We start from the raw sequence: 57,671 nt of genomic DNA on the forward strand, positions 1-57,671 counted from the left end.
AAATATAAAAAGTGGGGGATTTATTCAGATCAATCACTTTATACAAGGTGGTGAATGATTGCTGTCTACGACATTATGTGGGTAATGGATGTTCAAATTGGCTTTTCCAATAAATCAAATACCGCAAATAATTCCCACCATCCTCTTGCAGCCCATGCACCAACGGTTTCATGCTTTTATGGGGTAAATCAGGCCACTCACCAATTCCTCTCGGTTGATGAATATTTTCCTCACTCAAGCTTTCCCATCCAACTTCATTCGGCACTAATGGGTAGTTGCCCAATGCAAGCATGCTTGATTTTCCATTTATTTAAAAACGAAATCGCCATGCTTTTTTACCATTAGGTTTTACTTCAAGATATAAACCGTTGAAGTCATTGATACGATAAAGTTTTTCTTTAGGTTTTGCAGTTCTGCATTTTGTATCAGTAAGTATAATAAGTTCAACTAGTTACATAAATTAACTTTATTGACTACTCTTTTAGTGGTGGGGGTTTTCAGTGAGAAAATAAACAGCATAAAACTAAGTTAATATCATGAATTTCATGCTGTTTTATTATGATTTGATACTTTGTGGGGCAGTGTGAGACTAAAGTGTAAGCTTACACGTTAAACAAGAAGTTCAATACATCGCCATCTTGAACGATATATTCTTTACCTTCGGCACGCATTTTGCCTGCTTCTTTAGCGCCTTGTTCACCACGATATTTAATAAAATCATCAAATGCGATGGTCTGTGCGCGGATAAAACCTTTTTCAAAATCGGTATGAATTTTACCTGCTGCTTGTGGTGCAGTAGCACCGACAGGGATAGTCCAAGCTCGAACTTCTTTTACACCCGCTGTAAAGTAAGTTTGTAGTTCCAGTAGCTCATACCCAGCACGAATTACACGGTTAAGACCAGGTTCTTCAATACCTAAGTCAGCCATAAATTCTTCACGATCTGCATCTTCAAGTTCTGCAATATCAGATTCGATTGCTGCACAGACAGGAACAACTACAGAACCTTCTGATTCAGCAATTTTATAAACCACATCTAAATATGGATTGTTTTCAAAACCATCTTCATTGACGTTGGCAATGTACATTGTCGGTTTTAAGGTTAAGAAGCTTAAGTAACGGATAGCGGCTTTGTCTTCCGCAGATAAATTTAAGCTGCGTAACATGCCTGCTTGTTCAAGGTGAGGCAGACATTTTTCTAATGCTTCTAATTCTGCTTTAGCGTCTTTATCGCCACCTTTTGCACGTTTCTGTACGCGGTGAATTGCTCGCTCACAAGCATCTAGGTCAGATAATGCAAGTTCTGTATTGATGATTTCAATATCAGATGCAGGGTCGACTTTACCTGAAACGTGAATGATATTGTCATTTTCAAAGCAGCGAACTACGTGGCCAATAGCTTCGGTTTCACGGATATTCGTTAAAAACTGATTTCCAAGGCCTTCACCTTTGGATGCACCCTTAACCAAACCTGCGATATCAACAAACTCCATCGTGGTTGGCAAAATACGTTGTGGTTTTACGATTTCGGCTAATTGATCAAGACGTGCGTCTGGCATTGGCACAACACCCGTATTGGGTTCAATCGTACAAAAAGGAAAGTTGGCCGCTTCGATACCGGCTTTGGTCAATGCATTAAAAAGTGTGGATTTACCCACGTTAGGCAGACCAACGATACCGCATTTAAAACCCATATGTCTCGATCCTTAATAGCAAGGGGCAGACTTGTGCTGCACCTGATGTTAGAAAATTGCCGCTGATTATACACAAAAAGTAGACTTTGATGAAATGAAGTCTTAGAGGTGGTTGACCTTATAAACTTATTTTTATTGTAACAATAATCAAAGTAGCAATTAATTTTGTATGATTAGTTTTATTCTTATGATGTTGCTTTAAAACTATGTAGTCGGTTAATTGCTTTATTCATACCTTCAGTTAAAAGGATTTCAGTGCAGCTTAATGCTTCATCAATAGCTTCATCAATCAGTTTTTGCTCGGACATGGGCGGTTTTCCTAAAACAAAGCCGACAACTTTACTTTTATCGCCAGGATGACCAATGCCAATACGTAACCGATAAAAATTAGGATTATTAGCAAATTTGCTTTGAATATCTTTTAAACCGTTATGTCCACCATTACTGCCACCAAGCTTCATTTTTGCCACGCCGGGAGGAAAGTCGAGTTCGTCATGAGCGACTAAAATTTCATCAAGTTCGATACGATAAAAATTTGCAATTGCAGCAACGGCTTTACCACTTAAATTCATAAATGTTGTTGGCACTAAAAGGCGAACATCATTGCCACCAATATTAATACGTGCAGTATAACCAAAAAATTTTGGCTCTTCCTTTAACGGTTGATTATGACGATCGGCTAGTAAATCAACATACCATGCTCCTGCGTTATGTCGAGTTTGCGCATATTCAGCGCCTGGATTAGCAAGACCAACAATTAATTTTATTTTGCTCACGGATTCGATTTCACAGTCAGTTTATAGAAATAATGCCCTAGTTTACCCTGTGAGAGAAAGGATGTAAAAAATGCTACTCATAAAGTAACCATGATTATTATCATCATCTGAATTATTCGCTATTAGTATTGCTTTGAGAAAGGCACATTATGTGCAGATTTATCGGTAAAATTCTGTGCATGTGATGTCTATCGCAAATAATTTTACTTAGCGCACTATAATACTTACATAAATATAAAGTTTTACCGAATTTTTTTACACTTGCTGACTTATCAGGTTACTGATAGTGGAGGTAGTATGAAACGTAAATTTGCTCATGTGGTTGGTAATGTTTTAATGGGAATAGGGTTAATCATGATGATTGGTAGCATCGGAATTAATTTATTCTCTCACGTTGTCAATTTCGGATTGTCAGAATTAGTTACTAACGGCTCACTCTTCGGCATATTTATTGGGGCATTAGTTTGGTTAGTAGGCGCAAGAGTTGGCGGTAGAGAAAAAGTTGCAGATCGTTACTGGCTGCTAAAACATCACTATCGTAATGACAATCATCGTTATCCATAATATTAACGGCATAGCAATAATTATAGAGTATTAATTGCATAATTTTGACAATTATCGGGCAGTTAATACATTGCAGTTATTAATAATATGAATAATAAGAGTGATGTTCTTTATATGGGGAACTCGCTCTTATGTCTTTTATCATGCCTATTAGTATTAAATTATTATCAAAGTCTAGCGTCCATTCAAATCAGTTACTCATTCGTTACCCAAATCAATTATTCAAATTAACCACAGATAATATATATCTATTTGTTTATCATGATATTTTATTGTCATGATGCCATTGATAAGTTTGAATATTAAGAAATCCTGAAGAACTCTTATGAGGAGTGTATTTATGAATGAGGTAATCGAATTATGGTTTAAGTGAGATAAATAAAAAAATAAAGCCCCTACAGTTGGATGTCAACTGTAGGGGCGCTACTTCTTTCGTGACCTATCGCTTTGTTTAGCTTAAATAAAAAAACGGGATATTAATACCCCCGTTTTCAGGTATTAGTGCTCGAACATTGCTGATATAGACTCTTCATTACTGATACGACGGATTGCTTCAGCTAACATACCTGACAGGGTCAAGGTGCGAACATTAGGCAATGCTTTGATTTCAGGAGAAAGAGGTATGGTGTCACAAACAATAACTTCATCAATAACTGAATTTTTGATGTTGTGTACAGCATTACCTGAAAAAATTGGGTGAGTTGCATAGGCAAATACGCGTTTAGCACCACGTTCTTTCAGCGCTTCAGCAGCTTTACATAGCGTGCCACCTGTATCTATCATATCGTCAACTAGAATACAGTCGCGACCTGAAACGTCACCAATAATATGCATTACTTGAGAAACGTTTGCGCGTGGGCGGCGTTTATCAATGATAGCCATATCAGTGTCATTTAGCAGTTTAGCAATTGCTCTAGCACGAACGACGCCGCCGATGTCTGGAGATACAACAATTGGGTTTTCCAAGTTCTTCTGTAACATATCTTCAAGAAGAATAGGGCTACCAAATACGTTATCAACAGGAACATCAAAGAAGCCCTGGATCTGTTCTGCATGTAAGTCAACGGTAAGAACACGGTCAACCCCAACACTGGACAGAAAATCTGCAACAACTTTAGCGGTGATTGGTACACGGGCAGAACGTACGCGACGATCCTGTCTTGCATAACCGAAGTAAGGAATAACAGCGGTAATACGACCAGCAGATGCACGGCGCAGGGCATCGACCATAACAACCAGTTCCATCAGGTTATCATTGGTTGGTGCACAGGTTGACTGGATGATAAAAATATCACCACCGCGAACATTTTCATTAATTTGAACACTGACTTCGCCGTCGCTAAAACGACCAACAGCCGCGTCTCCAAGATTAGTGTAAAGGCGGTTAGCAACACGTTGTGCTAGTTCCGGTATAGCGTTACCAGCAAAAAGCTTCATATCGGGCACGAGAAAAACCTCAGGCTTGCGTCCAGAGAGATATTGTTGACCAATAACATTGATTGATGATATCAGTGATTATTGGTGCAATACACGGGTTATCCCAGCGCGGAATCTGTGCAGTGGTGATTCATTTGCCCCTTGGGCTATAAATCCCTGCACCCACGATGGGGCTTTATTTAACACCTTAAGGGCATCAGCTTGTGTTTTAAATTCAGAAAAAACACAAGCGCCTGTTCCTGTTAGGCGAGACGGAGCGTATTGTAACAGCCAAGAAACTAGCTGTTCAACCTCACGAAAACGTTTTCTTGCAATTGGTTCGCAGTCATTAGCGTACGGAGCCAGTAATAATGCGGCTAGAGAGCGTTTTGGAGAATTTCGATTTAATTGCGGATCTGTGAAGATTGTCGGGGTTGAAATTTCAATTCCGGGGTGCGCGACCAAATACCAATTCTCTTTTGGGGACGCAGGGGTTAAAATTTCACCAATTCCTTCGGCAAATGCAGCATGCCCTTTAACAAAAACGGGCACATCAGCGCCAAGCGTTTTACCCAACTCCGCGAGTACCTCATCAGAAACTTGTGTTCCCCAATGTTCATTTAATGCAATTAATGTTGTTGCAGCATTGGAAGAGCCGCCGCCAATCCCTCCACCCATTGGTAAAACCTTATGGATACTGATATCAGCACCAAGAGCTCCCTGATGTTGTAGGGTATTTTTGCAATAAGATTGTAAAAGCTTAGCTGCTTTGACAATTAAATTATTTTCAGGCTCAACGCTTAACATTTCTGTGGTTAGATTTAATTGGTTGTCGGCGCGCGTCGTGACAGTAATTTCATCACCATAATCTAAAAACTGAAATAAGGTTTGTAACTCATGATAACCGTCAGGTCGCTGTCCTGTAATATACAAAAAGAGATTTAATTTTGCGGGTGAGGGCCAAGTTAAGGTCATTTTTTCAGTGTCCAGCTATCCATTTTTAATTTGATTATTCTATTACCTTGGCGTAGTTCAAGGTGATTAGGGAGCATTGGCACCGTTTTGTTGTCATAGGAAATATAATCGAGTTGCCATTTTTCACCATTTTGTTCAAACATAACTGTTTTTAATAAATGATTTTCATCTAAAGTAAATTCAGTCGCTCGTCCCGGAGAGCCGGTCAGCCAGGCAGTTAAGTCATCTAATGGAATTTCCATACCTGTTAATTGATAAATGAGCTCGCTCGGGACATCACTCATATGTGTTTTACCATCTTTGGTGGTCAAACGTGCCAAATCTGGTTCAACAGTCAGTTCAAGCTCACGGCTGCCAAGTGGATTAGTCAGTAGCAAACGATACTTTTCAGGCGTGTATTGTTGCCAGAAAAATTTTGCATAGGTTTTTGTTTCGCCACCATTGTAAACAAAAGAACCCCGAGTTTGGTAATCACGTAATTGAGCCAGTTCTTGTTGATGGGTTTTCCATTGTGCATCCGAGGCTGAGCCAGTCCCTTTAGTGGTGTTTTGTGACGTTGTCACACATGCGGTTAGCATTAAACACGAAAGCGGTAATAGACGTAAAAAGCCTTTAGCAGGGTGGCGAAATGACAAATTTGGGGAAAAGTACATATTATCGAGTCTCAACATAGTATTCCGTGACAACATAATTTTAGGTAACAACTTATTTTTACTGGCGACGGGATGATTTTATCATTTTTCCATTAGCTGGGCGAGGTCGGCAGTGATTACACTATGAGCAAGTACTATGAGCAAGCACTATGAGTATTAGTTTAGCAGTTTAATGGGACGTTAATCTTGAGTAATTTTTACTATGAATACTCGATATTCTTTACTCAATGATATTAATGCCATATTTAATGATTCAACATAAAGAAAAAATGCGCCAATATTGCTAATTTATCAATCAGATTGGGTTTATTCGTTCACTTTTATCGTGAAAGCCCATTTGCTTTGTGTGCGAAATAATTGCATTCTATATGCATGTTATTGTTATTGATAATTTTATAAGTTATAAAATATTAACAGAAGAATAGAAAAGAATTGTGCAGAATAGTAAAATTAAATAAAGCTTTAAAATTTATTTAATCAATATTTAATCACCGAGTTTACTTGATATTTTTGCTTCAATTGTAGGTTAATTTTTTGGTGTCGATCATCTTTCTGATGATAGCTAATCTCTACCCGTAGATCGATGTGCGCTAATCATCTACAATACACCAATATAAACAACAGTCGTGCCGTTATTATTTGGCATTACTTATAATGATAAATAATTAGCAATGTGAGCCTGTCGTAAGCACAATGACCTTATTAGCATTAGGCATTAACCACAAAACAGCACCAGTAGCCCTGCGTGAGCGGGTGACTTTCGGTCCTGATAAAATTGACCATGCACTTGGGGAGCTACTTAAGCAGCCTCATGTAAGCGGGGGCGTTGTGTTGTCTACTTGTAATAGAACTGAACTGTATCTAAGTTTAGGAACACAAGAGAAAGCACAAGAGCAATTAATTAATTGGTTGTGTGATTTTCATGATATAACCCCTAAAGATTTGAAACCGAGTCTTTACTGGCATCAAGATGACCAAGCTGTGAGCCACTTAATGCGAGTAGCAAGTGGGCTTGACTCATTAGTGCTCGGTGAGCCTCAGATTTTGGGGCAAGTGAAAAAAGCATTTGCACTTTCACAAGGTAATCATTCATTATCCAGTGAATTAGAGCGTCTTTTTCAAAAGTCATTTTCCGTGGCTAAACGGGTACGTACCGAAACAGATATTGGCGCAAATGCAGTATCAGTTGCGTTTGCAGCTTGTACTCTCGCAAGGCAGATTTTTGAATCATTGAAAAATTTAACTATTTTGCTTGTGGGTGCTGGTGAAACGATTGAATTAGTTGCACGCCATTTGCGAGAGCATGGGGTTCAATGCATGATGATAGCTAATCGAACCCGTGAGCGTGCCGAGTTACTTGCAAATGAAGTGAATGCGCAGGTCATTACGTTATCAGATATTGATAACCGCCTAGCGGAAGCGGATATTGTCATTAGTTCTACTGCGAGTCCATTACCTATGATTGGTAAAGGAATGGTCGAGCGTGCAATGAAAGCGCGTCGTAGTAAGCCTATGTTATTGATTGATATTGCGGTGCCTCGTGATATTGAACAAGATGTTAATAAATTAAGAGATGTTTATCTCTATACTGTTGATGACCTAGAGTCTATTATTCAGCAGAACCTTGCTCAGCGCAAAGCCGCAGCTGTTGAAGCTGAATTTATTGTTGAGCAAGAAAGTAGCCATTTTATGGATTGGTTGCGTTCACAATCGGCGGTATCTACAATTCGCGATTATAGAGAGCAGGCTGAGGCAATTCGGGCTAATATGACCGAAAAAGCGTTGTTGGCAATAAGTCAAGGCGCTAATCCTGAGCAAGTGATTATGCAGTTATCGCAGCAATTAACCAACCGACTTATCCACGCTCCAACCAAATCTTTGCAGCAAGCTGCTGGGAATGGTGATATTGAGCGTTTGAATCTTCTTAGGGACAGCTTAGGGCTGGACCATCAATAACCACTTTTTAATCATAGGTTTGATATAACGAATGAAGCCTTCTATTGTCGCAAAATTAGAAGCATTACAAGAACGCTACGAAGAAATTGAAGCGCACCTTGCAGATGCAGGTGTAATTGCCGATCAAGACCGTTTTCGTGCTTTATCAAAAGAATATTCACAGTTATCTGATGTTGCTAAATGCTTCACATCATGGCGCGCTGTGCAGGATGATATTGAAACCGCTGAAATGCTGTTAGATGATCCTGAAATGAAAGAAATGGCTCAAGAAGAGCTAAAAGATGCCAAAGCGCGTAATGAAGAGTTAGAACAGGAATTACAATTACTGTTACTACCGAAAGATCCCGATGATGAATATAACTGCTTCCTGGAGATCCGCGCAGGTGCAGGCGGTGATGAAGCTGCAATATTTGCGGGCGATTTATTCCGTATGTACAGCCGTTTTGCTGAAAATAATCGCTGGAAGGTTGAATTGATGAGCGCCAGTGATGGTGAACATGGCGGTTATAAAGAGGTTATTGCAAAAATTTCAGGTGATAACGTATATGGTCGTTTGAAATTTGAATCAGGCGGGCATCGTGTTCAACGTGTTCCTGAAACTGAGTCACAAGGTCGTATTCATACTTCTGCTTGTACTATCGCCATTTTACCTGAATTACCAGAAGCCGAATTACCTGAGATCAGTCCGACTGATATCCGTATTGATACTTTCCGTTCATCAGGAGCGGGTGGACAGCACGTAAATACCACCGATTCTGCTATTCGTATTACGCATATTCCAACGGGTATCGTGGTCGAGTGTCAAGATGAACGTTCTCAGCATAAAAACAAAGCGAAAGCGATGTCAGTGTTAGGTTCGCGTATTCGTCAAGCAGAAATGGCTAAGCGTCAAGCTGCTGAAGCTTCGGAGCGTCGTAATTTGTTAGGAACAGGCGATCGTTCAGACCGTATCCGTACTTATAATTTTCCACAAGGGCGTGTGACTGACCATCGAATTAATATCACGTTATATCGTTTGGATGAAGTGATGGAAGGTAAATTAGATTCATTGATACAACCTATTATCAACGAATATCAAGCTGACCAACTTTCTGCTTTGTCTGAGCAGGATTAATGCAATTTAGTGAATGGTTAAAGCAGGCAGGCAGTCGGCTGTCTGCTAGCGACAGTGCAAAACGGGATGCTGAAATCCTATTAGAACATTGCACTGGGCGTAGCCGTACCTATATTATTGCCTTTAGTGAGACTGAGCTTAGTGCTGATGAGCAAGCTCAACTTGAGCCACTTTTGCAGCGGCGTGAGCAGGGCGAGCCTATTGCTTACATTATTGGCGAGCGCGAATTTTGGTCTTTGCCTCTGTATGTTTCCCCCGCAACATTAATTCCACGACCTGATACAGAATGTCTTGTAGAACAAGCGTTAGCGCACCTCAATCAAAGCCATTGTCATTTGCTTGATCTTGGGACAGGTACAGGTGCAGTTGCACTTGCTCTAGCGTCAGAACTACCTGATAGCACCGTGATTGGCGTGGATTTTAGTTTGGAAGCGGTCGCTTTAGCGCAAAAAAATCAACAACGTTTGAATATTTCGAATGTTCAATTTATACAAAGTGATTGGTTTACTTCACTATCGATTCAACAATTTGATATGATTGTTAGTAATCCTCCTTATATTGATGAACGTGATAATCACCTCAATGAAGGTGATGTGCGATTTGAACCAACAACTGCGTTGGTAGCAAAAGATAATGGTTTGTTTGATTTAGCACATATTATTGCTAAATCGAAGTATTATCTGAAAAATCAAGGGTGGTTGCTTCTTGAACATGGTTGGCAGCAAGGATTAGCTGTGCGAGAGTTATTTAAACAACATGGGTACACCAATATTGAAACCTGCCTCGATTATGGTGGACGAGATAGAGTTTCACTTGGCCAGTGGCAGCGCTGAGTGAGCGAATGCAGTGGGAAAGAATGAAAACCATAGCAAATATTGAATTTAATAAGTTACCTTTAAGTGAAGGCATCATGATGGTTTCTCAAAACATCTGCCTCGATTTTCCATTTATAAAGGTTCAACATCAACTCGATAGCCTAGTTTCAGCAGCGAAAGTTGCAATAGACTTGCAAGCCGATAATAATTCAAAAATTGAACAACTTATTGCCTTATTTTATGGTGAGTGGTCATTTGGCCCAGCTGAAGGTGTCTATTCATTATCTGACATGTTATGGCTAGATAAAGTCTTGTCCTCGAAACAAGGGACGCCAGTGACGCTTGGTTCAATTTTTCTGTATATTTCTGAGCAATTAGGCATTGATATCGCCCCCGCTATTTTTCCAACGCAATTGCTTTTTGTTGCAGAAAAAAATGATGGTTCTCAGTGGTTTATTAATCCTGTGAATGGTGAAACATTATCATTGCATACACTGAGTATGTGGCTAAAAGGGACCGTTGATCCTTATTCAGAACTCTTCTACGATAAACTTGAAGAAGCTGAAAATAGTGTGATCATTCGAAAAATCTTCGACACGTTAAAAGCGGCTTTAATGGAAGAGAAAAAAATGGAATTAGCGTTAAAAGTGTGTGAAACACTATTAACGCTTGATCCTGAAGATCCTTATGAAATCCGTGATCGTGGACTTATATTGGCACATTTAGATTGTAATCATGTCGCCTTGAGCGACCTGAATTATTTTATTGAACAATGCCCTGAAGATCCGGTATCAGAAATGATTAAGATTCAAATCTATTCATTGGATAACCATCCGGTAGTATTACATTAATTAACGTAGAGGCAGCTAATCTGTCTCGATATGAAAGGTAAGAGTATGCAACAGAAAGTCGTCAGTATCGGTGATATCAATGTCGCGAATAACCTACCATTTGTTCTATTTGGTGGAATGAATGTGCTGGAATCGCGTGATATGGCAATGAAAGTGTGTGAGCACTATGTCACTGTGACACAAAAATTAGGCATCCCTTATGTTTTTAAAGCCTCTTTTGATAAGGCTAATCGTTCATCTATTAATTCTTACCGTGGTCCTGGTCTTGAAGAAGGTTTGAAAATTTTTCAAGAACTGAAAGATACATTTGGTGTGAAGATCATCACGGATGTACATGAAGCGGCTCAAGCACAACCAGTTTCTGAAGTTGTTGATGTCATTCAATTACCTGCATTTTTAGCTCGCCAAACAGATTTAGTTGCTGCCATGGCAAAAACGGATGCTGTGATTAATATTAAAAAACCACAATTTATTAGCCCAGGCCAAATAGGCAATATCGTTGAAAAATTCATCGAAGGTGGTAATGATAAAATCATCCTTTGTGATCGTGGCGCAAACTTTGGTTATGATAACTTAGTTGTAGATATGCTTGGTTTTAATGTCATGATGCATGCATCTAAAGGTTGTCCTGTTATATTCGATGTGACCCATTCTTTACAATGTCGTGACCCATTTGGTGCCGCATCTGGTGGTCGTCGCGGCCAAGTGGCTGAGCTCGCAAGAGCAGGTATGGCTGTCGGCTTGGCAGGCTTATTCCTTGAAGCGCATCCAGATCCAGAAAATGCGAGATGTGATGGTCCTTCGGCATTACCTCTTGATAAACTCGAACCTTTCCTTGCGCAAATTCAAGCAATTGATACCTTGGTGAAAAGTTTTCCAGAGTTAGATACTAGCCGTTAATTCAGGTTTATCATGCAACTCACACAAGTAGTTTCCATGTTCGGTGCTGATCTTCAGCGCCGATATGGTGAAAAAATTTATAAAATCACGCTGCACGGTGGTTTTAGTTGTCCTAACCGCGATGGTACGCTTGGCCGCGGTGGCTGTACCTTCTGTAATGTCGCTTCTTTTACTGACGAAAGTCAGTCATCTCAGACGATTACTGAGCAAATTAATAGCCAAATTAATCGTATTTCTCGAGCAAAGCGTTACCTGGCTTATTTCCAAGCCTATACCAGCACCTATGCAGAAGTTCACCTTCTAAAACAACTATATGAAGAAGCTCTAAGGCAAGCTGATATTGTTGGTTTATGTGTTGGAACCCGCCCTGATTGTGTCCCCGATTCGGTTTTATCACTATTAAGCCATTATCGCGAATTGGGTTATGAAATCTGGCTAGAACTTGGTTTACAAAGTGCTCATGATAAAACACTACATCGTATAAACAGAGGCCATGATTTCGAGGCCTATCAAGCAACAACACAAAAAGCGCGTCGTTTAGGTCTTAAGGTTTGTACCCACTTAATTTGCGGCTTGCCGGGAGAGGATGCTCAAATAAATATGCAAACCTTAGACAAGGTGCTCGAGTGTGGAACTGATGGTATTAAGCTGCATCCATTGCATATTGTGGAGGGCAGTGTAATGGCAAAAAGTTGGCGAGCTGGGCGATTAGAAACGCTTTCATTAGAGGAATATACCGAGATTGCAGGGGAAATGATCCGCCATACACCTTCCGAAATTGTTTATCATCGGATCAGTGCCAGTGCTCGAAAGCCAACGTTATTAGCACCACAATGGTGTGAAAATCATTGGGTAGGAATGAATAATTTATATCAATACTTTTTGCAACATGGTGGCCAGGGTTCTGCACTGCTTTAACATTTACTGGCTTAATACGCATTGCCAAAGGTTTATATGAACATCATTGAAAATGTATTTAGTAAAATTGTTCTTGTAACTATGAGTTTATTCATTTCAATCGGTTGCACAGTATGAAATTGCAAAAATGTATTTTTCGGGGCGTGGTGTTGAACGAAATATGCAAAGTTCACAATCTTGGGCTAATGAGATGTATTGTTTTGAATAAATAATAAAATACCGCCACATGAAGTGTCATATGGCGGTATTTTATTTACGATTTTGAATTTTTAGTGTCAATACTGTCTGTTTGTGTTCTTGCGTTATTCATTGCTTCGAGTTCTTCTATTGAACTCTCCATTGAATTATGGAAGCTTAGAACGCCGTCTATAGGTGTCATTCTGGCACGGGCAAGCGTCTTCAATGGTTGGAATGGAATATCACATACTACAATATGAGTGTCTTTACGTACCGCCTCAATAAATTTTTGAAATGCTTCTAAGCCCCCCGCATCAAGAACAGGAACTGCATCCCATTGCATAACAATACTTTCATAGCCCGCACTTTTAACACGAAGTTCATCAAAAATACGTTCCGCAGCTGCAAAGAATAATGGGCCATTAATTCGTACGACTAAGCGTTTTTTTGCTTCATCCGTTTCAGGCAGTTGTGTCGATCGTGTCATATTAGCGATACGACGCATGAATAGCAGTGATGCGAGTACAATTCCAACGGTAATGGCAATAACCATATCAAACAGCACTGTGAGCGACATACAAAGTATTAGAATGATGATGTCATCTTTAGGTGCGCGCTTTATTAAATAAACGACTTTACTTGCTGCACTCATATTCCATGCAACAATTAGCAGTAGTGCAGACATGGCGGCTAATGGTAAATATGACAACATGGGTGCTAATACGAGTAGTGTTAATAAAACTAAAATTGAGTGGATAATCGCTGAAATTGGTGAAGTTGCTCCTGCACGTACGTTTGCTGCTGAGCGTGCAATCGCAGCTGTCGCGGTGATCCCTCCAAAGAAAGGTGCTGCAATATTACCAATCCCTTGCCCAATAAGTTCACTATTGGAATGATGTTTTTTACCTGTCATATTATCGAGAACAACTGCACACAACAGTGATTCTATTGCGCCAAGTATCGCCATTGAAAATGCGGCAGGCATTAAAGCCGTGATCATCGCCCAGCTAATAGGGGCACTACCAGGTAATTCCCAAGGTAAAATAAATTGCGGTAAAATAGGCGGAATACCACTGCCTTCAGTACCATCGGGTAATAAGTAGCTAAATTCAGAGCCAATAGTCGCAACTTGCATATCAAATAGTGAAAGTATCCACATGACGAAAGTACCAACAACTAATGCAGGTAAGTGACCCGGTAACTTTAATTTCAATCTAGGCCAAAAAATCAGTACTAGTAGAGTGGATAAGCCAATTAGCGTATCGCTATATTGAAACGTCGGAAAAGTATTCGCAATCGCGATGACTTTATCGACATAGTTCTCGGGGACATGCTCCATTTGCAGACCAAAAAAATCTTTAATTTGCATCGTTGCAATAGTGATAGCAATACCGGAGGTAAATCCGAGAGTTACCGAAACAGGAATATATTCGATAAATTTACCAAATCGAGCAAAACCCATTGCGAGTAAAATAATACCCGACATGAGGGTGGCAACAAGTAACCCACTTAATCCAAATTGCTGCGAAACGGGGTATAAAATCACTACGAATGCGGCTGTCGGTCCCGAAACACTATAACGAGAACCCCCAGATATAGCGATGATAATGCCTGCAATTGCGGCAGTATAAAGGCCATACTGTGGGGGCACTCCGCTGGCAATTGCCAATGCCATTGCGAGTGGTATTGCAATGATACCAACTGTAATTCCAGCAATTAAATCTTTGATAAAACGAGGAAAAGTATATTTTTCCTTCCAACATGAATCAATTAGCGCACTAAAAGGGCGCAATCTATTAATTTTTTTTGTACTCATTGTACCCTACCAAAATAACAGGGTGAAAATAAACGTATAAGAATACGCTTATCGGATTAAAAAAATCTGTTATGTATCAATGAAACCGTAATTATCATAACGTTTTCGGCCACTAAAGTAAAAAAGCGTTATATCCTAAGATAGGTATTGTTCAATATAGTTAAAGTGTAGTTAATTTGGCAATTTAAGATATTACTTTTTATTTAAAAATTATTTTTTAAATAAAAAACTAAACTATTAAAAGAGATTGATTTTTGCCATATTTTATTCAGTCAGTTTCCTTAACTTTAGTATTTAAATGGCTAAATGGTCTTAACTATAATTGAAAGTAATAGCCATCCCCACAGTAGGACAATAGAAACTAAACAATAATTAAATAGTTTCTTTGTGCCAGACCAACGTTTTTCCATACTGTTAATGGGTTGTTTATTCGGGAAAAGATAAAGAATTGCCTCATCAAAATGGCGGTCGGTACCCTGATGATAAATGAGTTTGAAAAAATGATTATCTAACCATAAGCGGTAAATATAGTAGTGATTAATAATAAATAAAGTTGTACCAATAAATAAACTAATTCGATTCGAAAATGAGCAAAGATATAATATAAATTGACACGTAAAAGCGAGTAAAGAGCCTAGCGCGAAATAACGCCAACTTGCTGTTAAAATGATAATCACTTCTCCGTTATTTTTATTTGTTAATAGATTCATGACATCACTCTCTTCATCTGAAATTGTTCATACCACTGACATAACAGAGACACGGTTGCTGCATTTAAAACAACTTGTGGCCGTGCTTGTTTCACTATTTTGATTGCCTCTTCAATGTTTTTAGCGGTGCTATTATGAACGAGCCAAGCAACAGTAACAGTCGCACTTCGCGAATAACCCAGTTTGCAATGAATATAGACTGTACCACTTTTGACTAACGTATCCATGGTATGTACGGATCGTTCAATATCCTCCGGGCTAAGTGGTAACAAATCTATTTGGGGTTGGCTACAATAATTGAGTCCTTGGCTGTAGAAGTTGCGAGGCCATTCGCAAGTCATATCTAAAACGGCTTTCGCTTGCAAAGGATATAGTGGACGGCCTCCCAAAATAATATCTTTATTGACTACGCTGGGTTGCTTACATTGCTTGGCAAAGTAATGATAGGTGCAAGAAGCGAATAGTCGATACGGTAATAGTAAAATAGTAGCTGAAGGCGATATGGTGCCATCAGGTGTTTTTTGAAAAACGGAGGCGCCGGCACCTAAGTAGCCAAAAGTAACTAATAATAAGGCAATAGCTGGCCATAATAGTAACCAAGCGGTACCTTGTATTAAAAAAGCGAGCACGAAGCAAAGTAGCGAAGCTAAACCATAATTTATACTCATTTTAAGGCTACGTGGGCTACCAGTGTAATGCCATTGCCAACGTGTCTTAGTGGGTAAGAGATAACTAATTAGAATGCCAACAGCGAAGCCTGTAACAATATCAATGAAATGATGCTGCCAAGTGGTGAGCACAGAAATTAAAATCAGGATGGCCCAACAGTGCAGTAACCAACGCCATTGTGTTGGGGTATGAGCGCGAAAACGTAACCAAAGGAGCCATAATAAAATAATGTGTAATGAGGGGGCTTGATTAAACGGCAAATCAAAAAGTTCAAGGCTATCAAACATCCAACCCATAACACCTTGGGTGTCTGGGCGAGGAAAACTGAACTTAAGTGGGAAGAGTAAAAAGCCTATACAGGCGATTAAAGAGGCTAAGATTAAACGTAAGCCATGGATGCATTGTTCACGACGAGTGGTGCAAATAAATAAAGATAACCCATAAAAAAGGTCAATACTCCAATAGGGAATGATCGTCCAAGGCAAAAATGGTATATGGTGCTCCCATGAGTACACAATAGAAGGCACAGTGGCTAAAGTGGCGGTATAAGTATTGACCTGCCCATAAGTGAGGAAGAAAAATGGTGCCAAAAATGCTAGCCATAAAAAACCAAATAGCCAAATTTGGCGACGCGATGACGGTTGTTCTGATATATGAATGGCAGTCATATTCTGGCTCTATTCCTTTAAGTGGAAGCTTTAGTCCTGTTATTCGGTTGTAATGCTATATGTTAAATATTTTCATTGTTTCATTGTAGTCTTGTGATTCAGTTACCACAGGATAAATAGGGTTAACTCACTTTATATGCATTGAAATGCTTTCGATAAATTAATAAGTTAATAAAATAGGTTGTTTGGCGAGAAGAATCAACTTATGTAAGTTATGACAAGCACCGATAGAGGCTGCCTGTCATGATGAGTCTTTAGTATGGTTATTAATCAATTAGAATTAACTATTTAGAATTACTTTCAGGATCACGGCGCCTAGCAATAGACACGCTAAATATTCCCCAGTTATCAATAGATTGGTTTAGTTTCTCAAATCCAGCAGCATCAACTAATGCATCCATTTCACCTTGGCTACGACAACGCATAACCCAAGCTTGGCCACCTTGATGGCTTGGCAATACTCGTGCAATCATTTCAACTTGAGGATGCCAAGGTTGGCAGGTATAGATAAGTAATCCGCCGGAAGGGATAGCACGAGCTAAACCACTTAATGAAGCTTTAATCAATTCGTTACTTGGAAATAGTTCATATAAACCACTGACAACACCTAAAGTGGGTGCAGGCGTGACAGCGGCTAAATCATCAGCATCAAAGGCATTGCCTTCTTCAAAACGTATTTTATCTTCTAAAAAACGTTCTTTAATATGTAGCCGGCCTTGTTCTACGTTAACAGGGCTGTAATCACGTAGCAAAACAGATTGCACTTTCCCATAATCATTAATTGCATCAAAAATATAACGACCTTGTCCTGCGGCAATATCCATAATATGCACGGGTTTACCACTATCAGTTAAATCACGGATAGCTTGACGGATAATATTTTCAATATTCACTTTCCGCTGGCGAATGCCTTGCCAACCAATGCTATTGAGATATTGTCTGTCCATGACTCGGCCAAATAATCCGTTACCTTGTGCCTTATCACGATACACATAATCAAGGGTTGAACCTGAGTCAAAACCCTTATCATAGCCGATACGTATACCTTCCGATGCTTTACCAAGGCTACTCATTGATTTGCTCATTATTTTATAAGCGATATTTTTAGGACACCAATTTGGTAATGGCGCCGTTAATGCACGAAAAGCATCAGCACTTACGCTCCAAGTGTCTTCAAATTGATAATCATGCTGGTAACGAGGGAACTCAAAGAGTTTAGTAATAAAACTACGCATTTTTTCGATCGGAATATGTCGCTCTTTTTCACCTAGGGTATCGTGGTAGAAGCCAGCTAAAACATGTTTCTCTTTGATTGGCGTATTGAGCCTTTCATAAAATTGATGTTGTGGCTTGTGGTGAACGACGTGATCGTTTCCAGAAATAAAGAGTTGAGTTGGTAGCGTTATTGCTCCTGCATCGGCGACAACACGTTCTGCCGTTTTATATAGTTCAAGCAAAATATTGACGGCAATAGGGCGAGTTATTAATGGATCGCGGTTAAATGACTCAATACGTTTTTCATCATGAGTAAGAAATTTAGCTTTGACATAAGAGTTTACGTAAAATAATCCGCGTATTTTTTGCATAAGCCCTAAGCCGCTACGTGCAAATGGGACATAAAGTTTTACTTTAAAAGCGGGTGACGCAAGCACCATCCCTCGGATTTTAGGTGCATAATCATGAACCCAAGCAGAAACTAAAACCGCCCCAACACTCTGGCCAACAACTATAATATTTTCTAAAGGAATTTGGTATTGTGTTGAAATATAACGGACGAACTCATCTACATCGCTGATTGATGTGCCAAGGGATGGGCTATAACCACGAGGACCGTCATTTTCGCCATGCCCGCGGGCATCCCATGCAAACATGGCATAATCAGGTAAATTCAATTCATCGACTAAATGGGCAATACGACCTGAATGTTCATGGCCACGATGAAATAAAATTATGGCTTTATCTGTAATATCTTCCGTTGCCCAGTAACGGTAAAAAAGTGATGTATGATCACTTGTTTTAAAATGAGATTCAACCACAGGGCGTTGTGTCATATAGTCTGTCTGAAAGTTCATCATTATTCCTTAATGAGTATCCATAGGACGGCCAAGTTCAGCCATAGCACGGTGGATACGGTTATAACAGGTATACAATAACAGCACAGAAATAGCGGCAAAAAGGTAATTAGTCCAATTAGCAAAGGCTATTTGGGGAAAAATGCAGGCTACTAAGCCTAGAGCACCAAAGATAAACGCACGGTCACTTTTACCAATCGGGCCATCATAACGTCGGGAGGCACCAATCGTTTGTGCAAGCACACCAATAAACTCAGTGAGTATGGCTAATAATAGGATAAGTAAAATCCACCAAGATGCATTTGGAAAAAGTAGTGCGAAGGGAAGATACAGGGCAACATCGGAAATAACATCACCGAGCTCATTTAATATAGCACCAAAGTGGCTTTTTTGATTATGTTCACGGGCTAGCATGCCATCAATAGCATTTAGCGCCATGCGAATGAATAAGACAAAAGGTAATAAAATAAACAGGCGAGGATTAGGAAAAATAAATAACAAAACACCAATAAAAATTGATAATAGCAGCGCAGCAAGCGTTACTTGATTAGCGGTAATACCTGCTTGAAATAGCCTATAAACAATAGGGCGAAGTAGATCCTGAAATTTAGGTTTTAGATCATAAATTGTCATTTAGTTATCCTTACTAATCACCGCAGTTATTCTACAGATTTGTGACATATCAATACGCTATTATCGATTAGCTGCAATAAGACCTATCCTAAGTTAATCTTGGGATGAATTGTCATTTAATTATGAGGTTAATAAAAAAAGATCGGTAACGTAATGATATTAAATCATATTTTAAGAATGCAAATGAACTAAAAGATTAAGCTGAATTAGTTATGATCTGTTCCATGAAATATCAAATATCAATGTCATTTATCTCATTACAAACCTGTAGGATACAGTCACGAAACCATTTATGAGCAAGGTCATTGTGCATCTTTGGATGCCATAATAACGAAATGTTTAATGAAGGAATTGAATAAGGTAATGGAAAACTAAACAGCGATTGTTTTAAAACTTGGTTACGCAAAATATGAGTAAATCTTTTAGGAACAATAGCAATGAGTTGACTTTGGCTCACGATGGTAATTGCTGTTGAAAATCCAGTGACGTTGAGAATGGCGGGTTTAATTGTGTCAGTAGAAGTGCAAGCACAATTTTCATGGGTTAGTTGATTAAATGGATATTGTCGTTGTACACCAATGAAATCATAGTTATTTAATAATTCTAGCGTTATAGGTTGCTTAACGAGTGGATGCGTAACATTACATACCCCAATGAATACATCACTAAACAGGAAACGGCTTTTGAGTTCTGGATCAGTATTATCAGTAATGACACTAATTTCTGCATCAATATCACCTTGCTTAAGCTGTTGAGTGTGTTTAATTTCTTTACTGATAATTCGAAGAGTCGCATTCGGTGCTTGTTGTCTGATTAATGTTAATAATGCTGAACCGTAGTTTTCCGCAAAACCCGCGGAGGCACGAAGTGTAAATTGTCGAGATAAAACGGCTAAATCAAGCTTATTGGGAACAACAAAGACATATTCAAGTTGATCCATTAGTTGTGATACTTGTGCTCTAATGCTTAGGGCATAAGGCGTGAGCAACATTGTTCTACCTGATTTCATCAACAAAGGGTCATTGAGCGATGTACGTAAGCGGTTTAATGCACGGCTCATCGCAGATACACTGAGATTGGAACGCTGTGCTGCTTTTGTTACATTGCATTCTGTTAGTAAAGCATTAAGCATTACTAATAGATTTAAATCGATATTTAGCATATTGGACTCACCACCATATTGTATTAATGCACAATTTTGCACTAAGCCTAGTTGTCAGAATTATTGTCGATATTTTGCTTTGCAACATAGCGCTGATGAAAAAATAATAGATTTAACGCTACAAACATTAAAACTGCACTGATGGCAAAGGTCAATCTAAAACCGGCTACTATATTTTCTTGTGGCATCGCTGCATTCATTGTACCACCTGCGGCAAAAGCAAATAATGTTGCCATTAATGCGGCACCATTAATTAAACCTAAATTACGCGATAAATTAATCACGCCAGCCAGTAATGATTTTTTATTTGAATTAACTCCAAATAGGATTGCAGTATTATTTGCAGCTTGAAATGCGGCATAGCCAGATGTAATCAGCGTAATAAAAAGAAGATATAAGCTAATGGATAAGTGTTGAGCAAAAAGTGCAAATAATGTGAATCCTGACACCATGCAGATGAGTGCATAAAAAATAATCGTGTTTGGATTAAACTTATCAACTAATTTTCCTGCGGGTAATCCTACACAGGCAGCAACTATTGGACCACAAGACATTACAAGCCCCATTTGCCAAGGGGATAATACTAATTTATACAATAAATAAAATGGCCCAACAATTAACGTTGTCATCATTACGGTTGCAACCAGTAGGCTAAGAATTACGCCAATAAATAGAATGGGTTGCTTTAATAATTCAATAGAAATGACAGGGTGAGCTATACGTTTTTCAACAATTACAAATGAAATTACGCTCATCACTGATAGTGCTATTAATAAGAAGCTATAGCTTCCCCAGTTCACGATACTAAAGGTATACAGAATAATCGCTACAGTTAGAAGGGAAAGACCTAGAATATCAATGGGTTTATGTTCAATAGGGGCACTGGCTGGTTTTGGGACAAAACGGATGATGAGGAATAAAGCAATAATAGAAAAAGGAATATTAATTAAAAAGATAGCTTGCCAGCCCCATAAGTTTATTAACAATCCACCTAAAGTAGGACCTGCCGCTGTACCGATAGCCGATAATGAACCTATCAGTCCCATGGCAAATCCGCCTTTATTTTTTGCATTTAATCCTGCAATCATTGCCATGGTAGTATTGATCATACCTGCTGCCGCCACACCTTGTAGAATACGAAACCCGATCAACCAATTTATTGTTGGTGAAAGTCCACTTAATGTAGAAGCAATGATAAAGAGGCTCAGTGAAAATAATAAAATGGTACGACGATTGATGCGATCGCCAAGGCTACCCGTCAAAATAGCAGCGCTGGTTAGGGTAATTAAATAGGCTACGATAACCCACTGAGCTTGTGAGAATGAGGCGTTAAAAGCTGATATTAGCGAGGGTACAGCAATATTAGTAATGCTAGTACTGAGTGAAGACAGAAATATTGGTAAAGAAAGCGCAATAAGATATCGCTTTAATGAATTAATATTTTGCATATTATATTCGACCCATAGTTTGAATGGTTAAAAACTAAAGGTAGATTAATGCGTTTATGCCATAGTCAGAAGAGGCGTTAACCGAATAGCAGTGTTGCATTAGAGGCTATAGTTGCTATGTGTTTCAATATGATTATTTCTTTCTATTTTTGAGCGCATTCGCTTAAATTGGCTTGGTGTCATTGTGGTCATCTCTTTAAATTTTCGACAAAAAGCACTGTGATCTGCATAAGCGCATTTAATTGATATATCAGTAATAGAATAATCTTCTTCTAATAATTCTATCGCATGTTCTAGGCGTTTTTTCTGAATATATTGTTGAGGAGTAATTAAAAAAATGGATTTAAATTGGCGATTTAGTTGTGAAAGTGACAGGCCTGAAATATCGGCAAGTGTTGTGATTTTAATTGCGGTATCAAAATGATGACTAATAAAACGTTCAACTCGGCTAAGTTGGCTATTAAGCTTAGGACTAATAGATTTTACATCTTGCAAATCAACAGAAATTCCCGCAACACCAATCACTTGGTTCCGAGTGTTAAATATAGGTACTTTTGTTGTTAGACACCAACCTAATAATCCTGCTGTATAAAGATGCAATTCAAGTTTATTGATAACACTAATTTTTTTCTGCATTACCAAATAATCTTGTGAACTATAACTTTGACCTAAATCGATATGAAAAATATCCTCGGCGCGTTTACCAATCACATTATTTACGGTGTCAATTTTACAACGTTTAGCAAGGTTTTCATTAGCAAGTAAGTATTTGGCATTATTATCTTTTACAAAAAAAGTCACGTTCGGCAAGGTATTAATTAATGGCATAATCAACCCTAGATGATTAAGAAAATTATTAATATTATCAATAGGGAATAACATATTTTCCTGACTAATCAATAGCAATTTATTTAAGTTAATCATGCAGTGCTCCTGTCCGTTAAACAATTTTTGTTAGTTATCTAAAATATTTTTATATTGTGCAGAAAAGCGCATAAGTTGACTTGAAAGATATCAAGAGTTATTAACAAAAATCAAGCATCCTGTTAACAATTAAATTTTAACAGGGATAATCTAATGCAGAAGCAGTACCGAAAAATAGAAGTTATTGATTCACATACAGCAGGGGAGCCAACGCGTTTAGTTATTAATGGCTTCCCTGAATTGGGTGATTTAAATATGGCTTCTCGTCTAGAAATATTACGCACTCAATATGACCAATGGCGTTGCACCACGATCTTAGAGCCTCGCGGCAATGACATTTTGGTTGGCGCATTATTATGTCGACCACAAAATCCTAAAGCCGCCGCGGGTGTTATTTTTTTTAATAATGAAGGTTATTTAGGGATGTGTGGGCATGGCACGATTGGTTTAATCACGTCATTACATTTTTTAGGTCAGATATCTTATGGCAACCATCTGATTGAAACACCCGTGGGGGATGTTACCGCGCAATTACACCAAGATGGCAGCGTTAGTATTCAAAATGTTTATTCCTACCGTTACCGTAAGGCAGTGCAAATTAATATTCCTGATGTAGGAGTCATTGTTGGAGATATTGCATGGGGAGGTAATTGGTTTTTTCTGGTTGAAAATTCCCCTATCGATATTCACTATCGTGATGCTAAAGCGTTGACTGAGCTGTGTTTAAAAATCAAGCAAGTCCTAGCTTCTCAAGGTATATACGGTAAAGATAACCAAGAAATTGACCATATCGAATTATTTGGCTCACATCCCAACGCCAATAGCCAAAGTTTTGTGCTCTGTCCTGGTGGTGCTTATGACCGTTCACCTTGTGGAACGGGAACTAGTGCCAAGCTTGCATGCCTTGCGGCGGATAAAAAATTGGCGGCGGGCGAAATATGGCATCAAGCCAGTGTGATCGGCAGCCAATTCCAAGCCAGTTACCAACCTTCTGATGAAGGTGGCATCATCCCAACTATCCGTGGTACTGCCTATATTAGTGGGCAAAATAGCTTATTAATTGATGAGCAAGATCCATTTCGTTTTGGCATCACGGCCGCGTGAGGTGTCATCATGACTAAAAAATATCCGGTGGTGGTGATTGGTGGTGGCATTATTGGCTTAAGTATTGCGTTATCGGTGCAAGCTGAGGGAACTGATGTTTTATTGGTTGATAAAAATGAGATTGGTTCTGGCGCGTCATTTGGTAACGCAGGGCATATAGCGACCGAACAAGTTTTTCCTATTGCTGATCCTTCTATTTTGAAATCAATTCCCGGTATGCTTTTCGATCCTCTTGGTGCTTTGCGTTTAGATTGGCGATATTTATTACCGCTAACGCCTTGGTTATTGAAATTACTGGGAAATATGCGACATAAACATTTTATGCGCATCCATCGAACATTAGCAATATTCAATAGCGCTTCATTAACCTCATGGCAAGCCTTTGAGCAGAAATGGCAACTAGATGATTTAGTTAAACTAACCGGCTCGTTGTTGGTTGCAGAAAAGCTAAAAACGCTGGATAAATTAAATCAACATGGGGAATACCTCAACAGTATTGGGGTGCAAAATCAATTTCTAACTCAAGAACAGCTATTGGTTCGTGAGCCTGGATTAGCTACCAGTCAACTCGGCGGGCTTTTTTATCCGAATACTGGGCATGTCACTGACTTGACTGCATTACATGCACGGCTAGTACAAGCGTTTCAACAATTAGGTGGAAATGTGCTGACAGGCTGTGAAGTGACCGCCATTAACTCATCATCGAGTGATAAAGCGTTAGTCACAACAACACAAGGTGAATTTGATGCACAGAAAGTGGTGATTGCGGGTGGCGCATTTTCTAAGTCATTAGTGAAGATGGTTAGCCGTATTAATGTGCCTCTTGAGACGGAACGTGGTTATCACTTGATGTTACCGAAAGAAATCAACAGGCTGACTGTGCCCGTATCTAGCATGGATCGGCGTTTTATTATGACGCCAATGAAGGGTGGATTGCGTCTTGCAGGTACAGTTGAATATGCAGGATTGACGCGTCCACCTAACATGCAACGGGCACGCCACTTTATTCCTCTAGCGACGCCGATGCTGAATAAATCATTAAATACCCAACAAAGCAGTGAATGGATGGGGTTTCGTCCGACGACCTCAGATTCATTACCCGTAATCGATAAAAAAGGCCCTTATATTTTTGCTTTTGGGCATCAACACTTGGGACTTACACAAGCTGCTCTCACCGCAGATATTGTCAATAACTTGATCCACGAGCAACCGACAGTGGTCGATTGTTTGCCTTTTACCATCGAAAGATTTCTTTAATTTTGAGGAGAATTCCAATGAATTTTCATGGCATCCTAGTTCCTATCGTTACACCATTTCATGATGATTTGTCATTGAATATTAGTGGGTTAGCTAAATTAACCGAAAAACTTATCGACAGTGGTGTGACAGGTTTAGTGGTTTGTGGAACCACTGGTGAATATTACGCTTTGAATGAAGAGGAGCGTAAAACAGTACTGATGACAGTAAGTAAAGTGGCGAAGGGAAGAGTTACGTTGATAGCGGGGATTAATGATCTATCAACCGAAGGTGCTATAAATCGCGCGGAACAAGCAAAGCAATTAGGTTATGAAGGATTAATGTTATCGCCACCCCCGTATAGCCTACCTGACCAGCAAGGGGTATTTGCACATTATCAAAAAGTCGCCTCGTCAACATCACTCCCCATCATTATGTATAACTTTCCTGCGCGTATTGGTATTGAAATTGAATATGACACTGTCGTGAAACTGGCTGAAATTGACAATATTGTGGCCATTAAAGAAAGCAGCGGGGATTTTAGTCGTGCATTACGTCTTCTTCAAACTTCATTTGAGAATTTCGAAGTTATTTGTGGCTGTGATGACCAGCCTGTCGACTTCTTCTTTTGGGGAGCCAGAAGCTGGATAGCTGGATCAGGAAATGTATTTCCTGTAGAGCAAGTGGCTATCTATGAAGCTTCAGTACAAGAAGATTGGGGAAAAGCAAAGCAGATCATGAATGAAATCTATCCTGCAATCTATTCGATGGAATCGGGTAATTATAATCAAAAAGCGAAAGCTGGCTGTTTTAAAAGTGCATTTAAGGTTGGACCCGTTCGATTACCATTAACTAATATTTCTGACTCTGAACGAGATGAATTCCTTTCTCTTATCACGATAGAAGGGAAATAATAATGAAAATAAGTAAAGAGCAGGTATTTGAACGTGCTAAAAAAGGGAAATTATGGGCGGGTAATTTAATTGAAGATTATCAAAGTAACGCAGCAAAATTAGAGAATCGAACACCTATCGATAACAGTGTGATTGGTTATATTGCTGATGGAAGCGTGAGCGATATCGATGCTGCCGTTAGTCTTGCTCGCTCAACATTTAAAGCGGGTAACTGGCGTGGGTTATCACCCCAGCAACGAAAACAAGTTATGTTACGGTGGGCGCAATTGGTTGAAGAACACAGTGAAGAGCTTGCTGCACTTGATTGTATCGATGCAGGTAAGCCAATTACCGAATGTTTGAACACTGATTTACCCGCTACCATTGAAACTTTTTATTGGTATGCAGAAGCGGTAGATAAATTATTTGGTAAGGTCGCTCCGACGAGTCAACAAGAGTTGGGTTTGATTGTACATGAGCCGATTGGCGTCGTCGGCGCTGTATTGCCTTGGAATTTTCCTGCTCAGATGTTTGCTTGGAAAGTTGCACCGGCGTTAGCGGTAGGTAATTCCGTGATTGTAAAACCCGCAGAATTAACGTCATTAAGCGCTTATCGCTTAGTGGAACTTGCTTATGAAGCGGGCGTACCTAAAGGTGCGTTGAGTTTAGTGTGTGGATTAGGTGAAAAAGTTGGGGAGGCGCTTGGCCGACATAGTGATGTAGATATGGTCTCTTTTACCGGTTCAACTGAGGTAGGGCGCTTATTTTTAAAATATTCGGCAGAAAGTAACTTAAAGGAAATCGTTCTTGAGTGTGGTGGAAAAAGTCCGCAAGTAGTGTTCGAAGATGCTGACATCGATGCTGCTATTCCTCATATTATGGCTGCTGCGTTTTGGAATATGAGTGAGAATTGCAGTTGTGGTTCGCGGCTTATTGTGCATGAACGGATTAAGCCATTATTACTCGAAAAACTGATTGCAGCGGCCGCATTATGGAAAGTAGGCAATCCGATGGATGCTGATGTTTCTATCGGCCCCATGGTAGAAGAAGCGCATTTTGAAAAAGTTAAATCATTTTTAGCGCTCACAATTAAAGAAGGCGGGCATCTTGTTACTGGGGGTAAAATACACAGTGAAATAGGTGCTGGTTGGTATATTGAACCAACAATTTTTGATGATATTACACCACAGATGTCGCTCTTTAAGCAGGAAGTTTTCGGACCTATTTTAGCCGTTACCTCTTTTAATACAGATGAAGAAGCGGTCGCATTGGCTAATGATACTCAATATGGGCTTGCGGCCTCTTTTTATAGTCAAAATATCCATCGTGTGATGAATATTGCACGGCAGATCAATGCGGGCACTATTTCTATTAATGGATTTAGTGAAGGAAATATTACCACACCGTTTGGCGGTTTTCGTCAATCAGGTTTTGGGGGGAAAGACAACGGAATTGAGGCATTTGAACAATACACCCAAACTAAAGTTATCTGGTTTATCAATCATTAAATCACAATAACCTGAGCCAATATTGGCTCAGGTTTTTTTTACCCTACAAACATAAAACATATTATTACAATAACGAAGGAGTATTCATATGGAAGCCATCGTAAATACCATCGTTGGTTACATCTGGGGTAATGCATTAGTGATATTATCGCTGGGTGTTGGGCTTTATTTTACGCTGCTCACGCGTGGTGTGCAATTTCGCTACTTAATCAAAATGGTTTGCTTACTAAAAGAAAATAAAGCCTCTAAAGAAGGGATATCATCATTCCAAGCATTTTGCCTTGCACTATCTGGTCGTGTTGGCGTAGGTAATATTGCCGGTGTTGCTACTGCAATCGCAGCGGGAGGGCCGGGAGCTATATTTTGGATGGTAGTCATGGGGCTCTTGGGCGGTGCGAGTGCATTTATCGAATCCACATTAGCGCAAATTTATAAGCAGCGTTCTGATGGGCAGTATCGTGGTGGTTCTCCTTATTACATTGAAAAGGGCTTAAAATTAAAACCATTTGCGATTATGGTCGCGGTAGTGATTTGTTTATCTTATGGTGTATTAGTGCCGGGTATTCAAGCAAATACTATTGCGGATTCATTCCAAACTTCATTTAATATTCCCCCGATGGTGACTGGTGCGATTGTTACCGTATTAATGGCATGGCTAATTTTTGGCGGTGTCAAACGTATTGCTAGTGCTGCCGATAAAATTGTACCGTTGATGGCTATCGCTTATATCATCATGATGGTCATTATTTTAGGGAGTCACTTCGAAAAAGTGCCAGCGATGTTCAGCTTAATATTCCGTAGTGCATTGGGAATGGATGCGGTATTTGGTGGAATTATCGGTACTGCGGTTTCGTGGGGGGTACGCCGCGCCGTATTTTCGAATGTTGCAGGTGCCGGCGAGGCAACATTTAGCTCAGCGGCAGCCGAAGTTAGCCATCCCGTAAAACAGGGCCTTATCCAAGCATTTTCTATTTATATTGATACTGTTGTGGTATGTACTGCATCAGGTTTGATGATTTTAGTGACCAATATGTACAATGTATTCCCTGATGGCTCTGCAACGGCGTTAGTTGAATATGTCCCTGGTGTCGCGGCTGGTACAGCTTGGACTCAAATGGCCGTATCAACGGTATTTACCTCCGCGGGATCGGGGTTTGTCTCGATAGCTGTGTTCTTATTTGCATTCACCACTTTGATGGCTTACTACTATATAGCAGAAACGACCATAGTTTATCTCGACCGCAAGCTCTCTTATCCAGTCTTAAAATTGATACTAAAATTTGTTTTTTTAGGGATTGTTTTTATGGGAAGTGTGCAATCCGTTAGTATCATGTGGGGGCTGGGTGATATTGGTTTCGGTAGTATGAGCTATTTAAACTTGGTCGCAATTGTCTTTTTATCTAAGCCAGCGCTTAGGGCTCTTAGAGATTACGAAAGGCAGGAAAAACTTGGAGTTGACCCAGTGTTTGATCCTAAAGTTGCTGGTGTTGAAAATGCAGAGCTTTGGGAAGACATCAGTCGTGAATATCATGCGAAAGGTTATGGTGTTATTCAAACAGAAATTAAAACTGAAAGCAGATTGACTAAGGAAGAGTTAATTGAAAAGTAGATATAAAAATTTGCTTAAAAATGGCGGTGAGAGAGGGGTTCGAACCCTCGATACGTTCGCACGTATACACACTTTCCAGGCGTGCTCCTTCAGCCTCTCGGACACCTCACCGTATTTTTAATGCTGTCGTTACATTATAAGATATAAAAAACTACTTTATAAACTTGCACTGCAACGGGGCGCTACTATAGGGAAAATAGCGCCTTACGTCAACTCCCTATTGCTTATTATTCTTGTTTTTGTGGTTGTTTAGTTAAATAAAAATCAATTTGATTATTATCTATTCGACGAAGTTAGTTTCTAATTTTATTTAATTATTATTTGTTAATTTAAACTGCAAGGTATTATTGCAAAATTCGTTATCTACTTAACAAAATACTGATCGGGTGCAATCTAGATGGTTGTATTGACTTGAAAATAAACTCCTTTACGCACACTCTGTTAGAAACCCAAGAGGAGTTGCCATGAATATTTTATTTTACCACCCATTTTTTGATGCGAAGCAATGGATTGAGGGGATGCGAGTAAGATTACCGCAAGCCAATATTCGTCAGTGGGAAAAAGGGGATAACCAACATGCTGATTACGCGATGGTTTGGTTGCCACCATATGAGTGTTTAGCCGGTAGAAAAGATCTGAAGGGTATTTTTGCATTAGGTGCCGGTGTTGACGCAATCTTAAAACAAGAACAAGACAATCCAGGAACTTTACCCGCAGGTGTTCCACTGATGCGCCTTGAAGATACCGGTATGGCCATTCAAATGGAAGAATATGCAATGGCTAAAGTATTATCTTATTTTCGTCGAATGGATGAGTATCGCCAACTACAATCTCAGCGTCAGTGGAAACCATTACCCGCTTACCAACACGAAGAATTTGTGGTGGGAATTATGGGGGCAGGAGCACTAGGGCAAGCTGTGGCTAAGCGTTTAATTAGTTTTGGTTTTCATGTTAGAACTTGGAGTCGCTCTGAAAAGCACATTGATAATGTGAAAAGTTATTATGGTAAAGACCAACTACCGAGTTTTCTTTCTGGTACGCGAGTGATTATTAACTTGTTACCGAGCACTCCAGAGACGGTGGGTATCTTGAATCAGCAACTGTTCAGCCAGTTACAGCCAAATTCGTATATCATCAATCTTGCTCGAGGCGCTCATCTTATTGAACAAGATTTGTTATCCGCTCTTGAAATAGGGCAAGTGGCTGGAGCCTCTCTTGATGTTTTTGCTAATGAACCTTTGTCACAAATGCATCCATTTTGGACCCATCCACGTATCGCGATAACTCCTCATGTTGCAGCGTTTACTAAACCATTAGAAGCGATGGATATGATAGCGAGTAATATTAAACGTATCGAAGCAGGGCAAACGCCTGAAGGTATCGTTGATTTAATTCGAGGATACTAATATCCCATTATGTTTCACGTTGTAGCGCTGTTCACTAGCTGCAACGTGAGCGCTTTAAGCGTAAAGCCAAATCTTTACGCTTTTTTAATCACCCCCCTGTCTTAATCTTAGGTTATGGGTGGTTTAGCCGACTTTTAAGGTATACTAATTTTAAAGCGTAATCATTTTAGCGAAGTGATTACATAGTAACCGAAAAAGGAACCGGTAAATGAATGAATTCTCAATTGTCTGTCGTATCTTAGGCACACTGTTTCAACGCTCACCAGACGATGTGCTGGTAAAACCATTACTCGATTTAATTGCACAAGACAAACTAAAGGCGTCTTGGCCAATTGAACAAGATGAGCTTTGGGCGAGAATGGCAACATCTGTTGATATCAATGCGATTACCAAGGACTATCAAGGAATGTTTGGTGGCACTGAGCCTGCGGTATCTATGCGTGCTAATGATTATGATGCTGAAATTACTGAGCCTGAAATTCGTGAATTTTTGACATTAAGAGCTATGCCATTAACCGATTCTCATACAGATTCATTCGGTGCTTTACTTCTTGCGGCATCTTGGCTTGAAGATCAAGCAGCAGAAGATGAAACTGCGGCGCAAGAAGAGTTGTTTGATAGTTATATTTTGAGTTGGAGTGGGACATTTTTAGGTAAAGTTGAAGCGCATGCTACAACTGTTTTTTATCGCACACTAGCTCAAATTGCCCGTGATGCCGTGATTGTATTACGTGATGAATTAGATTCAGAGTAAATGAGAATAAGGATATTTTAAAATATTTTATTGGTAGACTCAGTTAATTGTGATGTAAAAAACGCCACTTAGCCTATTGCTACATTATTGTCTCACAAGCCCACATTCAAATTGTGGGTTTTTTGTTGCAACAAATCGAATCAGGGAGTACTTTGCAACTATCTATCTTATAAATATTAATGAATTATGGTTACTCGGATTTTATATTTACTTTGCATAGCATTGATGGTTTTGTTTGCATTTGTATTGGGTATGTCAGTTAATTTAAATTTTAAACCCAGTGTTATTGATGGCGCAAAGTTAGCGGTATCTAACTTTATGTATTTGCCTCAAGCATCTGAATTTAGAGAAGTTAAATTATATGTATCCAGAACTAAGACAGTTCACAAAGAGGTGGGTAATGTTTGTGGTGAGGTATATGCATTTAAAAATGACGTACCTTATAAGTACAAAAGATTTATTGTTCAAGCCGCTAAGGACAACAAAGGCAACTATATATACTCATTTCCACTTTTTGACTTCGAGGGTGAGATGATATCGGAAGAAGAGTTCCAAAAAATATGGGAACAACGCTGTGCTGAATAAATTATAAAGCTGGAGCCAGTACTTTTAACCGATTGAGTATCCTATTATTGTTTTTCTCTTTTTATCGTTTAATTATTCAAAATTGATAAATAATTTTAATTAAATAAAGAAGGCAACAAGTTTGTTTGTTGCCTTAAATGCTTTTATCAATCAAATTAATTCATGGTCTGAGTTAATCAACTAATGGGATTATTAATTTTCCCGGCTTTATCTCAAGCCCTTTGGCTAATTTTTTTGCTGTTGCCTCAGCGGCACCATTATTAGCATCTAATACATAAACTGGTTGAGTTTCAAAGAAAGTTTCAAGAGAGCTATTTAAGTAAGGAATAATGGCAGAAATTGCGGTATCCATATTTTCAGGGATCACTTTATATTTACTGATATTTAGTTCTTTTAAATAAATAGAGCCTGTTTTTGCATCAAAAATAGGGCGAGCGGTTAATGTTAACTCAATTTTGGCGTCAGCTTTACCAATTAATGAATCCAGCTTTACAGTAGCTTCCCCCGTTAAAGCAACTTTACCTGGTTCACTACGACCAATTTCGGATTTTAAATTTGCGAGTTGTATATCTGCATCTGCAAAGCCTGAAATACCGACTTTATGCTCATATTTAACTTTATTGGCTAGGTAGTTATTAATTTGTGATTCATTGATACTAAATTCTGATAATTGGCTACAACCTGCGAGGAGGGCAACGAGCCCCAATATGGTCGCTAATAAAAACTTTTTCATAAAGACTCCTTAGACAGTAATTCTGCTAGTTTAGCTTATTACTGTCCACTCAACATGGCTGTTTCTATTTTTTTGCGATTAAATTGCTTATGCAACGCCCATAAAGTAATAAAACCGATAATACCGAGTAGGAACCAAGGCAATTGTGGTACTCCCCATTGATGCCCAATATCATACATCCAGCCACCGCCGGTATAACCTACGGCGCCACCAAGGGCGAGTCCTAGGCGACTAAAGCCCATGTAGCTTCCTCGAGCTCTAGGATTTGCCAAAGAGGCGCTCAGTGTTTCACGTGCAGGGTCAGCAGTTACCGTTCCCAAATAAAATAAACAAATCAGGCCGAATAAGGTATTCAATGAAGTGGTCATTCCAATGGGGAACATGCTTAGGCTCATTAGAAATAGCCCTGCCATCAAACGCTGTTCTAAGCGAAAATGTTTTTCGCTCCAACGCGCAATAGGATAAAGCAGTGTTAATGAAATAGCGGCTTCAATCGCATACATCCATTTAACGGCCGTTGGCGTTCCTGCAAGTTCGTTAACGACAATAGGAAACATCAACATCACTTGCACCGAAAGCATAAAGTAACCCGCTAATGTTACGACATAGGTGACAAAGCGTTTATCTTTAAGAACGCGGCCCATGCCTTCTTTTATCGGGGTTCTGACTGTTGAAATACGATAAGCAGGTAGCAACCATGCATTACAAATTGCGGCGATGATAAAGACAGCAGCACCAGCCCAACAAACATAGTGGAAGTCATACTGTAATAGCCAACTACCAATTAATGCACCAATGACAGCGCCTGCGCTATCTTGCATTAACAGTAATGAATAGAAACGACCCCGTTCATAAGGTCGCGTTAATTTAATGACCAGCGCAGTCCTTGGTGGATCGAACAAGGTACCACCGAGGGCAGAAAGCACGCAGGATAGCCATAAAACCCAAGGGTCATGAGCGACGGCCATGACTGCGAAACCGCTAGCTCGCAGTAGCATACCAATAACAATCATTGGTTTAGCACCAAAACGGTCGGCGATAGCACCCCCGAAAATACCCAATCCTTGTTGAACAAATTGTCTCAGCCCCAAAGCGAAACCAACAACAACCGCAGCCCAACCAAGTTGATCAACAAAGCGAATTGAGATTAAAGGAAACACCACAAAAAAGCCTAGTACAACTAACATGTTGTCTAGTAATAAAAAATATTTACCCAGGCTTCTTGCCCGTGACACCTGCGCCATGACACACCATTAGAAAAATAGCAAAGAGGGAAGGATTCTTAATGTTTCTTATTAATAATATCAGTAGAATATAGAAAGTCAGATGATATTTTTTTATCGATGTAGCAAGGCAGGATTGATGATTTATTTTTATCGTTGAATATCGCTGTTTGTTTTATAATTAAAAAATTAATTAAGGGACTACGATGTTTGGTTATCGGTCAAATGAACCCAAAGTGCGTCTTATTACTGAAAGGATGATCGTTCGTTTAGCATATGAGCGTGATAATTATCGGTTAGCTGACTATTACAGCTTAAATAAAGACTTTTTAACGCCGTGGGAACCTATTCGTGATAATTCACATTTTCAACCAGCGGGTTGGAATAATCGATTACATGTTATGAGTGAAATGCATCGTCAAGGCAGTGCCTTTCACTTTTTGTTGCTAGATAACGATGAAAATGAAGTTATCGGCGTGGCTAATTTTAGCAATGTGTTGCGCGGCGCATTTCATGCTTGTTATTTGGGTTATTCACTTGGTGAAAAGTGGCAGGGACAAGGTTTGATGCATGAAGGATTAATACAAGCAATTCAATATATGCAAAAGCATCAGGGGATGCATCGTATCATGGCGAATTATATGCCACATAATTCACGCAGCGGTAATTTGTTAACCCGCCTTGGTTTTGAGCGCGAAGGATATGCTAGACAATATCTGCAAATAAACGGCGAGTGGCGTGATCATGTGTTAACTGCGTTAACCGATGATACTTGGAAACAACCTAAATCCTAGACTTATAAACGCTTAATTTACCTTTCAATCGTAGTCAGTCGTGTCATGGGCTGTTAAACTGGCACGATTGTTTTCTTTTAGTCTATCTATCATGAATTTATTAAAATCGCTGGCGGCAGTAAGCTCCATGACCATGATGTCTCGTGTGCTTGGGTTTATCCGTGATGCTATTATTGCTCGAGTATTTGGTGCAGGAGCGGCGGCAGATGCTTTCTTTGTCGCATTTAAGTTACCTAATCTATTACGTCGAATCTTTGCTGAGGGCGCATTTTCTCAGGCTTTTGTACCCATACTTGCTGAATATAAAAATCAACAAGGTGAAGAGGCAACTCGAACCTTTGTGGCTTATATCGCGGGAATGCTAACGCTTGCGCTAGCGATTGTTACTGTTATCGGAATGATTGCCGCTCCGTGGATAATTTATATTACGGCGCCAGGCTTTACGGATGACGCTAACAAATTTGCATTAACAACTGATTTATTACGTGTCACTTTTCCTTATATTTTCTTAATTTCGTTGGCCTCCCTTGCTGGCGCAATTCTTAATACATGGAATCGGTTTTCTGTTCCTGCTTTTGCTCCGACATTGCTCAATGTTAGTATGATTTTCTTTGCGGCTTTTGCCGCGCCGTATTTTGATCCTCCGATTATGTCATTGGCTTGGGCGGTATTAGTCGGTGGCGTATTGCAGCTAGTCTATCAACTTCCACATCTAAAAAAGATCAGTATGCTCGTATTACCGCGTCTCTCTTTTCGCGATAGTGGTGTTTGGCGAGTAATGAAAATGATGGGCCCCGCAATTATAGGGGTGTCAGTTGCGCAAATTTCACTGATTATTAATACTATTTTTGCTTCTTTCTTACAGTCAGGCTCTGTTTCTTGGATGTATTATGCAGATAGATTGATGGAGTTGCCTTCGGGGGTGCTTGGTGTGGCACTTGGCACCATTTTACTACCTTCTCTTGCAAAAAGTTTTACGAGTGGTAATCAACAGGAATATCGCCATTTGATGGATTGGGGTCTACGTTTATGCTTACTTTTAGCCTTGCCTTGCGCAGTAGGCCTTGCTGTATTATCTGAAGCATTAACGGTTTCGTTATTCCAATATGGTAATTTTACGGCTCATGATTCGCTTATGACCCAATATGCTTTAATGGCCTACTGTGTCGGCCTTACCGGTATGATTTTGGTAAAAATATTAGCCCCCGGTTTTTATTCACGTCAGAATATTAGAACACCGGTTAAAATTGCGATAGTTACACTCATCTTAACGCAGTTAATGAACTTAGCATTCATTGGGCCGATGCAACATGCTGGTCTTGCACTTTCCATTGGTATTGCAGCCTGTTTTAATGCAGGAGTACTGTATTGGCAGCTGCGTAAACAAGATATTTTCCAACCATTGGCTGGATGGCGTGGTTTTATTTTTAAATTACTGATTGCGGTTGTTGTGATGACTGGAGTGCTATTTGCTGTATTGCATTTTATGCCACAGTGGCAAGAGGGCAATATGTTAATGCGAATGTTACGTTTGATGGGCGTCGTAGTTGTTGGTGCTGGCAGCTATTTTGTGGCGTTGTATGCACTTGGTTTTCGTCCTCGTGATTTCAAGAAACACAGTATTGCGTAATCAATATTTTTAAAATACAAATAGCTTTGTGAACATTCAGCCCAGCTAACAACTAGTTGGGCTGATTTTTTTAATTATAATGAGCATTATCAAGACTGAACAGATAAAATAATAGCCCACCAGAGTGAGCTATTATTGGAAATTGCAAGCTTATAACTTACAGGCTGATAGCCAATAAGAAATTACATTCTTTCTACGGTTTCAATACCTAAAGTATCAAGGCCTGTTTTTAATGTTTTTTGTGTTAGGGCTGCTAATTTTAAACGACTTTGGCGTTGCGCTTCGCTTTCAGCAGAAAGGATAGGGCAATGTTCATAGAAGCTTGAGAATAGACCCGCAAGGTCATACAGATAAGCACACATCACATGTGGTGTGCCTTCACGAGCAACCGTTAGAATTGTTTCTTCAAATTGCATTAAACGTGTTGCTAGCGCCATTTCACGAGGGTCTTGTAGCACGATTGGTAAGGTTAAATCGGTTTCAGTCACATCGGCTTTTTTGAAGATAGAGGCAACACGGGTATAGGCATATTGCATATATGGCGCTGTATTACCTTCAAACGCTAACATATTGTCCCAATCAAAAATGTAATCAGTGGTACGATTTTTTGAAAGATCCGCATATTTGACTGCACCAATACCAACTACATTCGCAACGTTGAGCAGTTCATCCTCATCCATATCTGGATTTTTTGAACGGATCAAGGTTTGAGCACGTTCAATCGCTTCATCTAATAAGTCTGTAAGACGTACAGTACCACCTGAACGGGTTTTGAATGGCTTACCATCCTTGCCTAGCATCATACCGAACATGTGGTGTTCAAGCGCCATAGACTCAGGAATATAACCTGCTTTACGTACGATAGTCCAAGCTTGCATTAAATGCTGATGTTGGCGTGAGTCAATATAATATAGAGAACGATCCGCATGTAACGTTTCATAGCGGTATTTCGCACAAGCAATATCGGTTGTGGTATATAAGAAGCCACCATCTTTTTTCTGGACGATAACGCCCATTGGTTCGCCTTCTTTATTTTTGAATTCGTCAAGAAAGACAACCGTTGCGCCTTCGCTTTCAACTGCTAAGCCTTTTGCTTTTAAATCAGCAACAATTTCTGGCAACATACTGTTATACAAACTTTCACCCATCACATCATCTTCGGTTAAGGTGACATTTAAGCGCTGATAAGTTTGTTGGTTTTGTTGCATTGTGATATCAACCAGTTTACGCCACATTTTACGGCAGTATTCATCACCTGATTGTAATTTAACGACGTAACTACGCGCTCGTAGGGCAAACACTTCATCGTCGTCATAGTGCTTTTTAGCTTCACGATAAAATTCTTCAAGATCAGACAATGCCATGTCACTGGCATCTTCATTTTGTACTTTTTCTAGATAAGCAATTAGCATACCAAATTGCGTACCCCAGTCACCGACGTGATTGGCACGAATAACTTTGTGGCCAATAAATTCTTGAGTACGTGCAGCAGCATCACCAATAATGGTTGAACGCAGATGACCAACGTGCATTTGCTTGGCAACGTTTGGCGCAGAATAGTCAATAACGATAGTTTCTTGTTTTACAGGCGCTAAACCTAATCGCTCACTCACGAGTGCTTTTTCGGCACAATTTGCAATCCAGCCCGATTCAAGAAAGATATTGATAAAACCTGGGCCGGCGATTTCAACTTTAGTCGCAATACCTTCAAGATCTAAATGGCTGACAATTTGTTCGGCCAATTGTCTTGGCGGCATACCCATTTTTTTAGCTGCGCCCATAACACCATTAGCTTGATAGTCACCAAATTGTGACTTGGCAGATTGACGAACAATTGCCTCGCTGCCTTCTGGAGCACCCGCTGCTAGCATTGCAGCATAAATTTTATCTGAAAGAATGGCCTGAATATTCACCGAATTACCTTAAATAACGAACATAGTTACCGTATTGTGCCATCACAAGCGCGGAACTAAAAGGTGGAAGAGAAAAATCGGCAGATTTTATACCATATTTTAGGGGGGGCGTGCTACAGTCTGCGCGTTTGTTTATCTTTTATTATTATTGATTCGACTATTATTTAGATGTTGAGCCTTGTTGAAAAGAGTGTTTTTAAATGATTGATTTATCTATTGTTCCTGAGTTAGATGATTTATGGGCTGATTTGCCTGTATTTGAGCAGAAACTACAATTGATGGCAACAGAGCTTCAAATTTCTCTAACTGATTATCACATTGACCATATTTCAGTTCGTTGCCACCACCTTATAACTGCTAATCGTTGGCATGATGGGTTAATAAAATGTGCAAACTTACTATCAGATAACCAAATTAATGGTCGATCTATCCGTTTGTATGAGCTCATTCAGCCAATTGTCGTCGCCGGACAAAATGTCTTTATTATTGAATTGCCTTTCCCTAAAGATAAAATTTATCCGCAAGAAAGTTGGGAACATATTGAAATGGTCGTTGATGTCGAACCTGATTTATTGATTAGTGTTGCCACAAATTTGTTACCTAATCCGCTACCCGAAGGTTTTAGTATGAAAGAGAGTCAGCCTAAAGGGCAGAGTGAAAGACTACCTAATCCCACATTAGCAGTGACAAATGGAATTATTACCGTTAAATATCATCCTTTTTCGCTAAAAAAGATAATTGAAAGTGAAAAATAAGTGATGTAATTAACGTTATTGATAATTGCTCCCATAGAACTCCTCATGGTGTGATATCTATCCGGTAACTGTTATCAATAAGTGGCATTATTAATCGTTGTGTTAACGAATAACATACTTACCCTAAGTTATTAATTAGGGCATTTAAAGCAATCGCTTTATTACCATTTTTGGAGGTGACCATGGCAAAACTGGAAATTTGCTGTTTCGGAATCGAATGTGCTCAAGTGGCTCAAGAATATGGTGCTGATCGCATTGAACTATGCTCGGGTGCAGCTGATGGCGGATTAACGCCAAGCTATGGATATCTAAAACTGGCAAGAGAAAAAATTCATATTCCAGTTCATCCAATTATTCGTCCTCGTGGTGGGGATTTTTGTTATGACATGAGTGAGTTTGATGTCATTCGTGAAGATTTAATTATGGTCAAAGAAATGGGATTCCCGGGTGCGGTAGTCGGTATCTTGGATAGAGAAGGGCGTATTAATCTAGACCGTATGCATGTATTAATGGAAATAGCACAAGGAATGAATATTACGTTCCATCGTGCTTTTGATATGTGTATCAATCCATTACTTGCTTTGGAACAGTTAAAAACGCTCGGGGTGGCGCGTATTTTAACTTCAGGTCAGCAGCAAAGTGCAGAGCTGGGCCTTCCTTTACTTAAAGAGCTACACGAAAAAAGTCTTGAAATTAATGGGCCTCAGATTATGGCGGGCGCTGGCGTGCGTTTAGCGAATTTAAGTAAGTTTATGGAAATTGGCCTTGCAGAAGTTCATAGTTCAGCAGGTAAAACCGTTCCCTCGAGTATGAGTTATCGTAAAGTGGGGGTGACCATGGCATCGAATAGTGAAAGTGATGAGTTTACGCATTATTGTGTTGATGGCCCAACGGTTGAAGCAATGAAAGATTTTATTTCAATTACTGAAAAAGTTTCGGCATAACGTTTTTAATGAAAATGAGGGAGGCAGATACCTCCCTTATTTTTAAGGTTTACGTGCGACTAAAATGGCACGAAGTGGTGCAGGATAACCTTCAATTGTTTTGGTCATATCATTTGGGTCTAAAAACTCAGCCAGTGACTCCGTTTTCATCCATGGGGTACGACGTTGTTCATCAACAGAAGTAACCGCTTGATCAACAATACGAACATCAACAAATCCACATTTTTCTAACCAAATCTTGAGCATTTTTGCTGACGGGATAAAGTAAACATTACGCATTTGTGCATAACGTTCTCCCGGTAGTAGGCATTGGAACTCATCCCCTTCAATGACTAAGCTTTCTAATACTAATTCACCTTCGCTGACTAACTGATCTTTCAGTTGCCATAAATGGTCAAGAGGTGAGCGGCGGTGGTAAAGTACACCCATTGAAAAAACAGTATCAAAAGCATTTAACGCAGGAAGTTGCTCGATACCTAATGGTAATAAATGTGCGCGCTGGTTATCACCTAATAATTTTCTCACCGCTTCGAATTGGCATAAAAAAAGCTGGGTAGGATCGATGCCGACGGCAAACTTAGCGTCTTCACCCAACATGCGCCACATGTGATAACCACTTCCACAACCTACATCTAACACATAGCGGTCTTTGAGTGGGGATATATGCGGTAGTACGCGATCCCATTTCCAATCTGAACGCCATTCAGTATCGATATCAACACCGTATAGTGAAAAAGGTCCTTTACGCCAAGGTTTGAGTTGTTCGAGTATATTATTAAGGCGACGAGTTTCCCCTGATGAAAGCTCAGGATCACGGGTTGCAGTGACGCTTTGTTTTAAATCTAAATCTGTAGGTATCATCAATGGCAGGTTATCAAGCATTTTTTCCCATGATGAAAAGCCGCCATGTAAACCTTTTTTCTTCCACTCAGTTAATTGAGCAGGTAGTGTATCAAGCCAATGGCTTAAAGGGCCTACTGCGATTTGCTGATAGAAACGACCGAAATCTATCATGAGTTAGCCTCTTTTAACGCTAATAAAGAACCGAAATTAAAGCATTGAAACCAGACTTCACAATGGGTAAATCCTGCTTTATTTAAGCGAGATTTATGTGTAGCTACTGTATCTGTTAGCATCACGTTTTCTAACATGCTGCGTTTTTGACTGATTTCTAATTCGCTGTAGCCATTGGCACGTTTAAAATCGTGGTGCATGTTGAACAGCAATTCACCGATTTCGCTATCTTCAAAATTAAATTTCTCAGAAAGGACTAAAATTCCACCTGGCTTTAACCCTTGGTAGATTTTATTAAGTAATAATTGACGATCTTCTGGATTCAGAAATTGTAATGTAAAATTAAGTACAACCATTGATGCATTTTCTATTTGAACATGGCGAATGTCGCCTTCAATGATATCAACTGGTGTATCTGCTTTATATGCATCAATATGACGTCGACAGCGCTCTACCATAGCTGGTGAGTTATCAACCGCAATAATTTTACAATTATCGGCAGTTAAATTACGACGAATAGACAGTGTTGCCGCCCCTAATGAGCAACCCAAGTCATAAACTTGGCTATTTGGTGTAACAAAACGTTCTGCTAACATGCCTATCATAGTAATAATATTAGAATAACCCGGCACTGAGCGCTGGATCATATCGGGGAAAACTTCGGCAACTTTTTCATCAAATTGCCAATCGCCTAAGTTAGCAATTGGTGCAGAAAAGAGGCTATCTTGGTGTTTCGAATCCTGACTTGACATAAGATCTGTATTAAATTAATAAATAAAACGAAGGTAGTTGCGGATTGTAGCAGAAAGCTGCAAAACCTGAAAATCTATCAGTACACCGCAAAAATGAAAATACGATAAAATTTTTCAAAAATATCGTATGGAATGAGAAAATCTAAAGTTCAAATGTGAATATTTGAATCCAAGGTAAATAGTAGGTATTGGCGATAACCATGAGTGTCATTGCAATATAGGTTGCGGCCATACCTGATCGACGGTAGGCGTAATCGTGATTTTTTAGTCCATAGGAATGCAATAACCGGCCTGCGACTAGAATAATGCCACAAAGATGGATCATCCATACTTGCGCACCATTCATCTCCATTAATAATAATAAAATTAATGAGATAGGAATATACTCAATTGCATTACCATGAACACGAATAGCCGTCTGCAATTCATAAAAACCGCCATCCCCATAAGCAACGCGGTACTGGCCTCGTAATTTCACGACATTTAAAGATAACCTAAGCAGCAGTAAGGCACCTAGTACAGCATATAAAGAGCTGACCATTTTTTACTCCACCATCAGACCAAACATATTATTAAAATAAATAAAGTTATAAATTATACTAATGCATATTGAGGCTAATTTATGAATTGTAAGGGTTAAAAAGTGGTTCTACAAATCAAATTACGCTTTTTGTGGGAATTCATTAGCGAATTATTCAATTTTTCCGTCTTGTTTTAACTTAGATAAAATAGTTATCGCAGTAGTAGAGCAATGAGATAGATCACGGGTATCAAACCAAGCTAATTCAGCAATTTCTGCGGCAGGCTTTGGCAAGCCTTGATAATCTGCAAAATAACAACGAATACGAACTTGTGTTCCGTCTTGTTTACCATCGGCAAGGCCAATGAACTCACCATAAAAACATATTGAATTAATATCTAACTGTAATGTAAGTTCTTCTTCTATTTCTCGACATAATGCTTGTTCATCCGTTTCACCTTCTTCACGCTTACCACCAGGAATATAAAATAAGTGTTTATTATGAGAACGCACCATTGCAATTTTCTGGTGAGATAATGTAATTAACCCAAGTTTGTCGATAATTTTAGCGCTCATAATTTAATCTCTTTTGTCATATTTGCTGTTGGCCTAATTTAGTTATTGGCCATTATATTGACGAATATATTCAATATTATTAAAAAGGTCAGCAAGTGTAAAACACCTGCTGATTACTGATTAAATTGTCGTGATTATTTTTTCTTTTCGACTATTTTTACTAGCTCATAACGGATGTTTGGTGCATCAGCCGGTGGATTTGGTACATCAAATTGTTTCACTTGTAATATGTAATTGTAACCTGTTTCATAATCAAAACCTTGAATCGAACCATAAAAGAATTGCCACTCATCAGCCGGATTTTCTTTTATTTTCATACATTTCATTGGTGCAACACCAACACAGTCAGCAAGAGAGGAATCGACATAAAAAGTCTTACTATTATCAGACGGTTTCATCGTTTGACATCCTGCAAGTAGAAGTAGCATTGATGTCGCGAGTAAGTATTTTTTCATTGATAATCCTTAGGTTGCTTTCTATTTTCATCATTTCGCTGTCATTATAGCAAACTGAAAACGGTAACAATTCTGAAAGCGAAAATAATTAAAGAAAAAATAATTTTTTAGTTGAATTCCAGTGCGATTTGAATTTGAGTCATCTGGACTGGTGTAAATGAATGGTTTTCATGTGGAGATCATGCGAATTTTGCATAAAAGAATATGAATAGGCTAAATAACCTTTGTTTGAATATGTACATCATGGGCTGAGTCCCTTAAAATCATCTTTGTCATAGTTCAAGTTTCAAGGGTGTTAGTCACATATTAGTACTCTTAAAATTTGAGTTATTTAGAGGATGAAATTTTCTGTTGATAAAAGTCAATATTATTATTGTATTTAGTTAGCTAAAGTCAGTGAAAATATGATTAAAAAACAAAATGATTTAGGCTTTATGCCAAATAGGTAACTGTTTGTCTAACAGAATTTCCTGTATAATGTCTGCCTTTTTGACATTCTGAATTTTCAGCTAAATGTTCAGCAAGATGCCAAATTTTCGCAGCAAGCAAATGCACAACAAGCTGAGTAAAAGGATATAGTATGCGTACTAATTATTGTGGGCAGTTAAACATCGCTCATGAAGGCCAAAAGGTCACTCTTTGTGGATGGGTAAACCGCCGTCGTGATTTAGGTGGTTTAATTTTTATCGATATGCGTGACCGTGAAGGTATCGTTCAGGTTTTCTTTGATCCAGAGCGTAAAGACATATTTGAAAAAGCGTCAGAACTGCGTAATGAGTTCTGTATCCAAATCACAGGAACAGTACGCGCTCGCCCAGATAACCAGAAAAATAAAGATATGGCGACTGGGGAAATTGAAGTTTTCGCTGAAGAATTCGATATATTTAATAAATCAGAGCCATTACCGCTCGATAGTAACCAAACAAACACAGAAGAAAGCCGTTTAAAGTATCGTTACTTGGATTTACGTCGTCCTGAAATGTCAGAACGCTTACGTACTCGTGCGAAAATTACGAGCTTTGTACGTAACTTTATGGATAAAGAAGGGTTTTTAGATGTTGAAACCCCGATGCTAACGAAAGCAACACCCGAAGGTGCACGTGATTATTTAGTACCAAGTCGTGTCCATAAAGGCAAATTTTACGCGTTACCACAATCACCTCAGCTGTTTAAACAACTTCTGATGATGTCTGGGTTTGACCGTTATTATCAAATAGTAAAATGCTTCCGAGATGAAGATTTACGTGCTGATCGTCAACCAGAATTTACGCAAATTGATGTTGAAACCTCGTTCATGACCGCAGAACAAGTGCGTGAAGTGATGGAACGTATGATCCGCAAGCTTTGGATTGATATAAAAGCGGTTGATTTAGGTGACTTCCCAATCATGACTTTTGCTGAAGCCATGCGTCGTTACGGTTCAGATAAACCTGACTTACGTAACCCAATGGAATTAGTCGATGTCGCTGACATTGTTAAAGATGTTGAGTTTGCTGTATTTGCAGGGCCTGCAAATGATCCTAAAGGTCGCGTTGCTGCATTGAAAGTGCCAGGCGGCGCAGTAATGACGCGTAAACAAATTGATGAATATGGTCAGTTTGTGGGCATCTATGGCGCGAAAGGTTTAGCGTGGATGAAAGTCAATGAGCGCGCAAAAGGCCTTGAAGGTGTTCAAAGCCCAGTTGCAAAATTCCTCAATGAAGAAATTATTGAGCAACTGTTGAGCCGCACAGGTGCAACTGATGGCGATATCATTCTATTTGGTGCAGGCGCAAAAAATGTCGTCACCGATTCTATGGGGGCACTGCGTTTAAAAGTGGGTCGTGATTTCGAACTGACCAATTTGAATAGCTGGCAGCCGCTATGGGTTATTGATTTCCCTATGTTCGAAGATAATGGTGAAGGCGGCTTAACTGCTATGCATCATCCATTTACATCACCAAAAGATTTTTCACCTGAAGATTTAGTGCAAAAACCAGAAGATGCTGTAGCAAACGCCTACGATATGGTTATTAATGGTTATGAGGTCGGTGGTGGTTCTGTGCGTATTCACCGTGGTGAAATGCAACAAACTGTCTTTAATATTCTCGGCATTAACGAAAAAGAGCAACGTGAAAAATTCGGTTTCTTACTTGATGCGTTAAAATATGGAACTCCGCCACACGCAGGCTTAGCCTTTGGCCTTGACCGTCTAGTAATGTTACTTACTGGAACCGATAATATTCGTGATGTTATCGCCTTTCCTAAGACAACGGCAGCGGCATGTTTGATGACAAATGCGCCAAGTTATGCAAATGCAGATTCACTTGCTGAGCTTTCTATTTCTGTTGTTTCGAAAGAAGCAGCGAAAGATGCAGAGTAACGAGTTCAAATAATGAAAAATTATAAGCACCCTGAATCGGTATTAGTCATTATTACGGCTAAAAATAGCGGTAGGGTGCTTATGATGCGGCGAAAAGATGATCCAGATTTCTGGCAATCAGTTACCGGTAGTCTGGAATTAAATGAAAATACTTATCAAACCGCACTTCGTGAAATAAAAGAAGAGACAGGCTTTGACCCAGAACAAAGCCAGTTACATGATTTGTCTCGTAGTATTATCTTTGAAATCTTCCCCCATTTTAGGCATCGTTATGCACCCGATGTTACGCATTGCAAAGAACATTGGTTTAAAATGGAGCTTAATGAAGAACAAGTGCCATCACTGACTGAACATACTGATTTTCGCTGGTTGAAGCCGCAAGAAGCTGCTAATTTAACCAAATCATGGAGTAACAGTCAGGCTATTTTAGAATTTGCTGTTTAATTATTTTATTGACGTTTTTGGAGATATTTCATGGCAGGTCATAGTAAATGGGCCAATACCAAACACCGTAAAGCGGCACAAGATGCTAAGCGCGGTAAAATTTTCACTAAAATTATTCGTGAGCTTGTTACGGCTGCACGTTTAGGCGGCGGTGATGCGGCAACAAATCCACGCCTGCGTGCTGCAATCGATAAAGCATTATCAAATAACATGACTCGTGACACGTTAAACCGTGCAATTGCGCGTGGTGTAGGTAGTGACGATAACGATAATATGGAAACCATCATCTATGAAGGCTATGGTCCTGGTGGTACTGCGGTCATGGTTGAATGTTTAAGTGATAACCGCAATCGTACTGTGTCTGAAGTGCGTCATGCGTTTACTAAAACTGGTGGTAACCTCGGTACTGATGGTTCTGTTTCTTATCTCTTCACTAAGCGTGGCGTGATAACGTATGCGCCGGGTGTTGATGAAGATGCATTGATGGATGCAGCTCTTGAAGCAGGTGCTGATGATGTTGAAACTTATGATGATGGTGCAATTGATGTTTACACAACACCAGAAACATTTGGTGAAGTTAAAGATGCGCTTGATGCAGCTGGTTTCACGAGTGAAGCTGCCGAGGTATCTTTGATACCATCAACGAAAGCTGAACTTGATGCTGAAACGGCTCCAAAGCTACTGCGTCTGATCGACATGCTCGAAGATTCTGATGATGTACAGGAAGTTTACCATAACGGTGATATTTCTGATGAGGTAGCTGAGTTGCTTTAATACGGATGAATTCGTATGGTTTAGCCATTGTCATTAAGAAGCACTCGCGTAGAGAAAGCGGGCTGGTATCAGCCTGTTTTCTCTAACGCCGCCATAATTTCCATTCTCTTTTTATTTATCATTCATACCCAAATATCTTATAAAAACAGTGCTTATCTAAACAATTACAGTGTTTGTTGTGATGATGATTAGATATAGATAAGATGATTAGATAAACAATAAGCAACATCAATAGGTTTAACATGGCGATTATTTTAGGTATTGACCCAGGTTCTCGTGTGACGGGATATGGTGTTATTCGTCAACAGGGTAGGCAATTGCTATATATGGGTAGCGGATGCATTCGTACTCAGGTTGATGATTTACCAAGCCGCCTGCAACGTATTTATGCGGGAGTCTCGGAAATAATCACTCAGTATCAGCCGGATGTTTTGTCAATAGAACAAGTTTTTATGGCAAAAAATGCCGATTCAGCGCTTAAATTAGGACAGGCTAGAGGCGTGGCTATTGTTGCCGCCGCGAACCAAAATATTCCTGTATTTGAATATGCTGCACGGCAAGTTAAACAAACCGTTGTTGGTACGGGTTCAGCAGAAAAAAGCCAAGTACAACATATGGTTAAATCGATATTAAAATTATCGGCTAGCCCACAGTCAGATGCCGCGGATGCACTAGCGATTGCCATTACGTATTGCCACTTTAATCAAAATTTATTAAGAGTTGGCGATCCCCGACTGGTATTAACCCGCGGACGATTAAGATAATATCTGGATATGCATCCAGTATTATTTGTGGTATAAACAGCATATTAATAACAATATATTGATAACAACATACATAAACTGCCAGGGCATTGCTTTAGTCTTATTTTGTTATACTTCAGCTGGCGTTACTTGGCATGCTTTATCATGGTTATAGTATTAAACTGAGGGTATCAGCGTGATTGGTCGTTTACGAGGCATCATTTTAGAGAAGCAACCACCATTAGTTTTATTAGAGCTACAAGGTGTTGGCTATGAAGTTCATATGCCAATGACCTGTTTCTATGAACTTCCTGACATTGGCCAAGAAGCCATCGTTTTTACCCATTTTGTGGTACGTGAAGATGCCCAGTTACTGTATGGCTTTAACGATAAACAAGAACGTGCTTTGTTTAAAGAATTAATTAAAGTGAATGGGGTAGGTCCAAAATTAGCTCTCGCCATTTTATCCGGTATGTCGGCACAACAATTTGTGTCTGCTATCGAACACGAAGCGATTTCCTCTTTGGTTAAATTACCGGGCATTGGTAAAAAAACAGCAGAACGCTTAGTGGTCGAAATGAAAGATCGCTTCAAAGGCTTGAATGGCGACTTATTCAACCAAACGAGTGATATCACTTTACCTAATGTAAACAGTCGAGTACCAAGTACTGCGGATATTGAGGCTGAAGCTGCGGCAGCATTGATTGCATTGGGTTATAAACCGCAAGAAGCCAGCCGTATGGTGAGTAAAATAGCGAAGCCGGGTAGTGATTCTGAAACATTGATCCGCGATGCTTTACGTGCCGCACTTTGATTAAGAGAATAAAACGATGATTGAAGCAGATCGCCTGATTACAGCAGAAGTCTTGCACAGTGAAGAAGAAGCGATTGACCGTGCGATTAGACCTAAACTGCTCGGCGAGTATATTGGGCAGCCGCAGGTTAAAGAGCAAATGGAAATATTCATCCAAGCAACTAAAATGCGCGGGGATGCCCTTGATCATCTATTAATTTTTGGCCCTCCAGGGTTAGGTAAAACTACTTTGGCTGGGATTGTAGCAAATGAGCTTGGTGTTAACTTTAGAACAACTTCAGGCCCTGTCCTCGAAAAAGCAGGCGATCTTGCGGCAATGCTGACTAACTTAGAGCCGCATGATGTTTTATTTATTGATGAAATTCATCGGTTATCACCTGTTGTTGAAGAAATACTGTATCCGGCGATGGAAGATTATCAACTGGATATTATGATTGGTGAAGGTCCCGCTGCGCGCTCAATAAAAATAGACTTGCCTCCTTTTACATTAATTGGCGCAACAACCCGTGCAGGTTCATTAACATCACCGCTTAGAGACAGATTTGGTATTGTACAGCGTTTAGAGTTTTACCAAGTGGATGACTTGCAACATATCGTGAAACGTAGTGCCCAATATATGGGACTTGATATTAGTGAAGAGGGTGCTTTGCAAGTAGCAAAGCGTTCTCGAGGAACTCCAAGGATCACAAATCGCCTGTTACGGCGAGTGCGTGATTTCGCTCAAGTTAAAGGTGATGGCACTATTGATAACGCTATCGCTAACCAAGCCCTAGATATGCTAAATGTTGATGCGGCTGGTTTTGATTATTTAGATCGTAAATTATTGGTCGCGATTATCGATAAATTCATGGGTGGACCTGTGGGGGTTGATAATCTTGCTGCTGCGATTGGTGAAGAGCGTGAAACCATTGAAGATGTGTTAGAACCTTATTTAATACAACAAGGTTTTATACAGCGTACCCCTCGGGGACGAATTGCGACAGCCCATGCTTATTTGCATTTTGGTTTAACGCCAAAAGTAATTTAAGTATAAATTAAAACGCCCTAATTCATGATTGAAATAGGGCGTAAGGTCATTGTAAGATCTAACTATTAATTATATTTATTAATTTTTAGCTTTAACAAATAAACTAAATACAAATAGTACTGCGGAGGTTAATACGACGGAAGGCCCCGCAGGTGTGTCGTAGAAAGCTGAAAAAGTTAATCCCCCGGTCACTGAGAGCATCCCGATCAATACCGCAATCGAGGCCATTTGTTCCGGTGTTCTGGCAAATCGGCGCGCGGTTGCTGCTGGGATGATTAATAACGATGTAATGATCAGTGCCCCGACAAATTTCATTGCAATACCAATAGTTAATGCCGTCACTAACATGAGTAACAAACGTAACCTTTGGACATTGATGCCATCGACAAACGCTAATTCAGAACTCACCGTAATGGACAAAAGCGCCCGCCAACGCCAAAAAAGCAACCCGCAAACGACAACAACCCCTATCAATATAGTGATAATATCTTCATAAGTTACTGAGAGTAGGTCACCGAATAAATAAGCCATTAAATCAACACGGACATTAGCCATTAGACTAACAACCACTAGGCCTAATGATAAGGAACTGTGAGCCATGATACCAAGTAAGGTATCAACAGCAAGTTGAGGGCGTTTTTCTAACCAAACTAAGATAACTGCTAATAATAAGGTAACAACAATAACGGCGTAAAATGGGTTTATATTGAGTAGTAGCCCAAATGCAACGCCTAATAAAGATGCGTGGGCGAGGGTATCACCAAAATAAGACATGCGACGCCAAACGACAAATGAACCTAAAGGACCTGCAGCAATTGCCAGTAACATACCGGCTATCCAACCCGGTAAAAGTAACTCAATCATGTTTGCAGTCCTTGCTGTGTTGATGTGGTGCGATAACATTACCTTCTAAATCATGCTGATGGTTATGTTGATGACGATAAACTCCCAGTTGTTGGGCGCCTCGATAGCCAAACATTGCGACAAATTCAGGGTGATTTGACACTACATCAGGGGCACCAGAGCAACAAATGTGGCCGTTAATACACAGGACTTTATCTGTTTTTGCCATCACTAAATGTAAATCATGGGAAACCATAAGTACGGCACAACCAAGCTCTGTTCTGAGCTGATTTATTAAGTCATAGAGTGCGACTTGGCCTGTTATATCGACACCTTGTGCAGGTTCATCAAGAACCAGTAAATCAGGTTTATTGAGAAGCGCGCGGGCAAGTAAAACGCGTTGGGTTTCTCCACCGGATAATTTTTGCATTGGTTGATTGATTAAATGGGTGGCTTTCATGCGTTCAAGTGCAGGTAATAGATGTTCTGAACGTACACCAAGCTTTAACATCATAAATCGTTTTACGGTTAGAGGGAGTGTGGTATCTAAATGTAGTTTCTGTGGTACATAGCCAATTGAGAGCGATGAGGCTCTTTCAATTGTGCCTGACGTGGGCGCTAATAAGCCCAGCACAACGCGAACAATCGTTGATTTCCCTGCGCCATTGGGTCCAAGTAAGGTCACAATTTCACCTTTATTGAGTTCAAAAGTGACATTGTTGAGAACTTCTTTTTCACCAAATGAAACAGATATTTTATTTAAATTAAGTAATGGTTGCATATGAAAAACATCTTGCAGAAATCATGTTGTGTTATATTATAACATTTCAAAATTAAAATCACGGAAAAAGACCACAATGACACATATTTCAAAAAATAACGCACGTAAATTGGTATTAGGCGCTATTGCGAGCTCAGTATTAAGTGCAACGATGGTTTCAACGGCAAGCGCGGATGTGGTCGCTTCTCTTCGTCCTTTAGCCTTTATCGCAGCTGGTATTGCTGATGGTGTCACTGAAACTCAAGTATTACTGCCAGACGGTGCTTCTCCGCATGATTATGCACTCAAACCTTCTGATTTGAAAAAAATTAAACAAGCAGATCTTTTTGTTTGGGTCGGACCAGAAATGGAGATGTTTTTACAGAAACCAATCAATACGTTAGCGCAGAATAAACGGTTGGCACTTGCTGAGCAGCCAAATATCAAAGCCTTGTTAATGGCTGAAAATCAAGAGGATGAACACAGTCATTCTCATACGGATGAAGCCAATCATGACAGCGATCACGAACATCATCACCATGGTGAGTATAATATGCACATCTGGTTATCACCGGAAATTGCAAATTTTGCTGCGCAAGACATTTATGAACGATTACTAGTGCTTTATCCTGATCAAAAAGAGAAGCTGGACGTAAACCTTCGTAAATTCAAAGAAAATATGACGCAAAACGATGAGAAAATTGTTAATATTTTAGAGCCAGCTAAAAACAAGGGTTATTTCGTTTTTCACGATGCTTATGGCTACTTTGAAAAACACTATCAATTGGCTCCTTTGGGGCATTTTACGATAAACCCAGAAATTCAGCCTGGTGCGCAGAAATTACATCAAATACGAACTCAACTGGTTGAGCATAAAGCCAAATGTGTTTTTGCTGAGCCACAATTCAGGCCCGCAGTCATTGAAAGCGTAGCTCGAAATACGGGAGTCAAAATGGGTACTCTCGACCCACTTGGTAGTGGGCTGGTAATAGGACCAGATAGCTATATGCAGTTTCTGACACAACTGTCAGAACAGTACGCGAGCTGCCTGAATTAGAATAGAAGGAATTTTTTAAGTGCAGCAAATGGCTAAAAGTCTAGCCCAGGTGTATGGAAGCCTATCTAGAACTCACAAAATTGTACTAAGTGCGCTCACTGTAGCGACAATGGCCGTCGCAATATGGCGGCCAGTTCATATTCCAACAACGACTGAAAATGACGGTACCCCTGACACCGTCATTCCTCTTGCATTATTACCCGCTAATGATGCTACTGATGATATTATTCAAGATAGTAGTGATCAATTACCTGATGAGGGTGTTGCAGATTCAGATACTGATGCAGCCGATGGTGATGGTGCGCCTATTCCTCATGAATATGTTGTCGCCAGTGGTGATAACTTAACCAGTATATTGACTCAATTTGGTATTGAAGCTGGCGACGTTGCTATGCTTTCTAATCAACACAAATCATTGCGTAACATGAAGATTGGTCAAACGCTTAATTGGGCATTGACCGAACAAGGTGAGTTACAGTCATTAACTTGGGAAGTTTCTCGTCGTGAAGTTCGCGTGTTTAACCGAATTGGCGCAACGAATAAGTTTGAAGAAGTAAAAGAAATCCGTACCGGCGAATGGACTAATAGTGTTCTAAATGGCTCGGTAGATGGTTCTTTTGCTCAAAGTACGAATAAAGCAGGCTTAACCCGCAATGAAGGTCGTGAAGTGATTAAAGCCCTTCAATGGCAGGTTGATTTTCGCAAATTGAAAAAAGGCGATAAATTCAGTGTATTGATGAGCCGTGAAATACTCAATGGCCGTAGTGAACAAAGCCAATTGGTGGGTGTTCGTCTTCAAACTAATGGCAAAAGCTATTATGCATTTCGTGCTGAAGATGGTCGATACTATGATAGTGAAGGTAATGGCTTAGAGCGTGGTTTCTTACGTTCACCTACGGCTAAACAATTTAGAGTATCTTCACAGTTTAATCCACGCCGAGTCAATCCTGTTACGGGAAGAGTTGCTCCGCATAAAGGTGTTGATTTTGCCATGCCAGTTGGTACGCCAGTACTTGCTGTTGGTGATGGTGAGGTGATCGTATCTAAATACAGTGGCGCTGCGGGTAATTTTATAGCGATCCGCCATGGCCGACAATATACAACTCGTTATATGCACTTACGTCAATTATTGGTTAAACCCGGCCAAAAAGTAAAACGTGGTGATCGTATTGCACTTTCAGGCAATACAGGACGCTCTACGGGGCCTCATTTGCATTTTGAAATGTGGGTCAACCAACAAGCGGTTAATCCTCTTACAGCGAAACTGCCGAACTCTGGTGGTTTAACGGGGAAAGAACGTAAAGAGTATTTAGCATTAGTGAAAGAAAACAAACCACAACTCAAACTATAATAGTTTAACTCTTAATCACAACATAATTGGCAGGTACTTGTATCTGCCAATTTTCTTTGTAATGCTTTCGCAAATTATTACGATACACTATAAGAAGATAGCGATTATTCACTTGGATACAGCATGAATAAAGATAAAGACACTGACAGTAAAAAAGGCTATGTGCCAACATTTCACCCCTCATATTTGCTACCTAAATATTGGGGCGTATGGGCAGGAGCCGCTATTTTTGTCGGGCTCGCCTATATACCTGTCAAGGTTAGAGACCCAATGCTGGCTAAAATTGGTAAATGGGTAGGCAAATTGGCAAAAAGTGCACGACGTCGCGCTAAAATTAATTTACTTTATTGCTTCCCTCAGCAGTCAGAAGAGCAGAGAGAACAGCTTGTTGATAGGATGTTTGAAACTGCGCCTCAATCTTTTGTTATGCTCGCTGAGCTGTGTGTTCGTGGTGCTGATAGGACATTAGCGAGAACACAGTGGCATAATAAAGAAATCATTGAACAGTTACAGCAACAGCAAAGTAATGTAATTTTTATGGTACCGCACGGTTGGGCTGTGGATGCACCTGCAATGTTACTTGCTGCTAGTGGCCAAAATATGGCAGCGATGTTTCATCACCAAAAAAACCCAGTTGCTGACTATTTATGGAATAAAGCGCGTTATCACTTTGGTGGGCGTTTGCATTCAAGAGAAGCAGGAATCAAACCTTTTATTGCGTCTGTAAGGCAAGGGTATTGGGGATTTTATCTCCCAGATCAAGATCACGGTGAAGAGCATAGTGAATTTGTGGATTTTTTTGCTACCTATAAGGCGACTTTACCGGCAGTTGGCCGTTTGATGAAAGTTTGCAAAGCTAAAATTGTTCCTTTATTTCCTGTTTATGATCACAAAACACATCAGTTACATATCTATATACGTGAACCTATGGATGATATTGATGGTAAAGATGACGAATATATTGCACGCAGAATGAATGAAGAGCTTGAATATCTCGTTTCGCCAAATCCAGAACAATATACATGGATATTAAAGCTATTAAAAACGCGTAAAGAGGGAGAATTAGAGCCTTATCAGCGCAAAGATTTATATTGATAGCTTCAAATTATAATTAAAATACCTTAAACCACGATAGTTAAATTTAATTGTCGTGGTTTTTTTTATGCGGAAAATAATAAATAACAAAATAGAAATTAATATTTTAATTTATTCGAAATCACAATTATTCAAAATGAAATTATATTTATTATTACACTAGTTATTAAGAGTTAACATTTTCAAGATGTAAATTTTTAAGATGGTAATTAATAAAAATTAACACGTCAATTTATTAGCATGATTAAAGTAGAGTGTTATATTTTAGGTGAGTGCTAATGTTAAGAATTTATAGTGGTGTGATTCATTCATAACGTAGTAATTAATAGCACAATAATTATTAACAGTTAAAAATTCATTTATAGGAATTGTTATGAGTATTTTAAAAAAAATGCTGATCGGAATAGGGATGGCATTAGCGGTAATAAACGGATCAACAGTTTTTGCTTTCGGTACTATTCATTTTACCGGTGAAATAACAGAACAAGCTTGTACAGTTGATAGTAGTTCCAAAGACCTTCATGTCGACCTTGGTAAAATTTCATCTAAGAATTTAAGTGTACAGGGGGAATTAGCGGGTCTGAAAGATTTTACAATAAAGTTAACTGATTGCCCTGAGAATTCAGCGGTGACAGTCAGATTTGGCGGGAATCGTGATCCTAATGACCAAGACCTTTTAGCGATAAACTCTGTCGAAGGTGCTGCTAAGAACGTGGGTATTGCTATATTTGAAAAGGATGCGGTTTCACAAATAAAGCTTTATGATGATTCAAAAGAAATCATCTTCACGAGTGCAAATATTGATTTAGATTATACCGCACGATATAAAGCAACGGGTGTTGTAACAGCTGGTTCTGCAAATAGCAGTGCTGTTTATAGTGTTCAGTATCAATAATTATTTTAGGGTAACCTAGGTTACCCTACAGTTATATTTTATGAAGACTATTTTATGAAAATAATATCAATATTTTTCTATTTTATTTTAATGTTAATTATACCTTTCGCTCAGGCTTCAGGAGTAAGTATAGGGGGAACTCGTTTTATTTATGAAATCAATAAACGTGAAATTAATATTCCTATTTTTAATGGAGATAAAGAAAAATCCTATTTAATTCAAAGTTGGGTATCTTCATTTGATAATAATACAAAGTCTCCTTTTATTGCTATGCCACCTTTATTTAGGATTGAACCAAATAGTCATGGTTCAGCACGCATTTCATATATTGGTGAGCCATTAGGGGCTAATCAGGAGAAACTTTATTTACTTAATGTAAAAGCGATACCACCTAAAGAGGGCAATGCTGAAAATGAGTTACAGATAATTATTAATTCACAATTCAAGTTATTTTTAAGATCACAAGATATGGTTCCGATTGATTTTGAACAGGTTAAAATAGTTAAAAAATCGGATGGTATAATGATAAATAATCAGACACCGTACCATTTATCGATTAAAAAAATATTAATTGATGGTAAGAAAGCTAAAGGTATTGGGATCGTTTATCCCTTTAAGAATGACTATATCCTTAAAATAAAAACCACCGATAAAAATTTAATTGAGGTTAAGTTTATTAATGATTATGGTGCTATTGTGGTTAAAAAATAAGAGTATATAAAATGTTGGCATCTAAATTTAATTTCATCACTATATATTATATAGTCATAATTGTTATAGGTATTTTCTCATATATTAATAATACCAATGCTGAGGACATATTTGACATTAATTCTATTAATATAGGTACTGATAGCCGAGTGGCTGATATTAATAACTTAGAGTATCTTTCATATGTAGGAGGACAGCTTCCTGGAGCATATTACGTTGATGTTTTTTTAAACAAAAAGAAAGTGGATAATAAAAAGATTATTTTTAAAGCTGACTATATTAATAAAAAACTTAGACCTGAAGTTACTAAAAGCATGCTAATTAATTGGGGGGTGAAAAACTTCGCTAGTATAGAGTTTAGTAAAAAGGATATGAATGAAAATATAGATAATTTTGATTCTATAATGTTAGGAGCTAACTATCATTATGATTTTTTACTTAATCGATTGGATATTAGTATTCCACAAATAGGATTGAAAAGTGTGAGTCGTGGACATATTGATGATAAAGAATGGAATGATGGAATTAATGCTTTATTTTCTAACTATTTAATTAGATATGACAAAAAATGGAATAAAGTTAGATTTAATCACGCTATAAAAAATAGTACTTATACTTTTATTGGTTTAAGAAGTGGATTAAATTATGAACAGTGGAGATTACGGAATCATAGTACCTATAGCCATGGTATGAATGGAAACTATTGGCATAATTTGCAAACCTATTTGGAGCGCGATATTCGATTAATAAAAAGCCATTTAATCTTAGGTGAAACGGCATCTGACAATGGCATAATGAAAAGTCATTCTTATTATGGTGTTAAACTTGTATCGAATGAAAATATGTTACCACAAAGTCAACGTGGATTTGCGCCGATTATAATGGGGATCGCGCAAAGTAATGCGCTAATTGTTGTTCGGCAAAATGACCATATTATTTATCAAACATCAGTGCCTCCCGGTAAGTTTGCACTTAATGATTTATACCCAACTTCAAGTAGTGGGGATTTAAACATTACAATTGAGGAAGCTAACGGTGCAACACGTTCTTATATACAGCCTTTTTCTACTGTACCTATGATGCAAAGAGCTGGCTCACTAAAGTACAGTATTGATATTGGGAAATATAATGTTAGCAGCGCTAAGCGTAAACCTAATTTTATGCAAGCTAGTGCATTATATGGACTACCTTACAACGTTTCCCTATATGGTGGGTTTATTATTTCAAAAGATTATCAGGCTTACAGTATCGGATCAGGTCTGAATTTAGGCCGAATTGGTGCTATTTCTGCTGATATTACCCATGCTTCTACTCAACTATGTAATAATATTAACGCGAGTGGCCAGTCTTATCGTGTGAATTATTCAAAGTACTTACCGAAAATCGGTACTGCATTTTCATTAGCATCGTATCGTTATTCAACCGATAGTTATTATGACTTTTCAACATCAAACAATAATGGCTATGATAGTGGAAGAAA

55 protein-coding genes, 1 tRNA gene and 1 pseudogene (1 of these 57 running past the window's edge) are annotated in these 57,671 nt (G+C 39.2%); 31 read left to right on the forward strand and 26 right to left on the reverse strand.

Features of this window, described 5'->3' with window-relative positions; genetic code table 11:
- Nucleotides 1–73 precede the first annotated feature (73 nt).
- The 4 genes and pseudogenes from DD649_RS02695 to pth all read right to left on the reverse strand — a co-directional run bounded on the left by DD649_RS02695 (nt 74) and on the right by pth (nt 2,470).
- The gene (locus tag DD649_RS02695; protein ID WP_294103348.1) at nt 74–292 is read right to left on the reverse strand and encodes a hypothetical protein; all 219 of its coding nucleotides are present in this window, start codon (nt 290–292) and stop codon (nt 74–76) included.
- Nucleotides 293–313: 21 nt separating this feature from the next.
- Nucleotides 314–436: pseudogene (locus DD649_RS02700) on the reverse strand (Arm DNA-binding domain-containing protein); the annotation flags it as partial.
- A 166-nt stretch (nt 437–602) separates the two neighbouring features.
- On the reverse strand, nt 603–1,694 hold the full coding sequence (gene ychF, locus DD649_RS02705; protein WP_294103350.1) for a redox-regulated ATPase YchF: 1,092 nt from the start codon (nt 1,692–1,694) through the stop codon (nt 603–605).
- 185 nt (nt 1,695–1,879) lie between these two features.
- Nucleotides 1,880–2,470 carry an aminoacyl-tRNA hydrolase gene (gene pth, locus DD649_RS02710; protein ID WP_294103351.1) on the reverse strand — a complete coding sequence of 197 codons (591 nt, stop codon included), beginning with the start codon at nt 2,468–2,470 and terminating at the stop codon, nt 1,880–1,882.
- Between the two features lie 297 nt (nt 2,471–2,767).
- Here pth and ychH point away from each other — a divergent pair, with 297 nt between their 5' ends.
- The gene (gene ychH, locus DD649_RS02715; RefSeq protein ID WP_294103353.1) at nt 2,768–3,034 is read left to right on the forward strand and encodes a stress-induced protein YchH; all 267 of its coding nucleotides are present in this window, start codon (nt 2,768–2,770) and stop codon (nt 3,032–3,034) included.
- A 498-nt stretch (nt 3,035–3,532) separates the two neighbouring features.
- On the opposite strand, the gene prs is transcribed toward ychH, so the two are convergent.
- The 3 genes from prs to lolB all read right to left on the reverse strand — a co-directional run bounded on the left by prs (nt 3,533) and on the right by lolB (nt 6,078).
- A complete protein-coding gene (gene prs / locus DD649_RS02720) occupies nt 3,533–4,480 on the reverse strand; it encodes a ribose-phosphate diphosphokinase (RefSeq protein WP_294103355.1) in 948 nt (315 codons plus the stop codon).
- A 69-nt stretch (nt 4,481–4,549) separates the two neighbouring features.
- A complete protein-coding gene (ispE, locus tag DD649_RS02725; RefSeq protein WP_294103357.1) occupies nt 4,550–5,425 on the reverse strand; it encodes a 4-(cytidine 5'-diphospho)-2-C-methyl-D-erythritol kinase in 876 nt (291 codons plus the stop codon).
- Nucleotides 5,422–6,078 (reverse strand): lipoprotein insertase outer membrane protein LolB, encoded by a 657-nt coding sequence (gene lolB / locus DD649_RS02730; protein WP_336429183.1) that lies wholly within the window; start codon nt 6,076–6,078, stop codon nt 5,422–5,424. Before lolB ends, ispE begins: the two co-directional genes overlap by 4 nt.
- Nucleotides 6,079–6,771: 693 nt before the next feature.
- Between lolB and hemA the strand changes: the two genes are divergently transcribed.
- The 6 genes from hemA to DD649_RS02760 are packed head-to-tail and all read left to right on the forward strand — an operon-like array spanning nt 6,772 to nt 12,632.
- Nucleotides 6,772–8,034, forward strand: coding sequence for a glutamyl-tRNA reductase (gene hemA / locus DD649_RS02735; RefSeq protein WP_294103359.1), 1,263 nt, complete (start codon nt 6,772–6,774; stop codon nt 8,032–8,034).
- Nucleotides 8,035–8,065: 31 nt separating this feature from the next.
- Nucleotides 8,066–9,148, forward strand: coding sequence for a peptide chain release factor 1 (prfA, locus tag DD649_RS02740; protein WP_294103361.1), 1,083 nt, complete (start codon nt 8,066–8,068; stop codon nt 9,146–9,148).
- Nucleotides 9,148–9,981: a peptide chain release factor N(5)-glutamine methyltransferase gene (gene prmC / locus DD649_RS02745; protein ID WP_336428957.1), complete on the forward strand. Its 834-nt coding sequence runs from the start codon at nt 9,148–9,150 to the stop codon at nt 9,979–9,981. The genes prfA and prmC overlap by 1 nt, the downstream gene beginning before the upstream one ends.
- A gap of 23 nt (nt 9,982–10,004) precedes the next feature.
- Nucleotides 10,005–10,814 (forward strand): invasion regulator SirB1, encoded by an 810-nt coding sequence (sirB1, locus tag DD649_RS02750; protein ID WP_294103365.1) that lies wholly within the window; start codon nt 10,005–10,007, stop codon nt 10,812–10,814.
- 45 nt (nt 10,815–10,859) lie between these two features.
- Nucleotides 10,860–11,714, forward strand: a complete 855-nt coding sequence (kdsA, locus tag DD649_RS02755; RefSeq protein ID WP_294103367.1) for a 3-deoxy-8-phosphooctulonate synthase — start codon at nt 10,860–10,862, stop codon at nt 11,712–11,714.
- A gap of 12 nt (nt 11,715–11,726) precedes the next feature.
- Nucleotides 11,727–12,632 carry a TIGR01212 family radical SAM protein gene (locus DD649_RS02760; protein WP_294103369.1) on the forward strand — a complete coding sequence of 302 codons (906 nt, stop codon included), beginning with the start codon at nt 11,727–11,729 and terminating at the stop codon, nt 12,630–12,632.
- Nucleotides 12,633–12,885: 253 nt separating this feature from the next.
- Here the strand turns inward: DD649_RS02760 and dauA are convergent, their stop codons facing one another.
- The 8 genes from dauA to DD649_RS02800 form a co-directional block, all read right to left on the reverse strand.
- On the reverse strand, nt 12,886–14,625 hold the full coding sequence (gene dauA, locus DD649_RS02765; protein WP_294103371.1) for a C4-dicarboxylic acid transporter DauA: 1,740 nt from the start codon (nt 14,623–14,625) through the stop codon (nt 12,886–12,888).
- Between the two features lie 302 nt (nt 14,626–14,927).
- Nucleotides 14,928–15,335, reverse strand: a complete 408-nt coding sequence (locus tag DD649_RS02770; protein ID WP_294103373.1) for a hypothetical protein — start codon at nt 15,333–15,335, stop codon at nt 14,928–14,930.
- Entirely contained in the window at nt 15,332–16,672 is a 1,341-nt protein-coding gene (locus DD649_RS02775; protein ID WP_336428962.1) for a phosphatase PAP2/dual specificity phosphatase family protein, read from the reverse strand. Before DD649_RS02775 ends, DD649_RS02770 begins: the two co-directional genes overlap by 4 nt.
- A 284-nt stretch (nt 16,673–16,956) precedes the next feature.
- Entirely contained in the window at nt 16,957–18,723 is a 1,767-nt protein-coding gene (locus DD649_RS02780; protein ID WP_294103869.1) for a bifunctional alpha/beta hydrolase/class I SAM-dependent methyltransferase, read from the reverse strand.
- Between the two features lie 30 nt (nt 18,724–18,753).
- Complete coding sequence (locus tag DD649_RS02785) at nt 18,754–19,377, reverse strand: CDP-alcohol phosphatidyltransferase family protein (protein ID WP_294103378.1); 624 nt, start codon at nt 19,375–19,377, stop codon at nt 18,754–18,756.
- Between the two features lie 232 nt (nt 19,378–19,609).
- Nucleotides 19,610–20,539, reverse strand: a complete 930-nt coding sequence (locus tag DD649_RS02790; protein WP_336428964.1) for a LysR family transcriptional regulator — start codon at nt 20,537–20,539, stop codon at nt 19,610–19,612.
- A gap of 47 nt (nt 20,540–20,586) precedes the next feature.
- Nucleotides 20,587–21,987 carry an MFS transporter gene (locus DD649_RS02795; protein WP_294103382.1) on the reverse strand — a complete coding sequence of 467 codons (1,401 nt, stop codon included), beginning with the start codon at nt 21,985–21,987 and terminating at the stop codon, nt 20,587–20,589.
- A 99-nt stretch (nt 21,988–22,086) separates the two neighbouring features.
- On the reverse strand, nt 22,087–22,911 hold the full coding sequence (locus tag DD649_RS02800; protein WP_294103384.1) for a helix-turn-helix domain-containing protein: 825 nt from the start codon (nt 22,909–22,911) through the stop codon (nt 22,087–22,089).
- 153 nt (nt 22,912–23,064) lie between these two features.
- Between DD649_RS02800 and DD649_RS02805 the strand changes: the two genes are divergently transcribed.
- From DD649_RS02805 to DD649_RS02825, 5 genes are all read left to right on the forward strand, one after another.
- Entirely contained in the window at nt 23,065–24,015 is a 951-nt protein-coding gene (locus DD649_RS02805; protein ID WP_336428967.1) for a proline racemase family protein, read from the forward strand.
- A 9-nt stretch (nt 24,016–24,024) separates the two neighbouring features.
- Complete coding sequence (locus tag DD649_RS02810) at nt 24,025–25,272, forward strand: FAD-dependent oxidoreductase (RefSeq protein WP_294103871.1); 1,248 nt, start codon at nt 24,025–24,027, stop codon at nt 25,270–25,272.
- Between the two features lie 17 nt (nt 25,273–25,289).
- Entirely contained in the window at nt 25,290–26,165 is an 876-nt protein-coding gene (dapA, locus tag DD649_RS02815; protein WP_294103386.1) for a 4-hydroxy-tetrahydrodipicolinate synthase, read from the forward strand.
- 2 nt (nt 26,166–26,167) lie between these two features.
- Nucleotides 26,168–27,652, forward strand: coding sequence for an aldehyde dehydrogenase (locus tag DD649_RS02820; RefSeq protein ID WP_294103388.1), 1,485 nt, complete (start codon nt 26,168–26,170; stop codon nt 27,650–27,652).
- 88 nt (nt 27,653–27,740) lie between these two features.
- Nucleotides 27,741–29,261, forward strand: a complete 1,521-nt coding sequence (locus DD649_RS02825; protein ID WP_294103389.1) for an alanine/glycine:cation symporter family protein — start codon at nt 27,741–27,743, stop codon at nt 29,259–29,261.
- 21 nt (nt 29,262–29,282) lie between these two features.
- Here DD649_RS02825 and DD649_RS02830 read toward each other — a convergent pair.
- Nucleotides 29,283–29,372, reverse strand: a tRNA-Ser gene (locus tag DD649_RS02830).
- Between the two features lie 353 nt (nt 29,373–29,725).
- Between DD649_RS02830 and ghrA the strand changes: the two genes are divergently transcribed.
- The 3 genes from ghrA (at nt 29,726) to DD649_RS02845 (ending at nt 32,006) form a co-directional block, all read left to right on the forward strand.
- A complete protein-coding gene (gene ghrA / locus DD649_RS02835; protein ID WP_294103391.1) occupies nt 29,726–30,667 on the forward strand; it encodes a glyoxylate/hydroxypyruvate reductase GhrA in 942 nt (313 codons plus the stop codon).
- Nucleotides 30,668–30,875: 208 nt separating this feature from the next.
- Nucleotides 30,876–31,421: a molecular chaperone gene (locus tag DD649_RS02840; RefSeq protein ID WP_294103395.1), complete on the forward strand. Its 546-nt coding sequence runs from the start codon at nt 30,876–30,878 to the stop codon at nt 31,419–31,421.
- A 252-nt stretch (nt 31,422–31,673) separates the two neighbouring features.
- Nucleotides 31,674–32,006, forward strand: coding sequence for a hypothetical protein (locus tag DD649_RS02845; protein ID WP_294351265.1), 333 nt, complete (start codon nt 31,674–31,676; stop codon nt 32,004–32,006).
- Between the two features lie 172 nt (nt 32,007–32,178).
- Here DD649_RS02845 and DD649_RS02850 read toward each other — a convergent pair whose 3' ends face one another.
- On the reverse strand, nt 32,179–32,739 hold the full coding sequence (locus DD649_RS02850; protein ID WP_294103400.1) for a lipoprotein: 561 nt from the start codon (nt 32,737–32,739) through the stop codon (nt 32,179–32,181).
- Between the two features lie 38 nt (nt 32,740–32,777).
- Complete coding sequence (mdtH, locus tag DD649_RS02855) at nt 32,778–33,983, reverse strand: multidrug efflux MFS transporter MdtH (RefSeq protein ID WP_294103402.1); 1,206 nt, start codon at nt 33,981–33,983, stop codon at nt 32,778–32,780.
- A gap of 185 nt (nt 33,984–34,168) precedes the next feature.
- Here mdtH and rimJ point away from each other — a divergent pair, with 185 nt between their 5' ends.
- Both rimJ and murJ read left to right on the forward strand, forming a co-directional pair.
- Nucleotides 34,169–34,756: a ribosomal protein S5-alanine N-acetyltransferase gene (gene rimJ / locus DD649_RS02860; protein ID WP_294103403.1), complete on the forward strand. Its 588-nt coding sequence runs from the start codon at nt 34,169–34,171 to the stop codon at nt 34,754–34,756.
- A gap of 91 nt (nt 34,757–34,847) precedes the next feature.
- The gene (murJ, locus tag DD649_RS02865; RefSeq protein ID WP_294103405.1) at nt 34,848–36,386 is read left to right on the forward strand and encodes a murein biosynthesis integral membrane protein MurJ; all 1,539 of its coding nucleotides are present in this window, start codon (nt 34,848–34,850) and stop codon (nt 36,384–36,386) included.
- Between the two features lie 182 nt (nt 36,387–36,568).
- On the opposite strand, the gene argS is transcribed toward murJ, so the two are convergent.
- Nucleotides 36,569–38,299 (reverse strand): arginine--tRNA ligase, encoded by a 1,731-nt coding sequence (gene argS, locus DD649_RS02870; protein ID WP_294103406.1) that lies wholly within the window; start codon nt 38,297–38,299, stop codon nt 36,569–36,571.
- Nucleotides 38,300–38,499: 200 nt separating this feature from the next.
- Here argS and DD649_RS02875 point away from each other — a divergent pair, with 200 nt between their 5' ends.
- Together DD649_RS02875 and cutC are read left to right on the forward strand one after the other, a co-directional pair.
- Nucleotides 38,500–39,054 carry a VOC family protein gene (locus DD649_RS02875; RefSeq protein ID WP_294103407.1) on the forward strand — a complete coding sequence of 185 codons (555 nt, stop codon included), beginning with the start codon at nt 38,500–38,502 and terminating at the stop codon, nt 39,052–39,054.
- A gap of 182 nt (nt 39,055–39,236) precedes the next feature.
- Nucleotides 39,237–39,998, forward strand: a complete 762-nt coding sequence (gene cutC / locus DD649_RS02880; RefSeq protein ID WP_294103409.1) for a copper homeostasis protein CutC — start codon at nt 39,237–39,239, stop codon at nt 39,996–39,998.
- A 42-nt stretch (nt 39,999–40,040) separates the two neighbouring features.
- On the opposite strand, the gene cmoB is transcribed toward cutC, so the two are convergent.
- The 5 genes from cmoB to DD649_RS02905 all read right to left on the reverse strand — a co-directional run bounded on the left by cmoB (nt 40,041) and on the right by DD649_RS02905 (nt 43,315).
- Complete coding sequence (gene cmoB, locus DD649_RS02885) at nt 40,041–41,012, reverse strand: tRNA 5-methoxyuridine(34)/uridine 5-oxyacetic acid(34) synthase CmoB (RefSeq protein ID WP_294103411.1); 972 nt, start codon at nt 41,010–41,012, stop codon at nt 40,041–40,043.
- Nucleotides 41,009–41,764, reverse strand: a complete 756-nt coding sequence (gene cmoA, locus DD649_RS02890) for a carboxy-S-adenosyl-L-methionine synthase CmoA (protein ID WP_336428979.1) — start codon at nt 41,762–41,764, stop codon at nt 41,009–41,011. The genes cmoB and cmoA overlap by 4 nt, the downstream gene beginning before the upstream one ends.
- A 142-nt stretch (nt 41,765–41,906) precedes the next feature.
- Nucleotides 41,907–42,305, reverse strand: coding sequence for an MAPEG family protein (locus DD649_RS02895; protein WP_294103416.1), 399 nt, complete (start codon nt 42,303–42,305; stop codon nt 41,907–41,909).
- Between the two features lie 150 nt (nt 42,306–42,455).
- Nucleotides 42,456–42,860, reverse strand: coding sequence for an NUDIX domain-containing protein (locus tag DD649_RS02900; protein ID WP_294103418.1), 405 nt, complete (start codon nt 42,858–42,860; stop codon nt 42,456–42,458).
- 134 nt (nt 42,861–42,994) lie between these two features.
- Nucleotides 42,995–43,315 carry a DUF4377 domain-containing protein gene (locus DD649_RS02905; RefSeq protein ID WP_294103420.1) on the reverse strand — a complete coding sequence of 107 codons (321 nt, stop codon included), beginning with the start codon at nt 43,313–43,315 and terminating at the stop codon, nt 42,995–42,997.
- Between the two features lie 580 nt (nt 43,316–43,895).
- Between DD649_RS02905 and aspS the strand changes: the two genes are divergently transcribed.
- The 6 genes from aspS (at nt 43,896) to ruvB (ending at nt 49,479) form a co-directional block, all read left to right on the forward strand.
- A complete protein-coding gene (aspS, locus tag DD649_RS02910) occupies nt 43,896–45,677 on the forward strand; it encodes an aspartate--tRNA ligase (protein ID WP_294103422.1) in 1,782 nt (593 codons plus the stop codon).
- A gap of 12 nt (nt 45,678–45,689) precedes the next feature.
- On the forward strand, nt 45,690–46,121 hold the full coding sequence (nudB, locus tag DD649_RS02915; RefSeq protein ID WP_294103425.1) for a dihydroneopterin triphosphate diphosphatase: 432 nt from the start codon (nt 45,690–45,692) through the stop codon (nt 46,119–46,121).
- Between the two features lie 30 nt (nt 46,122–46,151).
- Nucleotides 46,152–46,895: a YebC/PmpR family DNA-binding transcriptional regulator gene (locus tag DD649_RS02920; protein ID WP_294103427.1), complete on the forward strand. Its 744-nt coding sequence runs from the start codon at nt 46,152–46,154 to the stop codon at nt 46,893–46,895.
- A 242-nt stretch (nt 46,896–47,137) separates the two neighbouring features.
- Entirely contained in the window at nt 47,138–47,659 is a 522-nt protein-coding gene (gene ruvC, locus DD649_RS02925; protein WP_294103429.1) for a crossover junction endodeoxyribonuclease RuvC, read from the forward strand.
- A 175-nt stretch (nt 47,660–47,834) separates the two neighbouring features.
- Entirely contained in the window at nt 47,835–48,452 is a 618-nt protein-coding gene (gene ruvA / locus DD649_RS02930) for a Holliday junction branch migration protein RuvA (protein WP_336428986.1), read from the forward strand.
- A gap of 16 nt (nt 48,453–48,468) precedes the next feature.
- Nucleotides 48,469–49,479: a Holliday junction branch migration DNA helicase RuvB gene (ruvB, locus tag DD649_RS02935; protein WP_294103433.1), complete on the forward strand. Its 1,011-nt coding sequence runs from the start codon at nt 48,469–48,471 to the stop codon at nt 49,477–49,479.
- 78 nt (nt 49,480–49,557) lie between these two features.
- Here ruvB and znuB read toward each other — a convergent pair whose 3' ends face one another.
- Nucleotides 49,558–50,343, reverse strand: a complete 786-nt coding sequence (znuB, locus tag DD649_RS02940; protein ID WP_294103435.1) for a zinc ABC transporter permease subunit ZnuB — start codon at nt 50,341–50,343, stop codon at nt 49,558–49,560.
- On the reverse strand, nt 50,336–51,103 hold the full coding sequence (gene znuC, locus DD649_RS02945) for a zinc ABC transporter ATP-binding protein ZnuC (RefSeq protein ID WP_336428989.1): 768 nt from the start codon (nt 51,101–51,103) through the stop codon (nt 50,336–50,338). Before znuC ends, znuB begins: the two co-directional genes overlap by 8 nt.
- 76 nt (nt 51,104–51,179) lie before the next feature.
- On the opposite strand from znuC, the gene znuA reads away from it, so the two are divergent.
- The 6 genes from znuA to DD649_RS02975 form a co-directional block, all read left to right on the forward strand.
- Nucleotides 51,180–52,139, forward strand: a complete 960-nt coding sequence (znuA, locus tag DD649_RS02950; protein ID WP_294103437.1) for a zinc ABC transporter substrate-binding protein ZnuA — start codon at nt 51,180–51,182, stop codon at nt 52,137–52,139.
- Between the two features lie 28 nt (nt 52,140–52,167).
- Entirely contained in the window at nt 52,168–53,490 is a 1,323-nt protein-coding gene (gene mepM, locus DD649_RS02955; protein ID WP_294103439.1) for a murein DD-endopeptidase MepM, read from the forward strand.
- A 123-nt stretch (nt 53,491–53,613) separates the two neighbouring features.
- Entirely contained in the window at nt 53,614–54,585 is a 972-nt protein-coding gene (gene lpxM, locus DD649_RS02960) for a lauroyl-Kdo(2)-lipid IV(A) myristoyltransferase (protein ID WP_336428990.1), read from the forward strand.
- Between the two features lie 373 nt (nt 54,586–54,958).
- The gene (locus DD649_RS02965) at nt 54,959–55,480 is read left to right on the forward strand and encodes a fimbrial protein (protein ID WP_294103443.1); all 522 of its coding nucleotides are present in this window, start codon (nt 54,959–54,961) and stop codon (nt 55,478–55,480) included.
- Between the two features lie 54 nt (nt 55,481–55,534).
- Nucleotides 55,535–56,191, forward strand: a complete 657-nt coding sequence (locus tag DD649_RS02970) for a molecular chaperone (protein WP_294103445.1) — start codon at nt 55,535–55,537, stop codon at nt 56,189–56,191.
- An 11-nt stretch (nt 56,192–56,202) separates the two neighbouring features.
- Nucleotides 56,203–57,671, forward strand: the 5' portion of a protein-coding gene (locus DD649_RS02975) for a fimbria/pilus outer membrane usher protein (protein WP_294103447.1). The gene runs 1,033 nt beyond the window's last position; the window shows 1,469 of its 2,502 coding nt (coding positions 1–1,469); its start codon is at nt 56,203–56,205; its stop codon lies off the right edge, out of view.

Source organism: Providencia sp., assembly GCF_003533305.1.
Lineage (GTDB): Bacteria > Pseudomonadota > Gammaproteobacteria > Enterobacterales > Enterobacteriaceae > Providencia.

Coding starts and splice junctions, on each gene's coding strand:
- DD649_RS02845 (WP_294351265.1), top strand. CDS start 31,674: ATGTCAGTTAATTTAAATTTTAAACCCAGTGTTATTGATGGCGCAAAG.
- prmC (WP_336428957.1), top strand. CDS start 9,148: ATGCAATTTAGTGAATGGTTAAAGCAGGCAGGCAGTCGGCTGTCTGCT.
- DD649_RS02970 (WP_294103445.1), top strand. CDS start 55,535: ATGAAAATAATATCAATATTTTTCTATTTTATTTTAATGTTAATTATA.
- DD649_RS02820 (WP_294103388.1), top strand. CDS start 26,168: ATGAAAATAAGTAAAGAGCAGGTATTTGAACGTGCTAAAAAAGGGAAA.
- aspS (WP_294103422.1), top strand. CDS start 43,896: ATGCGTACTAATTATTGTGGGCAGTTAAACATCGCTCATGAAGGCCAA.
- hemA (WP_294103359.1), top strand. CDS start 6,772: ATGACCTTATTAGCATTAGGCATTAACCACAAAACAGCACCAGTAGCC.
- nudB (WP_294103425.1), top strand. CDS start 45,690: ATGAAAAATTATAAGCACCCTGAATCGGTATTAGTCATTATTACGGCT.
- mepM (WP_294103439.1), top strand. CDS start 52,168: ATGGCTAAAAGTCTAGCCCAGGTGTATGGAAGCCTATCTAGAACTCAC.
- znuA (WP_294103437.1), top strand. CDS start 51,180: ATGACACATATTTCAAAAAATAACGCACGTAAATTGGTATTAGGCGCT.
- DD649_RS02920 (WP_294103427.1), top strand. CDS start 46,152: ATGGCAGGTCATAGTAAATGGGCCAATACCAAACACCGTAAAGCGGCA.
- DD649_RS02800 (WP_294103384.1), bottom strand. CDS start 22,911: ATGATTAACTTAAATAAATTGCTATTGATTAGTCAGGAAAATATGTTA.
- lolB (WP_336429183.1), bottom strand. CDS start 6,078: ATGTACTTTTCCCCAAATTTGTCATTTCGCCACCCTGCTAAAGGCTTT.
- rimJ (WP_294103403.1), top strand. CDS start 34,169: ATGTTTGGTTATCGGTCAAATGAACCCAAAGTGCGTCTTATTACTGAA.
- ychH (WP_294103353.1), top strand. CDS start 2,768: ATGAAACGTAAATTTGCTCATGTGGTTGGTAATGTTTTAATGGGAATA.
- dauA (WP_294103371.1), bottom strand. CDS start 14,625: ATGAGTACAAAAAAAATTAATAGATTGCGCCCTTTTAGTGCGCTAATT.
- cmoB (WP_294103411.1), bottom strand. CDS start 41,012: ATGATAGATTTCGGTCGTTTCTATCAGCAAATCGCAGTAGGCCCTTTA.
- DD649_RS02795 (WP_294103382.1), bottom strand. CDS start 21,987: ATGCAAAATATTAATTCATTAAAGCGATATCTTATTGCGCTTTCTTTA.
- DD649_RS02785 (WP_294103378.1), bottom strand. CDS start 19,377: ATGACAATTTATGATCTAAAACCTAAATTTCAGGATCTACTTCGCCCT.
- DD649_RS02825 (WP_294103389.1), top strand. CDS start 27,741: ATGGAAGCCATCGTAAATACCATCGTTGGTTACATCTGGGGTAATGCA.
- DD649_RS02805 (WP_336428967.1), top strand. CDS start 23,065: ATGCAGAAGCAGTACCGAAAAATAGAAGTTATTGATTCACATACAGCA.
- znuB (WP_294103435.1), bottom strand. CDS start 50,343: ATGATTGAGTTACTTTTACCGGGTTGGATAGCCGGTATGTTACTGGCA.
- ychF (WP_294103350.1), bottom strand. CDS start 1,694: ATGGGTTTTAAATGCGGTATCGTTGGTCTGCCTAACGTGGGTAAATCC.
- znuC (WP_336428989.1), bottom strand. CDS start 51,103: ATGCAACCATTACTTAATTTAAATAAAATATCTGTTTCATTTGGTGAA.
- DD649_RS02900 (WP_294103418.1), bottom strand. CDS start 42,860: ATGAGCGCTAAAATTATCGACAAACTTGGGTTAATTACATTATCTCAC.
- ruvC (WP_294103429.1), top strand. CDS start 47,138: ATGGCGATTATTTTAGGTATTGACCCAGGTTCTCGTGTGACGGGATAT.
- DD649_RS02770 (WP_294103373.1), bottom strand. CDS start 15,335: ATGAATCTATTAACAAATAAAAATAACGGAGAAGTGATTATCATTTTA.
- lpxM (WP_336428990.1), top strand. CDS start 53,614: ATGAATAAAGATAAAGACACTGACAGTAAAAAAGGCTATGTGCCAACA.
- prfA (WP_294103361.1), top strand. CDS start 8,066: ATGAAGCCTTCTATTGTCGCAAAATTAGAAGCATTACAAGAACGCTAC.
- sirB1 (WP_294103365.1), top strand. CDS start 10,005: ATGAAAACCATAGCAAATATTGAATTTAATAAGTTACCTTTAAGTGAA.
- cutC (WP_294103409.1), top strand. CDS start 39,237: ATGGCAAAACTGGAAATTTGCTGTTTCGGAATCGAATGTGCTCAAGTG.
- DD649_RS02790 (WP_336428964.1), bottom strand. CDS start 20,539: ATGCTAAATATCGATTTAAATCTATTAGTAATGCTTAATGCTTTACTA.
- DD649_RS02810 (WP_294103871.1), top strand. CDS start 24,025: ATGACTAAAAAATATCCGGTGGTGGTGATTGGTGGTGGCATTATTGGC.
- mdtH (WP_294103402.1), bottom strand. CDS start 33,983: ATGGCGCAGGTGTCACGGGCAAGAAGCCTGGGTAAATATTTTTTATTA.
- ispE (WP_294103357.1), bottom strand. CDS start 5,425: ATGACCTTAACTTGGCCCTCACCCGCAAAATTAAATCTCTTTTTGTAT.
- DD649_RS02895 (WP_294103416.1), bottom strand. CDS start 42,305: ATGGTCAGCTCTTTATATGCTGTACTAGGTGCCTTACTGCTGCTTAGG.
- DD649_RS02840 (WP_294103395.1), top strand. CDS start 30,876: ATGAATGAATTCTCAATTGTCTGTCGTATCTTAGGCACACTGTTTCAA.
- DD649_RS02850 (WP_294103400.1), bottom strand. CDS start 32,739: ATGAAAAAGTTTTTATTAGCGACCATATTGGGGCTCGTTGCCCTCCTC.
- ghrA (WP_294103391.1), top strand. CDS start 29,726: ATGAATATTTTATTTTACCACCCATTTTTTGATGCGAAGCAATGGATT.
- murJ (WP_294103405.1), top strand. CDS start 34,848: ATGAATTTATTAAAATCGCTGGCGGCAGTAAGCTCCATGACCATGATG.
- cmoA (WP_336428979.1), bottom strand. CDS start 41,764: ATGTCAAGTCAGGATTCGAAACACCAAGATAGCCTCTTTTCTGCACCA.
- DD649_RS02775 (WP_336428962.1), bottom strand. CDS start 16,672: ATGACTGCCATTCATATATCAGAACAACCGTCATCGCGTCGCCAAATT.
- ruvB (WP_294103433.1), top strand. CDS start 48,469: ATGATTGAAGCAGATCGCCTGATTACAGCAGAAGTCTTGCACAGTGAA.
- DD649_RS02695 (WP_294103348.1), bottom strand. CDS start 292: ATGCTTGCATTGGGCAACTACCCATTAGTGCCGAATGAAGTTGGATGG.
- DD649_RS02905 (WP_294103420.1), bottom strand. CDS start 43,315: ATGAAAAAATACTTACTCGCGACATCAATGCTACTTCTACTTGCAGGA.
- DD649_RS02760 (WP_294103369.1), top strand. CDS start 11,727: ATGCAACTCACACAAGTAGTTTCCATGTTCGGTGCTGATCTTCAGCGC.
- kdsA (WP_294103367.1), top strand. CDS start 10,860: ATGCAACAGAAAGTCGTCAGTATCGGTGATATCAATGTCGCGAATAAC.
- dapA (WP_294103386.1), top strand. CDS start 25,290: ATGAATTTTCATGGCATCCTAGTTCCTATCGTTACACCATTTCATGAT.
- DD649_RS02875 (WP_294103407.1), top strand. CDS start 38,500: ATGATTGATTTATCTATTGTTCCTGAGTTAGATGATTTATGGGCTGAT.
- DD649_RS02780 (WP_294103869.1), bottom strand. CDS start 18,723: ATGACACAACGCCCTGTGGTTGAATCTCATTTTAAAACAAGTGATCAT.
- DD649_RS02965 (WP_294103443.1), top strand. CDS start 54,959: ATGAGTATTTTAAAAAAAATGCTGATCGGAATAGGGATGGCATTAGCG.